A 57,671-nucleotide genomic window follows, 5' to 3' on the forward strand; every position below is an offset into this window, starting at 1 on the left:
TCTGACATCAGATCAGAGCTCCTTGAATTGAGTGCCAAGAATATCGGCACCTGCGAGGCTGGAACGGTAAAACTTAACGTGACTCGCTTTCGCAATATAGTTTTCCAGGTTTCGCAGATAGGCGCATAAATTGAGTGATGTTGCCACTTTTTCACCAACACCGTTGATTACCCAGTGACCGCTTTCATTGACTGATTTTTGTAGATTAGTTGTCCAGGCTTTAGTCTGTTCATCGCTGGATGTAGCCGCAAAATCTTGCCAGAAAGCATGTGATTTATTATTGCAAAAACAAAAATCTGCACCACATAAGGTTATTTCCTTACATCCCAGTTTAACTGCAAGATCTACTGCTGGGTGCAGTACACTGCCATTGGTGTAAAGCCTGGTTTTTTCAGGGTATGTTTCTGCTTGTTTATCATAGAGATGACTATGGCCCAATGCGTTATATCGGGGGCCTTGCCATTGCTGGATAATTTCTGGTCTTAATCTCGGTTGGTAGACGAGGCTAATACCTGTCGTCTGTTGTAATGGCAGATGGTATTCCGATATAAGACTGTCGATAGCGACTACAATATCAGGTTTTATCCCGTGGTGTAGCAGTCCGTGTAGTGCGGTGTCTACCGTTACAATAACGGGGCGTTGTGAGCGAACGCTGATTTCAGCCAGTCTTTCATAATGTTCTTCTAAAGATGGCCCTGAAGCAATGACAATAGCTTTGTCTTGAGTAACGCGTGACTTTAACGCCATGACATCTGGATCTTGCTCGAAAGCTTCTTTATTGGCCTCAAAACGCTCGATGATGGCGGTGTCATCTGCTCTATGCCTGCGATTAGCATGTTCTCGGTTGAGCTCGTACTGTAACAGATCCCGCAGTCTAGCATTGTCATCTGACACCAATTCTAAATCCGGTGTTATAGCAATATAAGGCTTTTTTAGCTGCATCTGCGAAGGCTGTAAGTCCAGTTCTACGCCTGAATGCTGTAGCCATGGGGTATGGTCGGTGTAGCTTAAGACTAGGGCAAAAATTGCCGGATTAAGAATACAGATCGTCAGCTTGGTTAATCTGGCTTCATCCAACGCAATATACGGTACGTCTCCCATACCAAAACCGTACATAGTGGCCTGGGTTGCTGATGTTGGTAAAGTGCTGAGAAACAGCTGTGCTTCTGCTAATCGATTATGGCGGCTACTTAATTGAATGCCATTTACGCTGATAGTTTGATTGGCTCCACTAACCAACGCTGCGTCAATATTCTCAATCTGCTGGCGTTGAAGAATTTCCGCAGCCTCTGGCCAACGCTGCTTTATGATATTGAAGTTAGCTTGGAATAGTTCAGTCATTTATTAGCCTTTATTGGTACGTCTATTACATTGTGGCATTGCTGACTGGTCTCCCCACAGGGACTCGAACCCCGATCGGTCGCTTAGGAGGCGGCTGCTCTATCCTGTTGAGCTATGAGGAGACGGCAGTGATTATACTGTTTTTGGCCTCTATTAAAAGGGCTCAAATCTAACTGCTTAATTCTTCAGCGCAATATCGTTGACTTGGATGCTTCGTGCTGCGCTTTCTCCGTTGAGCATTGCTGTGGATGTGCTTTCAGATGTCTGCGCTATTTCAACATCAACAGTGGTGGCGACTGCAATTGCGCGGGTTTTACTGATCTGATCCATGATGTTATGTTGCAATACTATTTTAAATTTATCGCCTTTTTTTACGCCATTTTTTCTTCCGATATTAAGCACTACCTGGCTGTCATTTAGAGCAATAATCTGAGCCAGTAACGGACGGCAGCTGAGTGTTTCATCAATATCTCTAACGGCTTCTGTAATTATTTGCTCGGCAGACTCACCATATTCCGACTGCCAAAATTCACTGGAAGTAGGATTGACCATAGCGGTTTTAGCAAACTCCCATTCGCTCGGTTGACTATATTCGTGTTGCCAGACAATTTCGCCACTAATGCCATGATATAAAGTTAACTTCAGTTGAAATTGTCTGATAGGTGCATGTTGCCACAATCCAAGAATGGCAGAAGTGGGTTCTGCAACTGAGATGTCGGTGAGTTCAGGTATCAACAGGTATTGGCTATTGGTCATTTCACTGATCAATGTTGGTGCTCTAAATCCGCCATCTGAATTCGTTAATGCTGGAATATTAACCTCTTGATTTATAAGCGATACTGGAACGCTCAACGCTGAATTTTGTTGCAATGCGTTGACTAAGTGTTCTGAAACAACCGTTGGTAACTGTTCAAGACGACCATAGCGTAATTGGCTGCGATCACGAATAGTGGCACGTGGGATCAAAATTGCGGCTTTCAGCCCATCATTACTACATTTTTCTTGATCTTGATGTAGCAGATCGATTTTGACGGTAACTGTTAGCCGATTACCTTGTTTTTGCTCATTTAATAATTGAATCGATGAGATATTGTTTGCTGCTGATAGCGTTAGAGCCTGGTCAGTCAGTTGACCATTATTTGTTGTCTGGCTTGCCTGAAACTTACCACCGTTTTGTAAAAGGGCCATTCTGACGGCGTTTTTCACCGCAACTTCTCGCGCATTGTCGCTATCACCATTGATAATCTTTGCTTCACCTGTTGCTTCTACCCAGTATGCCTGGCAAGGCAGGCTAAGGCTGAGTAATGTCAGTAAGCAAACGAGAGATTTCATGGTGATTTTCCTGTAGCAACCAATGGCCAAATATCTGTCGAAACGTCAGATATACGGAGTAATTATTCAAAATTTATGCCAGTGAATTGGTCTGGTGCTAAGTAAAAGCGCTTAAGTGTTGTGGTCAATTGCCGATAACTGAAAGACAAGAAATAAATTGAGCTCCGTTTCATAGCCGTTCGGAGCGTTAGCTGATGGACTAGATATGAAAAAAGCAATGGTTTTGATGGCGCTAATGCTGGTGGGCTGCAAATCCCCCCAGCCCGTTGAGCCCGTGGCTGCTCCCGTCGCAACGACTAAGGCTGGGATCATTGACGTGACCCAGAAGCTCGCCAAGGATCTGGTGCGTTATAGTGACGTGCTGGATCTGAATCAACCATTGTTAGTCGCAACGCCTGTCATGGTAGAAGATATGCAGAGCACAGATAATCTGGCGGCGCAGTTACAACAGGGATTAATGGCGGGCATGCAGCAGGTGGGGTTTCACCTAGTCGATTTAAATGTGGCTGATTCGGTCAGAGTAACGCCGCAAGGGGACTTTCTGTTGAGCCGCGATTGGCAAAAAGTGCCGAGCAATATTGCGGTTGATCAAGTATTAGTCTCCACTGTTAGCTTGGCCCGTAACGGCATTGTGATTAACAGTCGCATCGTGACCTTGACAGGCAATAAAGTCATCTCTACTGCACAACTGTATGTACCGCAGCAGGCGCTGCCAGACTATTTGTTGCCTTCTCAGTTGGTCGTTTCTAAAGCAAGTTTACTGTACCGCAATAGTGCTACTGGTGAAGCGAAGGTACATCCGGTTGGAGAATCAAAATGAGATTATGGTTTTCGTTAGTCATCCTGATACTGATTTCCGGTTGTACGAGTCGTGATCGCTATGTGCAGTGGGAAACCGTGCCACCACCAACCTTTCCCAAATTAACTGCCGTTGGGTACGCGCCATTAGCGTCACAACCTTCAAAAAATCCATCTGAACGGGTATTGATGGCAATGCAGGCATCGAAAATTGACGCCTATCGAGAGCTTGCTGAACAAGTTTATGGTCAGCAGTTGACATCACAAAGTAAGGTCGGTGATTGGATGTTGAAGTCAGATGAGGTAAAGGTTTCCGTGAGCGGCGTTATTCGCGGCGCCAAAGTTGTTCGTAGTTATCCTGCCGGAGATCATTACGTTACCGAATTAGAACTGGATTTTTCCAATGTGTGGCAATTGTATCAGCAGCAAAATCGTCCACAGCGAGTTAAGCAGATCACTTATTTCTAAATTTACTCGTACCCAATGAATTTGGCGGCAAGGCGGCAGTCTTTTGCCGCTTTAATTTTGTGTCATAGTGGATGATTTTACTTGGGTAAAACTGAGGTTATGCTTCTAGATCGTTACCCAGAGTAGAAATAGTGGAAGTTTTACCTTTACCATCGTAAGTGAGGCTATGAGCATTACGGCTCATTTGTAAGGCTTGCGCTAAACGATTGGTGCTTGCTGAGCAAAGCTCAATCAATTTACCGTTTGCTTGATTTTTTTGCTGGCATTCAGCTAGCAGCGCTTTGATTTGACTAACTTGTTGTGACAGCGGTGTCTGTTTTAACTGTTCTTTCAGCGGGTGCTCTGCCAGCGTTTTATCCAGCTTAGCCACTTGTTCTAACGTTTGCTGCTTATCGGCTGCCAATTGCAGTAGACCGTCGGCATCACGTTCAATCAATGCCTTAGTTTCTGCCTCAATCAACGACAAAAGGCGACCAAGCGTCGCCGCCTGTCGCTGTAAGGTGATTTCCAGATCATGTACTTGAGTCATCAAGAATCCTGATCAAGATCGACCATGTTGCTTTCAAACTGAGCGATGTTATTCGCGAGTTTTTCCGGATCCACTTTATAGCGTCCTTCAGAAATTGCCTGCTTTATTTCAGCGACTTTTTTCATATCCACATCAGGCATAGACGCAATTTTACTTTGCATCCCTTGTAATTGCTGAGCCTGGGCAGAAACAACGACGGAATCGTCATTGTTAGCAACGCTGCTAGTCTCGGTATCTTGTTCAGCTTTACCACTGCTTCGGGTAACTGAATTAGTATTCACCCGAGGTTGATTTTGCAGTTGTTTAATGTCCATAGCCTTTTGGCTCCAACACTTTCAAATAAACTCTAGTTCTATTATCGGCACACAACAGTCTAGCTTGAGACTTTTTTTACATATTTACCCGCACTTCACCTACATGGGTGACTACGGCTTCTATCATCTTGTTAGATTGAGCGTTTTTTACCCGTATCTGTTCACCAAGGTTACCATCTTCTTCGGCTACGCCAACCGTTTTTATTTGGAATTGTGCCGTTTTAGCAATGATAGACACTGAATCGCCCTTACAGACAAAGCAAATATTACTCACAAAAATGGGGTAATCTTTGCTGACTCGCCGTTTGAGTCGGGTCCCAATTAGTTGGTCAACGTTGCTGAATTGCTCACCGTTAACACTGTATTGGTCAATGTACCGTACTTCCAATTGCGCTGCGCTTAATAGCTCTCCGGGCGCCAATGTCTCTTTGGCAACCACTACAGGATAACTGATGTCGACTCTTACGGAGAGGTATATTTGCCAGGGATAATCTAAATCAGGGCTATCACAGCTAATTTTTACCGTATTGTTGCGACTTATCTCTCTGTCCGAAGCGAGTTCTGCTCTAACTGGCGATGCGCAACGGGGAATGAGTATGCGGCTATCGATAGTCTGTGGCGTGATCGTGACGTTGGCAGACGCCGGTGCCTCCAGCTTTTTTGCAACTGTTTCTTTAGCCAATGCCTGAATGGCCGATATATCAGGAACAACCGCTGGTTGTGCTAACGTTTTGCTGGAGAACGCCAAAATCGCTAAAAAAATGTATGCTAAATTTAGTTTCATCATATACAAAGTGGTGTAGTTAACCGATTTACACGTATACTTCATCCGTTCCAAACGCCTTAATTGGCAACGAGTTTGATGGCGTCAGAACTTTGACTGAAACACCAGATGGAACGATCACAGCAAGTTACATGCCTTTCCGTAAATAGTGGTAAGGTGAGTTTATTTCGTCGAACAACAAGGCAGGCTTATGTCAGGTATTCTTGAATCAGTCAACAAAAGAACCCAATTGGTAGGGCAGAACCGCCTTGAATTACTGTTATTCAAACTAAATGGTCGCCAACGGTTTGGCATCAACGTGTTTAAGGTTAAGGAGGTTTTACAGTGTCCTCCGTTAACGATGCTGCCTAAGTTGAATCCTTATGTGAAAGGCGTGGCGCACATTCGCGGAACAACTATTTCGGTCATTGATTTAGGGGCCGCTACCGGTGGCCGGCCGATAGAAGATCTCAAAAACTGTTTTATCATCATCTCCGAATATAACCGCAGTGTTCAGGGCTTTTTGGTGCAATCAGTTGAACGTATTATCAATATGAACTGGTCCGCCATTATGCCGCCCCCACAGGGTGCTGGACGGTATTCCTATCTCACCGCGGTGACTGAAATTGATGGTGAGTTAGTGGAGATATTGGACGTCGAAAAAATTCTGGACGAGATTTCACCTGCTAAAACTGAAATCAGTGAAGAAGTTGATAAAGCGATCAATATCGACCGTGAGCAGAATTTCCATATTATGGTCGTGGATGACTCCGCGGTGGCACGCAAACAAATTGTCAGAGCCTTGTCATCACTGAACTTGCAGATCGACACTGCGAAAGATGGCAAAGAAGCACTTGATCGGCTGAAACTAATCGCCAGTGAAATGGATAATGTCGCCAAGGAAATTCCGTTAATCATTTCCGATATTGAGATGCCAGAAATGGATGGTTATACCTTGACGGCCGAGATTAGAGATGATCCAAAACTTAAGAATATCAAGGTAGTACTACATACATCATTGAGTGGCGTATTCAATCACGCAATGGTACAAAAAGTGGGTGCCAACGACTTTATTGCTAAATTCAATCCAGACGAATTGGCAGCGGCAGTTGATAAACATCTAACTTTGTCATGATTTACTAACCGTGCCGATGATATAAAGAGTGTTGATAGTGACTTGTGTTGTCTGTGATGCTGCGGTATAACGCGGCGTCTTACCGGTATTAGCTGTCGCTCAGTACCAACAAGTTTTATAAAATGGGATATCAAGGTGCCAGATAAATCTCTTGCAGAAACCGAGTACAATCAGTTCCGGCTGTTCTTGGAACAACACAGTGGTATTGTGCTGGGTGAAAATAAGCAATATCTGGTGCGCAGTAGACTCGCGCCGTTGATGGGCAAATATGGGCTGCCGTCATTATCCGAAGTGGTGAAGCAGTCCATGCGTCCCACTGAGAGACAGTTACGGGCTGAAGTCATTGATGCCATGACTACCAACGAAACCCTCTGGTTCCGTGACCGTTATCCATTTGAATTGTTGCCAAACAATATCTTACCGCAGTTTGCCAAACTCGGAAGGCCCCTCAAAATTTGGTCGGCGGCCTGTTCTTCTGGACAGGAGCCTTATTCCTTGGCAATGACCATTCTTGAATATCAGCAACGTCGTCCGGGTGGATTACCTGGAAGTGCTTCAATCCTGGCAACGGATTTATCACCTTCAATGCTGGAGCGTTGTAAGAACGCGGAATATGACAGCTTGGCATTGGGGAGAGGCCTATCTGACGAGCGTAAACGTCAGTTTTTTGATGCTTTACCAAGTGGCAATATGCGAGTGAAAGACAATGTCAGGCGTTTAGTCAGCTTCAGAGCGCATAATCTACTGGAAAGCTATACCTTGCTCGGTAAGTTCGACATTATCTTTTGCCGAAATGTTTTGATCTATTTTGCTCCTGAAGCCAAGGCAAAAATCCTGCGGCAATTTGCTGCCGCCCTGAACCCCAAAGGCATCCTGTTTTTGGGTGCGTCAGAGTCTATTGCGGGTTTATCTGATGAGTTTGATATGATTCGCTGCAATCCAGGGATCTATTACCAACGCAAAATCTGATATTAATTTATTGATTTTAAACAATATAAAAATGCCAGCTAAAAAGCTGGCATTTTTATTGCTGCTGTTTCACTCGTTGGGTTTTATCAGACACATATAGCCTGCTATATGGCACATAGTTTGCTTGCACATAAAAACTATCCATTGAGAGGCGGTTTTATGGCGATCAGTTTTGATAAGGCTCTGGGCGTTCATCAATACACCCTAGGGATCCGTGCACAGCGTGCGGAAGTGCTGTCCAGTAATATCGCCAATGCCGATACTCCCAACTATAAAGCCAGAGATGTGGATTTTAATGCGGCATTGCAGGGTGCCATGGGAAAACAGCAAGGCATGCAAATGGCGGCTACTTCCGAAAAGCATTTTGATATGAAGTCATTGGTCCAGGAAAACGTCAGGTTCCGCGTGCCAGATCAACCTGACACCGGTGATGGAAATACCGTAGACATGCAGGAAGAACAACAGGCGTTTATGCAAAATGCGTTGGAATATCAAATGTCTCTCGGGTTTCTTGATGGTAAGTTTTCCGGCATGAAAAAGGCGATAAGAGGAGACTGATCATGGGGCTATTCAATATTTTTAATATTGCCGGTTCTGGCATGTCTGCCCAGTCTGTGCGGTTGAATACCACTGCCAGCAACATCGCCAACGCGGATTCGGTGTCCAGTAGTGTGGATACCACCTATAAAGCCCGGCACCCAGTATTTGAAGCCGAGCTGGCGAAGGCGACCAATGGGCAGCAGCAACAAGATGGTTATTCGGTCAAGGTATCGGGGATTGTAGAGAGCGATAAGCCGCTGGTGAAGGAATATGCGCCTGATCACCCGTTAGCAGATGCCGATGGCTACATATATAAACCCAATGTCAACGTGGTAGAGGAGATGGCAGATATGATCTCTGCATCGCGCTCGTACCAGATGAATGTTCAGGTAGCTGATGCTACCAAGTCCATGCTGCAGCAAACGCTGCAGTTAGGTAAATGATAGGAGATAGGCCGTGAGTACTATCGGTTCGGTGACATCTTCAACAACTGATACTTCCAGTACCAGTTCAACCAGCAACAATCAGTCCTTAACACAGGCAGATTTCTTTTCGTTGCTGAGTACTCAGTTGTCAATGCAGGATCCTTCAAATCCCGTAGACAATGACCAGATGATTTCGCAGATGGCATCATTCTCTACAGTAGACGGGATCGGCAAGTTAAATGACGAGATCACCAGTCTCAATACTGTAATGACCTCTAGCCAGGCATTGCAGGCATCAGGTCTGGTCGGCCAAAAAGTGTTGGTGCCCTCTGGCACCGGTTATGTATCCACGGATGATCCTACACTAAAAGGGGTTATCAGCACTTCGACACCAATTAACAGTATTAAAGTGGCGGTGCAGGATGCTTCCGGTCAGGTAGTCAGAAACTTTACTGTTGATGGCAGTGCGGGTGGCAACGTCGATGTTGACTGGGATGGTCTGGATAACAGCGGCAATGCTGTGGCACCTGGTCAATATACGCTTACCGCCAATGGTGTGGTCGATGGCACGTCTGAGGATCTATACGTCAGCACCTATGGCCATGTCAGCAGTGTTTCGCTCAATTCCAGTACCGGGGCCGTACTCAACGTTAGAGGCGTTGGCGGTGTAGCACTGTCGGATGTGTTGGCGGTTTCTGAAGGTTAACGTATGCGCCGGGATTGACCGGACAGAAGTAAAAATTACAAGAGGTGGATTATGTCTTTTAACATCGCTCTTAGCGGGATCAATGCGGCGCAAAAAGATCTCAATACAACAGCAAATAACATTGCCAACGTGAACACTACTGGTTTTAAGGAATCACGGGCAGAATTTGCCGATGTTTATGCAAACTCGATTTTCTCCAACAGCAAGACAGCGGTTGGTGGCGGTGTCACTACCACCCAGGTCGCGCAACAGTTCCATCAGGGCAATTTGCAGTCTACCAATAACGCGCTGGATATGGCGATCAGTGGTAATGGCTTCTTCGTGACTTCGTCTTCTATTGATACCCAGGACTTCTCATTTACTCGTGCCGGGGCATTCAAGCGTGATGAAAATGGTTTCTTGGTGGATTCACAAGGTAACTACTTGCAATGTTTTCAGGTGGATTCCGATGGCAACTCGGCATCGGTCAGCTTGAGTACCACTAAACCAGTACAGATCCCTGATACCGCTGGTAGTCCGCAAGCCACTCAAAATGTATCCATGAGTATGAACCTGAATTCAAACTCCACTGCATTAGATCCGGCAGCGTTTGATCCAACGGATTCATCCACATTTAATAACTCAACCGCGGTAACTATCTATGACTCGTTGGGTGAGTCACACACATTGACTTCCTACTTCGTTAAACCTCAGGATGGTGCTTACACCGGTGAAAGTAACTGGGTGGTCTATTATGCCGTGGATGGCCAGCAGGTTAATCTGGACAGCGCTGCGGGTACTTATCAAATGGATACTACGGGTGATGGCAGTGCAGACAGCACAGGCACAGCCCAAACCACGGGTGGCTGGACTGGCGCCGTCCTGACTTTCGACGCCACCGGTGCTTATAAAGGTTCTAGCCCCGCCACGATCACGACTCAACAGCTAGGTATCTCTGGTGCTAATGTACTCAGTGCGGCGGCTGAAGGTTCTCAGCAGATTTCCATCGGATTCAATCAACCGACACAATACGCTGAGAGCTTTAGTACGACGGAGTTAACTCAAGACGGTATTACAGTGGGGCGTTTAACTAACGTCGAAGTGGGCAGTGATGGTCTGATCTCGGCGAAATACAGTAATGGTTCCACTGTCCCGTTAGCAAGAGTTGCATTGGCGCGTTTTTCCAATGAGCAGGGGCTGACTCAAGTCGGGAATACGTCTTGGAAAGCCAGTTTGGAGTCTGGTGAAGCGCTGGCGGGTGAAGCCAATAGCGGTGTGTTTGGTGGGATTAAATCTTCTTATCTGGAAAGCTCAAACGTCGACCTGACAACTGAGCTGGTAGATCTGATTTCTGCACAGCGTAATTTCCAGGCAAACTCTCGGACACTGGAAGTGAATAATACGCTGCAACAGACCGTATTACAGATCCGTTAAGTTCTCTCTCCGAGCGGTAACTGTATTGTCGTGAGCGGCAATACTTTGCCGCTCACCTTTTTGCGCTGCGCCAATAAACTGTTTTTCTTCTTTTTTACCTCGCAAAATCCCAATCTTTTAGTGGCATGAAGTTTGCTTTGTTCAGCATAAGCTCAATTTTTGACGGAGCAACGGGTGGACAAATTTCTCTACATTGCGATGACGGGTGCCAAGCAAAATATGGATGCTTTGGCGGTCAGGGCAAACAATTTAGCTAACGCAAATACTGATGGCTTCAAAGCCGATATGGAGCAAGCGCGGGCGATGCAAGCGTTTGGCGAGGGATTGCCAACCAGAGTATTCGCGATGACGGAATTGCCGTCTTCCGATTTTAAGTCTGGCCCTATTCAGACCACCGGTCGCAATCTTGATATCGCGGTGAAGGATCAAGGTTGGATAGCAGTACAGGCTGATGATGGTAGCGAAGCGTATACCCGGGCGGGCAGCCTGAATATTGACGTTAATGGCATGCTGCGCAATAGCAGCGGTCATTTGGTGATGGGGCAGAATGGTCCAATCAACATTCCTTTGCCGGTTCAAAAACTTGATATTGCAACTGATGGAACCATCTCGGTCACCCCACAGGGGGCAACGCCGGAAGTCAAAGAGAATGTCGGTAAAATCAAGTTGACGAATCCCGGAAATCAAAATTTGATGCGCGGCGAAGATGGTCTGTTCCGTACCTTAAGTGGTCAGCCTGCCGCCGCCGATCCGGCTGTGAGCGTGGTGAGTGGCGCGGTTGAAGGTAGTAATGTCAGCCCAGTAGAAGAGATGGTCAGTATGATCAGTTTGCAGCGCCAATTTGAACTGCAAGTAAAAATGATGAAAACGGCAGAGGAAAACGATAAGTCATCTGCCGCTTTGGTTCGCATTAGCTAGGAGTAACGATTATGCATCCCGCTTTATGGATCAGTAAGACTGGCCTTGATGCCCAGCAGACCGATATATCGGTGATTTCTAACAACATCGCTAATGCGAGCACCGTCGGCTACAAGAAAGGGCGGGCGGTGTTTGAAGATCTGTTGTACCAAACCGTGAATCAGGCAGGGGGCATCAGTGCCGCCAACACTAAGTTGCCTAACGGGCTGAATCTGGGCGCGGGTACCAAAGTGGTTGCCACCCAGAAGATCTTCTCCCAAGGCAATATGGAAACTACGGATAACTCGATGGATTTGATGATCCAGGGGCCGGGGTTCTTCGAAATCCAGATGCCTGATGGTACCACCGCATATACCCGTAACGGTCAGTTTTCTCTGGACGATACCGGACAGATGGTTACCTCCGGTGAAGGTTATGTATTGCAACCCGGCATTACCATCCCGGATAACGCCACCAGTATTACCGTCTCCGAAGAAGGTGAAGTATCCGTAAAAATTCCGGGAACGGCTGACAACCAGGTGGTAGGACAGTTGACCATGGCGGATTTTATCAATCCATCCGGTCTGCAACCTATCGGTCAGAACCTGTATCTGGAAACTGGCGCTAGTGGTACTCCCGTCGAAGGAACACCGTCTTTAGATGGCATGGGCAGTATCAAGCAAGGCTCACTGGAAACCTCCAACGTGAACGTTACGGAGGAGCTAGTGAATCTTATCGAAACTCAGCGCGTGTACGAGATGAACTCCAAGGTTATTTCAGCCGTAGACCAAATGCTGGGATACGTGAATCAGAACCTCTAGTAGGGTAAGGCTATGAAGCTGATACTAAAACTGTTGCCGTTGTTGCTGCTGGGAGCCTGTGCTGCCAACCAGCAAAAGCCAATCCCGGATGATCCTTATTACGCGCCTGTCTATCCAGATGATGGCAACAGCGGTTTAGTGCCAACCGGTTCCATATTTGAACATAATCGGGCCACACCTTTATTTTCTGATCTGAAAGCCCATCGGGTTGGGGACATCGTTACTATCCAATTAGTGGAGTCGACCCAAGCGAAAAAAAGCGCGGCTAATCAGATATCGAAAGGCTCTGATCTTACCGTCAATCCGCTGACAGCCGCTGGCAGTAACGTGACGATTAATGGTAAGTCGCTGGACTTGGGGTATAGCGACAGCATGGATACCAAACGTTCAGCGGGAACGGACCAAAGCAATAGTCTTTCAGGCGAAATCTCTGCCAATGTGATTCAGGTATTGGGCAACGGCAACCTAGTGGTTCGCGGCGAAAAATGGATCACCATCAACAACGGTGATGAGTTCATTCGTATCACCGGTATTGTTCGTCCACAAGACATTACTACCAGCAATACCGTGCAATCGCCCCGAGTGGCGAATGCCCGCATTCAATATAGCGGCACCGGTACCTTTGCCGATTCGCAAAAAGTTGGCTGGTTGAGCAAATTCTTTATGTCTGACTGGTGGCCTTTCTAAGGAGCAAAAATAATGAAAAACCAATGGTGGCTGCTACTTGGATTGCTGCTGTGCCTCCCGGTAAAGGCTGAACGCATTAAAGATATCGCTGATATTCAGGGCGTACGTGAAAACCAGTTGATTGGTTATGGTCTGGTCGTCGGTTTGCCTGGAACCGGCGAGAAGACGCGCTACACCGAACAGACCTTCAAAACCATGCTGAAAAACTTCGGTATCACGCTGGATGATACCATCAGACCAAAAATCAAAAACAGTGCGGTAGTGGCAGTTCATGCGGACATGCCAGCGTTTATCAAACCCGGACAAACGATTGATGTGACGGTATCCAGTATTGGTGAAGCTAAAAGCCTACGCGGTGGGAGTTTACTACAAACCTTTATGCGCGGGGTGGACGGTAATGTGTATGCGATTGCTCAAGGGAGCCTGGTAGTCAGCGGGTTCAGCGCCGATGGTATGGACGGTTCTAAGGTGGTGAACAACACCCCTACTGTTGGGCGTATTCCCAACGGTGCCATTGTCGAACGTGAAGTCGCTTCCCCCTTTGATGCCGGGGATTACTTGACCTTTAATTTGCGGCGGGCCGATTTTGATACCGCTAAGCGTACTGCCGATGCCATTAACAATCTGCTGGGCCCGGATGTGGCAAAACCACTGGATGCGGCGTCTATTCGGGTCAGTGCCCCACGAGATCCGGGGCAACGCGTATCATTTCTTGCCACGCTGGAAAATATTCAGGTACAGCCGGCTGATGAAGCCGCCAAGGTCATCGTCAATTCCCGGACGGGTACCATTGTCGTTGGCAAAGACGTCAGGTTGTTGCCTGCCGCGATTACCCATGGCGGTCTCACCGTCACCATCGCTGAAAATCCTCAGGTATCGCAGCCCAATGCGTTGGCTGCGGGTAACACAACGGTGACACCAAACAGCACTATCGGCGTGTCTCAGTCGAATCAGCGGATGTTCCTGTTTAACCCCGGCACCACTCTGGATGAATTAGTCCGGGCGGTGAATATGGTGGGCGCGGCACCTTCGGATGTGTTGGCCATCCTTGAAGCATTAAAGGTGGCCGGCGCTTTGCATGGTGAGCTTATTGTCATCTGATTTCTGACGCTAGCCGGACTTCACAATGGACCAACTTTCCAACTCATCACAATTTCTGGATCTTTCCGGCCTGGATAACTTGCGTATCAAGGCCCAGAAAGATCAGAAGTCAGCGCTCAAACAGGTGGCGCAGCAGTTTGAAAGCATTTTTGTGCAGATGCTGATGAAGAGCATGCGTGATGCCAACGCTGCATTTGAATCAGACAGTCCGTTTAACTCGCAGTACACCAAATTTTATGAACAGATGCACGACCAGCAGATGTCCGTGGATCTCTCGCAAAAAGGCATGTTGGGCCTGGCGGATTTGATGGTGCAACAACTGGATCCTCAGGACTCCGGGATCACGCCCGCTTCAGTGATGCGCAGTACCAACGGTGAGCCTTTGTTATCTGCTGAGGCCCCAACGCCGAAGGTATCTGATAAGGCAGCTGTTGCGTCAGATACCTCGATGACGTTTAACGTGCCGGTGAAACAGCGCGTTGCTGCTGAGACCAGCGATGCCAGCAGGGTACAGACCCAGATCCCAGCCGTAAGTCAGCAGCCAAAAACTGCCGGAACGCTGGATTATGACACGCTGGACAGTATTTTAAGCGGCAAAGTGTTGCCGGACAACACCGGCGCGATTGGCTCGCAGGAAGATTTTGTCAAAGTGCTGTACCCCTATGCTCGCGATGCAGCGGAGAAATTGGGGACGACACCGGAAGTCATACTGGCACAATCGGCGTTGGAAACCGGCTGGGGCCAGAAAATGGTGAAAACATCAGATGGTCAGCCTAGCAATAATTTGTTCAATATCAAGGCTGACCCACGTTGGTCAGGCGCGAGTACTAATGCGTCTACCACCGAATATGAACAGGGGACTCCGGTCCGTGAGAATGCCATATTCCGGGTCTATGACAATCTAAAAGAGAGCTTCAACGATTATGTGTCGTTGATTTCCCAAAATGGTCGCTATAGCAAGGCGAGAGCTGCCGCAGCCGATCCGGTGCAGTATGTGCGCGGTCTGGCTGAAGCGGGTTATGCCACCGATCCGCAGTATGCGAGCAAGGTGATCAAGGTGATGCAGAGCATCAAAAGTGACTTGGGGCAGTTTACACAAGGGGCTGGCAGTCAGTAACTGCCACCGGTTAAGGAGCGAGTGTCATGTCGGTTGATTTGTTGAATATCGCACGGTCTGGGGTGCTGGCAGCGCAGTCCCAGATTGGCGTGACCAGTAATAATATCAGCAATGTCAACACTGACGGCTATAGCCGTCAGGTCGCGACGCAAGCCACCCAGGACTCTCAATATCTTGGGGGAAATTACTATGGCACTGGCACTTATGTCGCGGATGTTAAACGGATATATAACGATTTTGCTGCCAGAGAATTACGCATAGGCCAGACGACACTGAGCACCGCTGAGATGAGTTACAACAAACTGAGTGGCTTGGATCAGATGCTCTCCAATACCGGCAGTACATTGACGTCTTCGCTCGACGGCTTTTTCTCGAGTCTTAATGACTTAGCTGATCAACCTTCTGATACCGGAATCCGTCAGACGGTACTCAGTTCCGCACAACAACTTGCGGCCAATTTTAATCAGATGGATGGCTATCTCGACAGTGAGATGAACCAAACCAATGATGAAATTTCCGGCATCACTGATCGCATCAATGAGATCAGTAAAGAGATGGCTAACATCAACCAGGAACTGATGAAAACAGACACACCCGATCCGCAGTTACTGGATAAACAGGACTCGTTGATCAAAGAGCTGAGTCAATATGCCGAAGTTAACGTCATTCCGTTAGACAACGGCGGTCGTAGCATCATGATGGGCAGCTCCTTTATGTTGGTGTCCGGTGAAGTTGCCATGTCGATGGGCACCACGACGGGCGATCCCTATCCGACAAAGTCAGCGTTAACCTATACCCTCGGCAACACCACCTTAAAAGTGGATCCATCAAAACTCGGCGGGCAGTTGGGAGCCCTGTATGACTATCGCGATAATACCCTGCAGCCAGCATCTCAGCAGTTAGGGCAAATGGCGCTTGGTGTTGCCGATGCTTTTAATACGCTGCAGTCACAAGGCTTCGATCTGAACGGTCAGGTCGGCCAGAATATTTTTACCGATATCAACGATCCGCTGATGGCGCAGGGACGGGTTGGGGCGTATACCGGTAATGGTGGCACTGCCGTCCTCAGTGCGACTATTGATGATGTCGGTGCATTGACCGGCGATAGCTATCAGCTACGTTACACCACTAGCGGGACATACGAGCTAACCAATAATCAGACCGGCGCCGTTGCTAATCTCACACTGAATGGTTCCGCGTTGCAAAGTGCTGACGGTTTTACCCTCAATATTGATACGGGCGCTTTAGCTGCTGGCGATCGCTTTGAAATCAGACCGACCGCCAATGCTGCCGGAACTCTGCAGGTGGAAATGACCGATCCGAAAGGATTGGCCGCTGCATCACCTAAAATCACTGCCGGCACGGCTAACGCGAGCAGTGCGGTGGCATCACTGGTCAGTATCGATAACCGTGCCGACACTAATTTCCCCGGGACCGGTAGTGAACTCACTTACACCATCGATGCGTTGGGAAACTACACCGCAACGGATGCCTATGGTGCAGTCGTTACTACCGGCACAACAACCGGTACCCCGCCACAAATCAGCGACAACGGTTTTACTTTTCAAGTAGATGCTTTACCGGCCAGTGGTACCAATAGTTACACCTTCGATCTCAGTCTTGCGGTTGGTGATAACAGCAACGCTATCGCAATGGCAGACCTTGCTGACAGCAAAATCATGGAAGGCGGTAACGCAACCTTGGCGGACGTGTTCCAGCAAACCAAATTGGATGTGGGCAGCCAGACTAAAGCGGCTGAAGTCAGTATGAATTCTGCCCAGAGCATCTACGACCAGGCATATAACCGGATGCAGTCTGAATCCGGCGTCAACCTTGATGAAGAAGCGGCCAACCTGATGAAGTTTCAGCAGGCGTATATGGCCTCAGCACGGGTGATGACTACCGCCAATTCGATTTTTGACACCTTATTCAATGCCGTGCAATAGGAGTGGTGATTATGCGTATATCCACCGCACAGATGTATAACCAGAACATCAGCAGCCTCAATAAAAATCAGACGCAAACCAGCAAACTGATGGATCAAATCGCCAGTGGTCAGCGGGTCAATACTGCGGGGGATGATCCGGTCGCGGCGATTGGAATCGATAATCTGACACAACAGAATTCGTTAATTCAGCAATTCCAGAAAAACATCAATTATGCCAACCAGCATTTATCGTTGACCGAAAGCCAGCTAAGTGATGCCGAAACCTTATCCATGTCAATTCGTGATCGGATGCTGGCGGCTGTTAACGGTACTTACACCGATGACGAGCGGCAAAGTATTGCCGATGAATTGCGTCAAAGCCTCGACCAACTGCAAACCATTGCCAATTCTCAGGACGAGGCCGGTAACTATCTGTTTGCCGGGACTAAAAGTGATACCCAGCCATTTGCGTTCGATAACAATGGCAACATGGTGTACAGCGGCAACAGTGATGTGCGTACTGCATTAGTGGCCGCGGGCGTGGCGATGCCAACCAATGTTGCTGGCGATGCGGCGTTTATGAATGCTCCCAATGCGATGGGTGACTTTAGCGTCAATTATTCGGCGGCCCAGAGCGGTGATTTTTCCGTAACGTCAGCAAAGATAACCGATCCAACCAGTTATATCCCCGATGACTACAGCTTTAATTTTCTTGATAACGGCAGTGGTGGCATTGATGTGCAAATTCTGGATGGTGCTAGCAATCTGGTTAAAACCATCAATAACTATGACCCTACAACGCCAATCTCGGTTAATGGCGTAGACCTGACGCTTAACGGAACCCCAAGTGCCGGTGACAGTTTTTCCATACAACCACAGTCGACCACCAGCATTTTTGACACAGTACAACAAGCCATCACCTTGTTTGAAGACGGCGACACTATCAATACCGCAGCCGGTCAATCACAGTTGGCACAGCTTTTGAATAATTTCGATAGTGGCGTAGATCAGATCCGTATTGGTCGCAGTCAGGCGGGAACGAGTCTCAGTGCACTGGATAACTATGCCAGTAACCACTCAGACACTGAACTGGTAAACAACTCTGCTTTGTCAGTGTTACAGGATCTGGATTATGCCTCGGCAGTGTCCGAATACCAGAAACAACAACTGGCCATGAATGCGGTATCAACCCTATTTAGTCAGGTCGGCACAGTGTCGTTATTTGATTATTTGTCGTGATGAGTTAACAGCTTTATAGCCGATTGATTGCGTCACAGACACACAAACAACTTGTTAACTTAAGGTAGCCAAGCTCCAAGTCTTGGCGTAAAAACTAGGAAGAGGAACTTTACATGGCTATTACTGTTAATACCAATGTGACTTCTATGAAGGCACAGAAAAATCTAAATACTTCCAAAGATGCTTTGTCCACTTCAATGGAGCGTTTGTCATCTGGTCTGCGGATCAATAGCGCCAAAGATGATGCGGCTGGGCTGGCAATCTCCGATCGACTGAATAGTCAGGTCCGTGGCTTGGATGTTGGGATTCGTAATGCTAACGATGCTATCTCCATCGCGCAGATCTCTGAAGGTGCGATGCAGGAGCAAACCAACATGCTGCAACGTATGCGTGATTTGACGGTACAAGCAGCTAACGGTGCTAACAGTACCGCAGATTTGTCTTCCATCCAGGAGGAAATGAATGCGTTACGTGATGAAATCTCTGCAATCGGTGGCAGTACCGCTTTTGGCGATACCAAGTTATTAAATGGTGATTTTGCGTCTGGCAAAGTGTTCCAGGTTGGCCATCAAGGTGATGAAGTCATTTCTGTCTCTGTTGGTAAAATGGACTCAACTTCTTTGTCTGTTGCTTCTCTAGCGGTCAACTCAGCCGCGGGTAGAAGTGCCGCACTGACCAAAATCGATGCCGCAATTAAATCCATCGATACCCAGCGTGGTAAGTTAGGTGCGGTACAGAACCGCTTGTCCTATAATATTAGCAATAGCCAAAATACCCAAGCGAACGTCGCAGATGCTAAGAGCCGTATTGTGGACGTAGATTTTGCCAAAGAAACTTCCGCTATGACTAAGAATCAGGTGCTTCAGCAAACGGGGGCTGCTATGTTGTCGCAAGCAAATCAGTTACCACAGATTGCCTTAAGCTTACTACAGTAATAAATGGGTAGTCTTTGTATTTAGTCCATGGTGAACAACCATGGACTATTTGTTTGGATACAAAGAATTAAAAAGTTTTAAAATTTCTCTATAAAAATTTCTAAAGCTCTGGAAGTTAATGCCGTTATATAAACTGTAACCCGTTAGATCCGCCTGGCTCAAGTTAGAAGACAGGCTCGTTTTCCCAAAGTCAGGTAGAAGAGGAAATTATTATGGCAATTACAGTTAATACCAACGTCACTTCTTTGAAGGCCCAGAAAAACTTAAATCACACCAACAGTGCTCTGGCAACTTCTATGGAGCGTTTGTCATCTGGTCTGCGTATCAACAGTGCTAAAGACGACGCAGCAGGTTTAGCGATATCTGACCGCTTGAGTAGCCAAGTGAGTGGTCTGGATGTTGGTATGCGTAACGCCAATGATGCTATCTCTATCGCGCAGATCTCTGAAGGCGCGATGCAGGAGCAAACCAACATGCTGCAACGTATGCGTGATTTGACCGTACAATCAGCTAACGGTGCTAACAGTAGCGCAGATTTGTCTTCCATCCAGGAGGAAATGAATGCGTTACGTGATGAAATCAATGCAATCGGTGGCAGTACCGCTTTTGGCGATACCAAGTTATTAAATGGTGATTTTGCGTCTGGCAAAGTGTTTCAGGTTGGCCATCAGGGTGATGAAGTCATTTCTGTATCTGTCGCTAAAATGGATTCAACCTCTCTTTCAGTTGCCTCTTTGGCGATCGGCACAGCCGCGGGTAGAAGTGCCGCACTGACCAAAATTGATGCCGCAATTAGTGCCATCGATTCCCAGCGTGGTAAGTTAGGTGCGGTACAGAACCGCTTGTCTTATAACATCAGTAACAGTCAGAACGTACAGGCGAATGTCGCTGATGCTAAGAGCCGTATTGTGGATGTGGATTTTGCCAAAGAAACTTCTTCTATGACCAAGAGTCAAGTATTGCAGCAGACTGGTGCGGCCATGTTGTCGCAAGCGAACCAGTTGCCTCAAATTGCGCTGTCTCTGCTGTAAGTCATTAGCTTCAGGATTATTCTGAAACAAGTAATGAGGGAGGTTCGGTGACGCGAAGCTCCCTTTTCGCTTTTTTGCTAATATCAGTATTTGATACTGAAATGGAGATAATGATGAGTGATCTGAGCATCAGTGCGTCCAATGCGGTAGCTGTAAACACCGGTGTGAATATAGCTTCATCTGGAGCTACAATTGCGGCAGGGCAGGATTCGCAAAATCAGCAAAAGACAAAGAATGTAAATGCAAATGAGGGTTCAACTCAGGCGCAAAATCAGCAAAGTGGGGCGAAATCACAAGATAATTTGCAAAGTGTTACAGAGCAATTATCTCAGACGATGGAAATGATGCGTAAGGGATTGCAGTTTCGTGTGGATGAGCAGTCTGGGGAAAATGTTGTCAGTGTTTTCGATATTGAGTCCGGGGATGTAATCCGACAGATACCTTCGGATGAAGCGTTAAAATTGGCAGCTAAACTTTCAGAGGTTGCCGACGGTCTACTGATGAAAACGCAGGCATAGAGAGTATTAAAGAGAGGAATTTATGGCTCTTACAGCAACGGGAATTGGTTCTGGACTGGATATTTCGACTATCGTGCAAACTTTGGTGGATGCGGAACGTACCCCCAAGAAAACCTTACTCGATAATAAAGAAAGTACCATCGACTCCAAGGTATCAGCCATAGGTACTCTTAAAAGCGCTCTGTCATCCTTCCAAGATGCTATAGATAAGTTGAATTCTGGTGCTGCTTTAAATTTACGCACTGTTACTCAAAGTAGTGACAGTTATTTTACGGCTACCGCAGATGAAAACTCTAAAGCTGGCTCTTACAATATAAGTGTTGACACATTGGCAAGATCCCAGAAGCTTGCTGGTGTCTCTGCAATAGATTCATCTTCTACAGTAGGTGCCGGGAGTTTGGCCTTTTCTGTCAACGGGAATAGCTTTTCCGTTGATATAGCCAGTACTGATACATTGTCAGATATTGCAGATAAAATTAACCGTGCTTCTGATAATGCTGGCGTTACGGCAACCATTATCAATACAGATAGTGGCAGTCGGTTAGTGTTTACTTCAGATAACACAGGCACCGATAATCAAATGTCAGTAACAGCAACTGATACTTCAGGGACTGGTTTATCTGATATGTTTGGCACCGGAAATCTCCAAGAACTGCAATCCGCCCAAGATGCCGTTGTATATATTGATGGGCAGAAGCTGACATCTCAGAGTAATACCATAGAAAATGCTATTTCGGGTGTCACACTCGATCTTACCAGTGCCGATTCAGGCCAAACGACAACCTTGACCATCGCTCAGGATAATGATGGTGTAAAGACTAATATCCAAAACTTTGTAGATGCTTACAACACCTTGATGGATAAAATCAGCTCTCTTTCCTCTTACGATGCTGATACCGACACTGCAGGCGCTTTGCAAGGAGACTCGCTTGTTCGTTCCTTGGAGTCACAATTACGCAGCAGATTAAGCAATCGAATTTCCACTGATAGTGGTTCAATTGCATTATATGACATCGGCATCTCCACTGACCGATACGGTAAGTTGTCTGTTGACTCCACTAAGCTGGATGACGCTCTTTCAAATAATATGAATGGAATAGAGTCTTTGTTTGCATCAAGTGATGGTGGTATTGCGACTTCACTTGATAGTTTGGTCGAGGGATATGTTAAATCTGGCGGATTAATTGATAGCCGCAATACTTCCTATACTAACGAAACAAATCGTATTCAAGATCAGCGCGATGCTCTGGATAGGCAGATGGAACTATTACAGGCGCGTCTGACAAAGCAATTCAATGCTATGGACTTAGTTGTCGCACAGTTGAATTCTCAAAGTTCAAGTGTTACTAGTGCGTTAGCATCATTGCCTGGTGTTGTGAGTGGTTAAGTTATAAAGGTATAAAATGGTTAACGAAACGCAGTTAGATGAGCTTAACAAAGAGTTAGGCATTCTTATGGATGAAATACTTTCGTTGCCTGTTGATGATGAAAATACAGAAGTATTGGTCTCAAATTTGCAAGATGTGGTTAGCAGGCGTCAAAATTTGCTGTCAATGTATCTGAGTGAAATTAAAGACAAGCAACTACTTAAAAGGCAGTTGCTGCTATCAAAAAAATTCGAAGAAAAAGCAAAGAAGATTTTACAGCAACGTCAAGATTTACTCTCAGTGATGCAAAAAGGTAAACGCCAGCTCAATGTCTATAAATCAGTTGATGCGAACAGGTAGGTACATATGAGAGGTTCACTGCAGTCATATCGTAAAGTCTCATTGGAAAGCGAAATTGCAGTAGCTTCGCCACATCGAGTTATTCAATTGATGTTTAATGGCGCATTAGAGCGATTGGCTCAAGGACGTTTTGCTATCGAACAGAATAATCTTGAGGCTAAAGGGCTTTATATCAATAAAGCTATTGGGATAATCACCGGTCTGAAAAACAGTCTCAATATGGATGCTGGTGGCGATATTGCTGGCAATCTGGATCGCTTGTATGATTTTTCGCTAAGAAAGATTTCCGAAGCCAATATTAACAATGATCCTCAGGCACTGGATGATGTGTCCGCTATCTTGCGCGAAATAAAAGAAGCGTGGGACGCGATTCCGGCAGACAAGCATTATATTACGGCGAATAAAGAGCCGGCATAATCTCAAAATTTCCATGATACAGGCGCCATAATCGGCGCCTGTATTTTAACAAGCGTCGAGATTTTGACACTGTGGCCGGTAAGCGCTTTCAAAATGGTCTAAAATCTCTCTGTTTGAGACATAAAAGCGATTGCGGGGTTGCTAATGTCTTGCTGATAATACAATATTCAGCATGGCTGTGGCTTTCGCTATAAACGTGAATAATAAGTTGTGTCTCGCGCTAAGTTTTGGACACACAAAAACAACTAGATTAATAATTTCCTATAATTATCAGACCGTAGCGGCCTACTGAATGATGCAAACAGATCAACGAATTTTACTTGTCGGCAATCCATCGGAGCGTTCCAGTCGCTTGTCTTGTGTGTTGGAGTTCATTGGGGAACAGGTGGATGTTATTGCCGCAGATGTGGCAGAAAAGCTGACTCCAGAGTTGCGTTGCCGGGCACTGATTTTACTGCCTGAGTGTCTCACCGAAGCGCAGATCACTATGCTGCTCACCCGTATTCCGTGGCAACCATTTCTGAGTTTTGGCAAGGTGACGCCCAGTGCGTCCAATGTCTTAGGTATCATTGAAGAGCCGCTGAGTTACACGCAAGTCACCGAACTGTTGCATTACTGCCAGGTGTTCGGTCAGATTAAACGCCCTCAAGTGCCCACCAGTGCTAACCAGACCAAATTGTTCCGTAGTCTTGTCGGCCGCAGTGATGGTATTGCCCAGGTTCGTCATCTGATTAATCAAGTCGCCGAATCCGGTGCGACCGTATTAGTGACCGGGCCTTCCGGTACCGGTAAAGAAGTCGTCGCACGTAATATTCATTATCTTTCTGATCGTCGTGATGGGCCGTTTATTCCGGTTAACTGCGGTGCTATTCCGCCGGACTTGTTGGAAAGCGAACTATTTGGTCATGAAAAAGGCTCGTTTACCGGTGCCATCAGTGCCCGTAAAGGCCGTTTTGAACTTGCCGAAGGTGGCACGCTGTTTTTAGATGAAATCGGTGATATGCCGTTACAGATGCAAGTAAAACTGTTACGGGTATTGCAGGAAAGAGTATTTGAACGCGTGGGAAGTGCCAAAGCGATTCAAGCCAATGTCCGGGTTGTTGCTGCCACTCATCGAAATTTAGAAGCCATGATTGAAGCGGGTGAGTTCCGCGAAGATCTGTATTATCGGCTTAATGTTTTCCCGATTGAAATGCCGCCGTTAACGCAGCGCAAAGACGACATTCCATTATTACTGCAAGAATTGGTCAGCCGGGTATTTAATGAAGGCAAAGGCCGTGTGCGCTTTACTCAGCGAGCCATTGATTCGTTGAAGGAACATGACTGGGCCGGTAACGTGCGCGAGCTGTCTAATTTGGTTGAGCGCTTAACTATCCTCTATCCCGGTGGTTTGGTCGATGTTAACGATTTGCCGATTAAGTATCGCCATATTGATGTGCCGGAGTACTCCGTTGATGTCAATGAAGAGATGCAGGAGCGTGATGCGCTGGCGTCAATCTTCAATGATGAAGAACCGGTAGAAATTCCAGAAACCCGCTTCCCCAGTGAATTACCTCCGGAAGGGGTGAATCTGAAAGACCTGTTGGCTGAGCTGGAGATTGATATGATCCGCCAAGCCTTGGATCAACAAGACAATGTGGTTGCCCGCGCCGCGGAAATGCTCGGGATCCGTCGTACTACGCTGGTAGAAAAGATGCGCAAGTATGGCATGACCAAAGAATAATCAGCATTTACTTGATTCATAAAGATTATTTTTTGGCATAGATTCTGCTTTTACCTCGTTAATAGCATTTTTTTGACGGGGTTGATATGGCAGCCAATTCGCTTGCACAACTGGAAACCATTTCCCATCGTGGGCATGAATGGATTCAGGTCAAGGCAGCCGCCAATATGTCCAATCGAATGGAACATATTCTGCAGGCGATGCCTTCTGGGGTGGTTATCCTCAATGGCGACGGCATTGTCACTGATGCTAATCCTGTGGCGGCGTCACTGCTGGATATTCCGCTGGTGGGCGAGCGTTGGCTCAGCATCATTAACCGTTCATTTGCGCCGCGCAAGGATGATGGTCATGAAGTCTCTCTGCGCAATGGCCGTCGCGTAAAACTCGCAATTACCCCCCTCACACCGGAACCTGGTCAGCTGATTATGATCACTGACTTAACCGAAACCCGTTTACTGCAGCAAAATTTATCGCACTTACAGCGGTTATCGGCGCTAGGGAAAATGGTTGCCAATTTGGCGCATCAGATCCGCACGCCATTATCCTCGGCTTTGCTATATGCAGCGAATCTTGGCAATCCTCGTCTGGATGAGCCTTCTCGTCATCGCTTTCAGGAAAAACTGCTCGATCGCCTTGGAGAGCTGGAACGACAAGTCAACGATATGTTGCTGATCGCGCGCGGTAAACAGGAGCAGGTTGGTGAACGCGTGGCGATGTCGGAAGTGGTGAATCGAGTGATGGCTAACTGTGAAGCCATTTGTGAGAAAAAACGGGTGGTTCTCGAGGCTGATTTACAGCACGACGGTGAAGTCCTCGCTAATCTTTATGGCCTCAGTTCCGCCATTAATAATCTGGTGATGAACAGCATTGAAGCCGAAGCCAATCACATTGTGTTACGCCTGACGCGTGATGCTCAATATGTCAGCCTGACCGTCATCGATAATGGTCATGGTCTCGAAAAGAAATTACAGCGCAAAGTGCTGGAACCGTTTTATACCACGAAAACCCATGGTACCGGACTCGGATTGGCGGTGGTGCAATCGGTAATAAAAAGTCATGGCGGCCAGCTATCGCTCAGTTGTGAGCCACAAAAAGGCTGCAGTTTTACCCTCTCGTTACCCATGGTCGACAGCAACGACAATGCCAATGGAGACCGCACGGTATGAATGATATCAGGATCCTGTTAGTCGAAGACGATGCATCCCTGCGCGAAGCCTTATTGGATACATTGCTGATTGCAAGCTACCAGTGTGTGGATGTTGCCAACGCCGAAGAAGCCATCATGGCGTTAAAAAAATGCCAGTTTGATATGGTGATCAGTGACATACAGATGCCGGGAATTGGCGGTATGGGCTTGTTAGATTATCTGCAGCAGCATCACTCGCAGATACCGGTGTTGCTGATGACTGCTTATGCCACCATTGATAGTGCGGTAAGTGCAATTAAATTAGGCGCGGTCGATTATCTGGCAAAACCGTTTGCCCCAGAAGTGCTGCTGAACCAGGTCAGTCGTTATTTGCGACCCAAAGCAGATGCCGGTGAACCGGTGGTGGCCGATGACAAGAGTGTCGCACTGCTGGAGCTCGCAGCTCGCGTGGCAGCGTCTGAAGCCTCGGTCATGATCCTCGGCCCGAGTGGTTCCGGTAAAGAAGTGCTGGCGCGTTATATTCATCAGAAAAGTCCCAGAAGTGAAGCGCCATTTGTTGCGATTAACTGTGCGGCCATTCCGGAGAATATGCTGGAAGCGACCCTGTTTGGTTATGAAAAAGGGGCCTTTACCGGGGCTTATCAGGCCTGTCCCGGCAAGTTTGAGCAGGCACAGTCCGGGACTTTGTTATTGGATGAAATCTCGGAGATGGACCTTGGCTTGCAGGCAAAACTTCTGCGCGTATTGCAAGAGCGAGAAGTTGAGCGACTCGGCGGCCGTAAAACCATCAAGCTGGATGTCAGGGTTCTGGCAACCTCCAACCGTGATTTGAAGGAAATGGCGGCCAAGGGGGATTTTCGCGAGGATCTCTATTATCGCATCAACGTATTCCCATTATCCTGGCCTGCGCTGAATCAACGTCCGGGCGACATTGTGCCATTAGCAAAACATCTGCTGTCGCGTCATGCGCGCAGCGGCGGTATTCATCCAGTACCGACTTTTTCAGATACCGCCATTCGTCGATTGTTGAGCCATCGCTGGCCGGGTAACGTGCGCGAACTGGATAATGTTATTCAGCGAGCACTGATTTTGCAGCGCAATAACGTCATTGAAGCGGCGGATATTATTATTGATCTGCAAGACGTAAATCTGACGTCAGAACCTCAGGCATATGATGGGCCGGAGGGGTTGGGGGACGAACTCAAGGCGCAGGAACATATGATCATCCTGGAAACCCTTAACCAGTGTAATGGCAGTCGTAAACTGGTCGCCGAAAAACTCGGGATCAGTGCCAGAACCTTACGCTATAAAATGGCGCGCATGCGAGAGATGGGCATCGAACTTCCCGCCTAACCTCAGCATCAATGATACCGGCAGCCATCGCGCTGCCGCTTTCTTATGCAGTCAACGCGTCGATGTTGCATAGGTGTAACCATTGGCAACCTTTTTGCATTACCTCCGTTATCAATAGCTAAGCCGTCAAATGGCTGACGACGGGAGACCAAAGCATGCAGATCGGTGGCAACCCTCTACTGCAGGAAATGCAGTCAATTAAAGGTGAAATATCACCTAATTCCATTGCCCCTTCATCGCTGCGGCAGGTGGGTAACACCAGCGGAGCAGATTTTGCGGACTTGTTGAGTCAGGCCGTTGGCCATGTCAGTGAACTGCAAAATACCTCGTCTAACCTGGCTACTCGTCTGGACATGGGCGATACCAGCGTCAGTCTGTCAGATACCGTCATTGCCAGAGAGAAAGCCAGCGTGGCTTTTGAAGCAACCGTGCAGGTGCGCAATAAGCTGGTGGAAGCTTACAAAGAAATCATGAGTATGCCGGTTTAAACCGGCTAGCCACGAAAGCAGGAATCCAACGTGAGTACAGAATTAGTAGCGGAAAACAGCGCCTCTCTTCCTACTACCAGCAGCGGTGCACAGCAGGAAAATAAATCCGGTGTGATGGGGATGCTGGGCAGTGTCGATATGCTGCGTCAGGTCACGATGATCCTGGCGCTGGCGATTTGCCTGGCGCTGGCGGTATTTATCATGATCTGGGCCCAGGAGCCTGAGTATCGACCATTGGGCAAAATGGATACCGATCAGCAGGTTCAGGTGCTGGATGTCCTCGATAAAAACCGTATTCCTTACAAGATTGATGTCGACGTTATTAAAGTCCCGGAAGATCAATACCAACAGGTCAAATTGCTGCTCAGTCGCTCCGGGGTTTCTACCAGCAATGAAGACAAAGATTTTCTGAACCAAGACTCAGGTTTTGGTGTTAGTCAGCGGATGGAGCAGGCGCGTCTGCAACACAGCCAGGAAATGAATCTGGCTCATGCCATTGAAGAGCTGAACAGTGTCAGTCGCGCCAAAGTGATCCTGGCGCTGCCGAAGGAAAACGTATTTGCGCGTACCCGTGCCGAACCCAGTGCCACGGTGGTGGTAACCACCCGTAAAGGTGGCTTGGGCCAGGAAGAAGTTGATTCCATTGTAGATATCGTGGCCTCTGCGGTTCATGGCATGGACCCAAGTAAAGTCACCGTGACTGACGCCAGTGGTCGGCTATTGAATTCTGGCAGTCAGGATGCGGTATCCGCCCGCGCTCGTCGTGAGCTGGACCTGATCCAGCAGAAAGAACAGGAATATCGCAATAAAATCGATTCCATTTTGATCCCAATCCTCGGCCCGGAGAACTTTACCTCACAGGTCGATGTGAATATGGACTTTACGGCGGTTGAGCAGACCGCCAAACATTTCAACCCGGATTTGCCGGCACTGCGCAGTGAAATGACCGTCGATAACAAATCGGTTAATGGCGTTAACGGCGGCGTTCCTGGGGCTCTCAGCAATCAACCGCCAGCGGCCTCGAATATTCCCCAAAAAGCCACCGGTGACAGCACTGAAAAGCCCACATCCAGCAGCAGTCACAACGAGGCGACTCGTAACTATGAGCTCGACACCACAATCAGCCACACCAAGCAGCAGGTGGGGAATGTCCGCCGTGTGAGTGTCTCGGTCGCGATAGACTTCAAATCCGGTTCCGCCGATGCGAACGGCAACACCACTCGGGTGCCGCGTACTGAAGCCGAAATGGCGAATATCCGGCGTTTGCTGGAAGGCGCCATCGGTTATAACAGTGAACGCGGTGATGTTATTGAGGTGGTGACGGTTCCGTTCATGGATCAGTTAGTGGAGCCGTTACCGCCAGTGCCTTTGTGGGAACAGGAGTGGTTTTGGCGCGCCATGAAAATGGTGTTAGGCGGGTTAGCCATATTGATGCTGGTGTTATTCGTGGTGAAACCCGTGGTGAAAAAACTCCTTTTCGCTGACGATTCAAAAATGCCGGATGAGCCTCAAATAGGCCATGAGCTAGCGGACATTGAAGATCAGTATGCTGCTGATACTTTGGGAATGCTGCATAAGCCGGATGCTGAATACAGTTACGCCGAAGATGGTTCCATCTTAATCCCGGATCTGCACAAAGATGATGATATGATTAAGGCCATCCGGGCGCTGGTGGCAAATGAACCTGAACTCTCCACTCAAGTCGTGAAAAACTGGTTACAAGACGATGGCAAATAACGAAGAGGCCAGAGTGCCTAGCAATTTTGATGTGAAGTCTCTCAGTGGCGTCGATAAAACTGCGATATTGCTGTTGAGCCTGAGTGAAGCAGATGCGGCATCGATCCTTAAACATCTGGAACCCAAACAGGTACAGAAAGTGGGGATGGCGATGGCCAATATGCAGGAGTTTGGTCAGGAACGCGTGACAGCAGTGCACAAGTTATTCCTGGACGACATTCAGAAGTATTCTTCTATCGGCTTCAATAGCCAGGAGTTTATCCGTAAAGCGTTAACCGCCGCCTTGGGTGAAGATAAAGCCGGCAATCTGATTGAACAGATTGTGATGGGCAGTGGTGCTAAAGGTCTGGATTCGCTGAAATGGATGGATGCACGTCAGGTTGCCAGCATCATTCAGAATGAACATCCGCAAATTCAAACTATTGTGCTGTCCTATCTGGAACCGGATCAGGCGGCGCAGATCTTTGCGCAGTTCCCGGAAAATACGCGCCTCGATCTGATGATGCGCATTGCTAACCTCGAAGAAGTTCAACCGGCGGCGTTGCAGGAACTGAACGATATCATGGAAAAACAGTTCGCTGGTCAGGGCGGCGCACAGGCCGCAAAGATGGGTGGCCTCAAGGCGGCTGCCAATATCATGAACTACCTGGATACCGCCGTCGAAAGTCAGTTGATGGAAACGCTGCGCGAATCCGACGAAGAGATGGCACAGCAGATCCAGGATCTGATGTTTGTCTTCGAAAACCTTATCGATGTCGACGATCGTGGTATGCAAGCCTTGCTGCGTGAAGTTCAGCAGGATGTATTGATGAAAGCGCTGAAGGGGACCGATGATCAGTTGCGCGAGAAGATCTTTAATAACATGTCAAAACGTGCTGCAGAATTGATGCGTGATGATCTGGAAGCGATGGGCCCTGTGAGGGTCAGTGAAGTGGAAGTGGCACAGAAAGAGATCCTGTCTATTGCCCGCCGCCTGTCAGATGCCGGCGAAATTATGCTCGGCGGTGGCGGTAGCGAAGAGTTCCTGTAAGGGGCTGCCCTATGGCTGATCAGATACCATCAAAAAATATTATCCCGCCAGAAGCGGTCACGGATTTTGACGCATGGCCTTTACCGGATGTCGGAGCATCGTTACCCCCGAAAACGGAGAGTAATCTCTTTGGCCGTAAAGCTCCGGAATATCGGGCGGCTAAGGTTGATAAACCCGTAGCACCGCCAACCATGGCTGAAATTGAAGCCATTCGGGCAGATGCTGAGCAGGAAGGTTTTGCAGAAGGCAAAACTGCTGGTTTTAATGAAGGGTTGGAACAAGGACGACTACAAGGCCTGGAGCAAGGTCACGCCGAAGGTTTTGCGCAAGGACTTGAGCAAGGAAAATCGGAGGGCTTACAACAAGCGCAGACACTGTTAACGCGTTTCGAGCAGTTGCTCGCACAATTCAACGCACCGTTGGCGCTGTTGGACCTGCAGATAGAACAATCATTGCTGACGCTGACTGAACAGTTGAGCCGTAGCGTTATCGCACACGAACTGGCAACCCATCCCGAACATATTCTGGCCGCGATGCGCCAGGGCATCGACGCGCTGCCGATCAAAGAACAAAAAGTGGTTATCAGATTGCACCCTGACGATGTGGCATTGGTTGAATCACTGTATGGTGCGGAACAGCTAGCTCGGAACCATTGGCAATTGGAGAACGATCCCGGATTAAGCGCCGGTGACTGTCTTGTCAGCTGTCAACGTTCACAAGTGGATATGCGCCTGGAGATGCGGTTACAGCAAGTGTTTGCTGAGGTTTGGCATCGTCAGCAGCTGTTAGCCAGAGAAGAACAGCAACAGACACAGCAATTGCAAGCCAAAGCCACAAACACCCAAGCTGACGCCCCATCAACGGATATCGCTCATGGTGCAGGAGAGGTTGATGGAACATCGCAGACACCATCTGCTTAACGAGCTTAGCCAGCTCAAGCAACATATTGGCCCTTACCAGGCGGTTGCCTGCGGGCAATTAGTGCGCGTTGTCGGATTAACGCTGGAGGCGACAGGTTGCCGGGCGCCGGTGGGCAGTCTCTGCGCAATTGACACCAGCGCTGGGGCCTTGGTTGCCGAGGTGGTGGGGTTTGACGATGAACTGCTATATCTGATGCCTGTTGAAGAGTTGCGCGGTGTGGTGCCGGGTGCCCGAGTTATGCCGTTAGGTGAACAAACCGGACTTAACGTCGGCATGAAGCTTTTAGGCCGGGTACTGGACGGTAATGGTCAACCCTTGGATGGTTTGGGGCCTATTAGCAGCCAGGAAAAAGCCACGCGGCACAGTGAACCGATTAATCCGTTGGCACGTCGCGCCATTACTGAACCTTTAGATGTCGGCGTTCGTGCGATCAATGCCATGCTAACCGTGGGAAAAGGCCAACGAATGGGGTTGTTTGCCGGCTCCGGTGTCGGTAAAAGTGTGTTGCTGGGGATGATGACTCGCGGCACCACTGCCGACATTATTGTGGTTGGTCTGGTGGGAGAGCGTGGTCGCGAAGTAAAAGAGTTCATTGAAGAGATCCTCGGTCAAGAGGGGCGAGCGCGTTCGGTAGTGGTTGCTGCGCCAGCGGATACTTCGCCGTTGATGCGGTTACGGGCATGTGAAACCTCTACCCGCATTGCCGAGTATTTTCGCGATTTAGGCTATGACGTGTTGCTACTAATGGATAGTCTGACCCGTTACGCTCAGGCGCAGCGTGAAATTGCGTTAGCGGTGGGGGAGCCTCCCGCAACCAAAGGGTATCCGCCGTCAGTATTTGCACGATTGCCACGCCTGGTTGAGCGTGCAGGGAATGGCAGCGACAAGCAGGGATCAATCACGGCGTTCTATACGGTATTGACGGAAGGCGATGATCAGCAAGATCCCATTGCTGATGCTTCGCGTGCCATTCTTGATGGTCACATAGTGTTGTCACGTACCTTGGCCGATTCCGGGCACTATCCTGCGATTGATATTGAAGCCTCCATCAGTCGTGTTGCGCCGATGGTGATCTCGGCTGAGCACCTGGAGTCGATGCGCCGCGTTAAACAGATGTATTCCCTGTATCAGCAAAATCGTGATCTGATTTCTATTGGGGCTTATGCGCAGGGTAGTGATCCTCGTATTGATAATGCTATTCGCTTGCAGACGGCGACCAATGCATTTTTACGGCAAAGGATGCATGAATCGGTAAGTTTTTCCGACAGTGAAAAGATGTTGGGACAGTTGGCCGCGCAGTGCCGGGTGTAGGATAAAAAGATGGCAACTAAGGATCCGTTATTTACGGTATTGAAACTAGCCAAAGATGCGGAAGAACAAGCTGCCTTGAAACTCAAAGCCGCGCAGTTTGAACATCAGAAACGGCTTAATCAATTGCAAGCATTACGTGACTATCGCCTCGATTATATGCGGCAACTTGCCGCACAACAGGGACAGCCAATTCGCGCCGATTACTATCAACAATTTCATCGATTTGTGCGGCAGGTAGATGAAGCGATTAAGCAGCAACTGGCGGTGGTGGCTGAGGCTGACCGGCAGAAGCAGCATCGCCAACAACACTGGATGGAAAAACAACAAAAGCGGAAAGCCGTGGAAATGTTACTAGAGAAAAAAGCGTCGCAAAGACAACAACGTGCCGACAAACAAGAGCAAAAACTAATCGACGAATTTGCCGCTCAACAATTTTTACGCAGAAAGCTGACCAACGGGATATAAATCGCCATCTAATAGCTGGCCTGGTTTTTGCTTTCTCATCGCTATATCAATAGACTTCGCCAAATTTCGGGTCGCAGTAATCTCGCACTCCAAAGAGTGTTCTGCCCCCCTGCTGGAGGACAGCATGCAACAGCTCGCCAACAACGTTATATTGGGAACCCAGAGTGCTAAAGGGACTGCCGTGTCAGACGCGGCAAAACTCAATGATAATGCTGGTTTTTTTGACGCACTTCAGCAAGCTCAATCCAAACTGCAGGGCTCAGATCAAAGTCCTACTGGCCAACTGAAAACTGACACTAAAGCTGTTACTGATAATGCTAATGAGGTGACTGGCAATGATGCTGGCGCAGACGACCAAGTCGCGACAGTGCTGGGACAGATCTCAATGGGCAAAAAGTTGCCGCCTGATGCCAAATTACAAAAGGCGGTGACAAAATTGGCAGAATTAGCTGGGCTGGACCAGCAACAGTTGCAACAATTAGCCGATAGCAAAGATCCCAAACAATTGTTGCAGCAATTAGCTGCAATGATGACCCAAAACCTCAAGGCCGCCAATCAGACTGGTGATACTGCGGATTCGGTGACTAACACCACTGCTGTCACTGATGACAGTGAAACGGTCGCAGATTCATTAGCAAAATTGATGGCAGCGCTCGCGGCCTTGTTACAGCAAGCAGACAACTCCGCTGAAAATGCTGCTAACACATTACTTGAGGGGAGTGCGAAGGGCGCGGCAAAGAATCCAGACTCAGACGTAAATTTGCTGATATCCGCAACTGACGATAAAGCTGCTGATGACAAAAAAGCGTCAACGACAGACGACGATACCTCTCTCGCTGACGCGCTGGCTGCCTTGTTCGCAGTGTTGCAGCCATCTGCGGCAACTCCAGCTCAAGCGTCAAATACGGGCGATGATGCAGAATCTCTGCAAGCCACTGCCACGACCACGACGCCAACATCACCGTCTGGGCAGTTACAGCAGTTGTTAGCACAGTTGATGGCCGCTGATAAAAGTCAGGATAAACTTCACGCTCACGACCAAAATAAAGCTGACTCTGGGATTGCCGTTGATTTGACAACGTTAAATGTCGGACAGAATGACGGCGAACTTGCTAAGTTTAGCGACAGTGTTAAAGCTGCTTTGGAAAATGCCGCGGCTAATTTCAGCGAAAAAGCGGTTATGGCTCAATCTGCCAACGATAAAGTCGCTCAAGAAACGAGTCCGCTGGAGCTGAAATCGATCCAAGCACTCTCGCCGTTGAATAATGCCGGTGCAATAAATCGCAATGAGATGGCCCAATACCAGTTATCGTTGCGGGCTGCGGGAGAACAACTGCAACCGAATACACAGGAGCTGATCCAGCGCTTTGCACCCGCGATGAAACAGCAGTTGCTGACCATGGTTAATAATGGCGTCCATCATGCTGAGATCCGCTTAGATCCTCCTGAACTGGGGGCCATGACTGTAAAAGTGCAAGTTCAAGGTGAGCATACCCAGGTACAGTTTCATGTGACACAAACACACACCAAAGACTTGTTGGAACAATCCATGCCGCGTTTACGCGATTTATTACAGCAACAAGGTATGCAATTGGCTGATGGTCAGGTATCTCAAGGTGGTGGGCAACAAAGTCATGCTCAAGGAAATGCCAATAGCCGTGGCGATCTCGGGGGAACATCTGGCGAAATTTCCGGCGAAGAACTCACTAGTTCGACGGAACCGACGTTAACTTCGACATCCGCTATAGATTATTATGCCTGAGCAGGTAACCTATGACGGCAGAAACGTTATTGGCGGAATAACAGGAAGATTTCATGGCTGAGCAAGATGAACTGCAATTGCAGGAAATTAAGGATGAAAAAGACAAAAGCAAGAGCAAACGCAAATTGCTAATTTTTGGTGGCATTGGTCTGCTGGTGTTAATTGTCATTGCGGTAGTGCTGTGGTTGTTTTTAGGTGGTGAAAAGAAGGACGCCGCACCGGCCTCTGATGCGGTAAAAACCGAGCAAAAAGACACCACCAGAGAAGCTTATTATGTGGCGATGCCAAGACCGTTTCTGTTTAACCTGCCGGGCAATAATCAGACCCGCGTGGTTGAGATAAAAGTACAGCTGATGGTCCGCGGAAGTGATGATGACACTGTGTTGAAAAAACATATTCCGCTGGTGGAAGATGCGCTGCTGACAACCTTCAGTAGTGCCAGTGTTGACAAACTCAGCACTCAGGCTGGAAAAGATGAATTACGGCAACTGGCATTGTTGAATGTGCAAAACACTTTGCAACCGGTCACCGGACGCAAACTGGTGGAAAAAGTGCTGTTTACCGGTTTTGTGATGCAATAGCCCAGGATTGAACAAGATAGAGGCGATATCGTGAGCGACTTATTAAGCCAGGACGAGATTGACGCGCTGTTACATGGTGTTGATGATATCGATGAGGACGAAGCCGAAGAATCTGGCTTTGAGGCGAAAAGTTACGATTTTTCCTCTCAGGATCGTATCGTTCGTGGGCGCATGCCAACGCTGGAAATTGTGAATGAGCGTTTTGCGCGACACATGCGTATCAGTATGTTCAACATGATGCGCCGCTCTGCAGAAGTGTCGATCAATGGCGTGCAGATGCTGAAATTCGGCGAATATGTGCATACCTTGTTTGTGCCTACCAGTCTGAACATGGTGCGGTTTAATCCGCTGAAAGGCACGGCGCTGATCACCATGGAAGCCAGACTGGTGTTTATTCTGGTGGATAACTTCTTTGGTGGCGATGGGCGTTTTCATGCCAAAATTGAAGGTCGCGAATTTACACCGACAGAACGCCGTATCATTCAGCTACTGATGAAGATTATCTTTGAAGATTACAAAGATGCCTGGGCACCGGTGATGGATGTGGAATTCGATTTTCTGGATTCCGAAGTTAACCCGGCCATGGCCAATATTGTCAGCCCGACCGAAGTGGTGGTGGTGAATTCGTTCCACATTGAAGTTGACGGTGGCGGCGGTGATTTTCATATCACCATGCCATATTCCATGATTGAGCCGATCCGTGAATTGCTGGATGCTGGCGTACAAAGTGATAAGCAGGATACCGACATGCGTTGGTCTCAAGCGCTTAAAGATGAAATCATGGATGTGAAAGTCGGGTTTGATGCAACTGTGGTGCAAAAAGAGCTGTCTCTACGCGATGTGATGCAATTTAAAGCGGGCGATGTCATTCCGATAGATTTACCGGAATATCTGGTGATGCGGATTGAAGATTTGCCAACCTATCGCTGTAAACTGGGGAAAGTACAAGATAACCTAGCATTGCAGATCGCAACCAAAATTCCACGACCAGAGACAGTTAAGACCGAGTTGCAGTTAGTGACGCATAAAAATAAGTCAAAAAATCTCTCAGAAATATAAGGTGCAATACGCATGAGTAACGATGAGATGGACGATTGGGCAGCAGCAATGGCAGAACAAGCCGAACAAGAAGCCCAAGCCGTGGAGCTGGATGAACTGAAAAGCACGGCGACAGCCGCAAATGTGGATGATCCCAAGCTGGACACCATTCTGGACATTCCGGTGACCATATCGATGGAAGTGGGGCGCAGCTTTATCAGTATTCGTAACCTGTTGCAGCTTAACCAGGGCTCGGTGGTTGAACTGGATCGTGTCGCCGGGGAACCTCTGGACGTGATGGTTAACGGTACGCTGGTAGCCCATGGTGAAGTTGTTGTGGTTAACGATAAGTTCGGTATTCGCTTGACTGATGTGATCAGTCAGACTGAACGAATTAAGAAACTCAAGTGAGTCAACTATGAGTCAAACACTTGCCACCACTGCTGATGCCGCACAGGCCGTTACCAGTAAAGGTACACTGGATATCAGTGCCTTTGCCGGGATGTTTGGCGGCCTGTTATTAGTCTTGCTGATCATTTTTGCGCTGGCTTATCTGCTTAAACGTCTGAATCTGGTAAGTGGCACCCACGGGGTCATTAAGACGCTGGCACAAACGCCGGTAGGCCCGAAAGAACGCCTGGTACTAGCAGAGCTTGATGGTCAGCAATATCTGTTGGGCGTGACTTCCAGTCAGATTACGCTGCTCGATAAACTGCAGAATCCGGTCACCGTGGAAGCTAACAGTTTCGCTGACCGACTAAAAATGGTCAGGCAGGATCGACAATGAGATGGTCATTGTTGATAGCGATTTTAGTCGCGTTTTTCGTGCCATCTGTTGCTCAGGCACAGGATGCGTTATTTCCGGCTGTGACCGTGACTACCGGGCCCAATGGCGGTACCGAGTATTCGGTAACCATGCAGATCTTGTTGCTGATGACGGCGCTGAGCTTCCTGCCAGCGATGATCATCATGCTGACCTCTTTTACCCGGATTATCGTGGTGCTGGCGATCCTCAGACAGGCATTGGGGCTGCAACAAACACCTTCTAATCAAGTGCTTATTGGTATTAGCCTGTTTATGACCTTCTTCATTATGTCTCCGGTGTTCGACAAGATTTATGACGAAGCCGTGCAGCCCTACATGAACGATACCATGACGTTGCAACAGGCGGTGAAAGTCGGTGAAGGTCCGCTCAAAAAGTTTATGCTGGCGCAGACACGCAATACTGACCTCAACTCATTTATTGAAATTGCCGGATATAAAGATATCCAGAAGCCGGAAGATACCCCGATTACGGTGGTGATCCCGGCGTTTATTACCAGTGAATTAAAGACGGCATTTCAGATTGGTTTTATGTTGTTTATCCCGTTTCTGGTGCTGGATTTGGTGGTCGCCAGTATCTTGATGGCGATGGGGATGATGATGTTATCGCCAATGATTGTATCGTTGCCATTTAAGATCATGCTGTTTGTGTTGGTGGATGGCTGGACGCTGGTCATGGGCACGCTCGCCAACAGTTTTGGACAATAGGGAGGCAACCTATGACACCGGAAGCTTTTGTCGACGTCCTACGTGAAGCGCTGTCGGTAATTGTTATCATCGTGTCTGCCGTGGTTGTTCCCAGTTTGATTATTGGCTTGATAGTGTCGGTTTTTCAGGCTGCAACTTCCATCAACGAACAGACACTGAGTTTTCTGCCACGCTTGTTAACCACGTTGTTGGCATTAATGTTTCTCGGTCATTGGCTAGTGCAGACGTTAATGGATTTCTTCATGGAAATGGTACAGCGGATCCCGCAAGTGGTGGGATAACCCATGGAGATCCTGTTCGATTCTATTCAACAGGTGCTGGCGGCTTATCTTTGGCCGTTGTTTCGTATTGCCAGTATGTTAATGGTGATGGCGATATTTGGCGCCAGCACCACGCCGACACGGGTGCGGTTATTGATGGCGATAGCCATCACCGTGGCAGTGGCACCAGTGTTACCCGCCATGCCCAAAATAGAATTGTTATCCTTGCAATCGGTGTTTGTGACAATTCAGCAGTTGCTGATTGGCTCTGCGATGGGTTTTGTCACTTTGTTGCTGATGCAGACCTTTGTGCTGACCGGGCAGATCATCGGTATGCAAACCAGTTTGGGCTTTGCCTCGATGGTAGATCCGGCATCTGGGCAACAGACGCCAGTCGTCGGTAACTTCTTTCTGGTACTGACGACCTTGATTTTTCTCAGTGTCGATGGGCATCTGGTGATGATCCGCATGTTGGTTGCCAGCTTTAATACCATTCCGGTATCCACGCAGGGGATCAACATCGCCAGCTATCGTGAATTGGCTGAATGGGGCAGTTACATGTTTGGTGCGGCATTGACGATGTCAATGTCAGCGATTGTAGCGCTGCTAACCATCAACCTGACCTTCGGCGTGATGACCCGTGCGTCGCCACAACTGAATATTTTCTCTATCGGGTTTCCGGTCACTATGATCGGTGGTCTGCTCATTTTGTGGCTAACGCTCAGCCCGGTGATGGCACATTTCGATGATGTGTGGCACGCTGCGCAGGTGCTGCTGTGCGATATTGCGCAACTGCAATGTAAAGTCGACGGAGGGTTCTGATGGCTGAAAATCAGGACGGCCAGGAAAAGACCGAACAGGCGACGTCGAGGCGCTTAGAACAGGCGCGCGAAAAAGGTCAGGTTGCACGTTCTCGCGAGTTAGGTACTTCGGCAGTGTTGTTGGCTTCAGGCATTGGCCTGTTAGTGCTGGGACCCGATATCGCCCTGAGCCTTAAGTCGGCGATGACCGATATTTACACGATGGATCGTAGTCAGATCTTCGACACCAACAGTATGTTTACTGTGTGGCAAACTGTCATCAGTGATCTTGGCTGGCCGATATTGGGCTTTATTGCCATGCTCGGCGTGATCGCCTTCGTCGGTAATATAGCGCTTGGCGGCATCACTATCTCCTCAGAAGCCATCATGCCGAAAGGCAGCAAAATGAACCCGATGACGGGTCTTAAACGTATGTTTGGTATCCAAGCCTTAGTTGAACTCACCAAAGGGATTGCAAAGTTTTCAGTGGTTGGCTTAGCGGCTTATCTGTTACTCACATATTATTTTCCGGAAATCTTAGGCCTGTCGCATGATAATCTGCCCGGAAATGTTGCGCATGGGCTTAAGTTGCTGATTTGGAATTTTATTTTGTTGTGTGCATCGACCCTTCTGATCGTGGTTATCGATGTGCCATATCAGCTGTGGAATCACAATAAGCAGTTACGGATGACCAAGCAGGAAGTGAAAGACGAATACAAAGACACAGAGGGTAAGCCTGAAGTGAAGGGACGTATTCGTCAGTTACAGAGGGAGATGGCACAGCGACGGATGATGTCTGAGGTGCCCAAAGCGGATGTGATTGTGGTTAACCCTGAGCATTTTGCAGTTGCACTCAAATACGATGCGAAAAAGTCTCCGGCGCCATATCTGGTTGCAAAAGGGACTGATGAAATCGCCTTTAAAATCCGAGAAATTGCCCGGGAATATAATGTGCCCATTGTCGCCGCACCATTACTTGCTCGCGCGATTTACCATACTACAAAACTGGAGCAGCAAATTCCTGACGGTTTGTTTACCGCTGTTGCTCAAGTGCTGGCCTATGTTTATCAGTTACGACAATACCAGAAAGGCCGTGGTCGGAAACCTACACCGTTGCCACTTAACCAGCCAATACCTGAAGAATTCCGCCAATATTAAACGGTGATTGGCCTGAATTTTGCCTAATGGGACTAAAGTGTCAAAACTCAGGCTGAAAGATGGATGTAAGAGCGACATTCGGGCAACTGCGTCAGGTTAAACCGGCCACCTTTAAAGGGATTGGTACTCCGCTACTGGTGCTCGCCGTGCTGGCGATGATTGTGCTTCCGATGCCGGCGTTTCTGCTGGATATTCTGTTTTCATTCAACATTGCACTCGCATTGGTGGTGTTGTTGGTGGCGGTGTACACTAGTCGGCCGCTGGATTTTGCCGCATTTCCCACCGTGTTACTGGTCGCCACTTTGCTACGTTTGGCGCTGAACGTTGCCTCTACCCGAGTCGTGTTGCTGGAAGGTCACAACGGTCCGGAGGCGGCCGGTAAGGTGATTGAAGCCTTCGGAACCGTGGTGATTGGTGGCAATTATGCCGTAGGTCTGGTGGTCTTTCTGATCCTCATTATCATCAACTTTGCTGTTGTTACTAAAGGCGCTGGCCGCATTTCTGAAGTCAGTGCCCGCTTTACCTTGGATGCGATGCCTGGCAAGCAGATGGCGATTGATGCCGACCTTAACGCAGGCATTATCAATCAGGATCAAGCCCGTTTGCGCCGTGCGGAAGTCACCAGTGAAGCCGACTTCTACGGGTCTATGGATGGTGCCTCCAAATTTGTCAAAGGCGATGCAATCGCCGGTATTCTGATCCTCTGCATTAACATCGTGGGCGGTTTTATTATCGGGATCGTGCAGCACGGTTTGAGTTTCTCGCAGGCGGTAGAAATTTATACCTTGCTGACCATTGGTGATGGTTTAGTGGCGCAGATCCCAGGCCTTTTATTGTCTATCGCCGCGGCTTTAATGGTGACCCGACAGAATGAGTCTGGCGATATGGGGCAACAAGTCGTTCAGCAGATGTTCGACAATCCTAAGTCACTGATGATCGCTGCCGCCGTGCTGTTCGTTATGGGCATTGTGCCTGGCATGCCACATCTGGCATTTCTTTCCTTTGCGTTGTTGGCCTCTACCGGCGCTTATTTCATTTTTAAACGTAATGACAAGAATAAACAGCAGGCGTTAGAACTGGCCAAAAAAGGTCCAACCGAAAAAAATCTTAATGAACCCAAAGAACTCAGTTGGGATGATGTTCGTCCGGTAGATACCATCGGCTTAGAAGTGGGTTATCGTCTGATCCCGTTGGTGGATAAAGGGCAGGGCGGTGAACTTCTCAGTCGTATTAAAGGCGTACGCAAAAAGTTATCGCAGGAACTGGGATTCCTGGTTCCAGCTGTGCACATTCGCGATAATTTAGATCTGTCACCTAGCGCCTATCGTATCTCACTGATGGGGGTAGCTTGCGGTGAGGCCGAAGTACGCCATGATTGTGAACTGGCAATCAATCCTGGCCAGGTGTTTGGCAAACTTGATGGTGTAGAAACCAAAGATCCGGCGTTTGGCCTTGATGCGGTGTGGATTGCGCCTGAATTACGTGAACATGCGCAGACGCTTGGCTATACCGTGGTGGATACCTCAACTGTTATCGCTACCCATTTAAGTCAGTTGCTTACAAATAATGCGGCCAAGCTACTTGGCTACGAAGAAGTACAACAGCTGCTGGATATGCTGGCCAAACGTGCGCCGAAACTGGTGGATGGTTTTGTGCCTGACGTTATGTCGCTGGGCAACGTTGTTAAGGTGATGCAGAACCTGCTGAATGAAGGTGTTTCGGTGCGCGATCTGCGCACTATCATCCAGACCTTGCTGGAATATGGACCGAAGAGTAACGATACCGAAGTGTTAACGGCTGCGGTGCGTATTGCGCTTAAACGCATGATTGTGCAAGAAATCGCTGGGTCGGAAGCGGAAATCCCTGTCATTACTTTGGCGCCAGAGTTGGAACAGATGTTGCATCAGTCTATGCAAGCGACAGGCGGTGAAGGGCCGAATATTGAACCCGGGTTGGCAGAGCGGATGCAAAAATCCCTTGCCAGCGCAGCACAGAAACAGGAGATGGTGGGACAACCCGCTATTCTGCTGACATCGGGTATGCTGCGCGCCACCTTGTCACGATTCGTCAAGCACACTATCCCGAACTTACGGGTGATCTCATATCAGGAAGTGCCTGATGAAAAGCAGATCCGTATTGTTTCCGCTGTAGGCCAGTAGGAGTAACGAAGAGTGAAAATAAAAAGATTTTTTGCCAAAGATATGCGTGCTGCGCTGGCACAGGTAAAAGACACCCTTGGGGCGGATGCGGTCATTATGTCTAACAAGAAAGTCACTGGCGGCATTGAGATTGTGGCAGCAGTTGACTACGACGAGCCGCAGCCAACGGTGGCACCGGCACCAGTATTTAGCGATCTCAGTGAAGATAAAGTGTCTTTGGGACATATACGTACCGAAAGCAAAGCTAAAACTGCACCCGCTGCAGACTCGTTACAGGCACTACTGGAAAGACAACACAACCGACTGAATCAGCAATTAGCGAAACAACCGCAACCAGGTAAAGATGATGAATTACCCGCCTGGGCACGCGGCCTAGCAAATGACGCCAGCAGTAAGCCAAAGCAAAATCAGCCGGATATTGGTGCAGCGTCTACACTCAGTAGCAAAAATAACAATGTCAAACAACAGCAGGAGCTGGAAGCCATGCGTCAGGAGCTATCCTCTTTACGCAATCTGCTGACTCATCAGATGAACGAGTTAATGATGGATTATAAGAATCGCCATGATCCAGTGGGCGCAATGCTTGAGCGGCGGCTGCTGGAAGCGGAATTCGCCCCTCAGGTTGCTAATAAATTAGCGTCATTATCACAGCATTATTCTCCGGCTGATCTGGTAAAAGCGTTGCCACAGTCACTTGCTAATCTGCTGAGTAACCAAGGTGACGATATTGTACGTCAAGGGGGCATTGTGGCCTTGGTGGGTCCTACTGGTGTTGGTAAAACCACCACTTTGGCGAAAATTGCTGCAAGATTTATTGCGCATCACGGTCCAGATTCCGTGGTGTTGATCACCACCGATCATTATCGAATCGGAGCCTTTGAGCAATTGGCAACTTATGGCAAGATAATGGGATGTCCGGTAAAGCAAGCCCAAGATCTCAATGAGTTGGAGCAGATTGTTTATCAATTCCGCAATCGTAAACTGGTATTGATTGATACAGCTGGTATGGGTCAGCGGGATATGCGCTTGTGTCAGCAACTTGACAGTCTAACTGCCAACAGCCGCTTGCCTATCCGCAGCTTTTTAGTGCTGCCATCTACTGGACAACGGCGGGTGTTGCAAGAAGCTATCAGCCAATTCAAGCGGATTCCACTGGCTGGCGCTATATTAACTAAGCTGGATGAATCAGTGTCCTTGGGGGCGGCGTTAAGTGTGTTAATCCAAAGTGGTTTATCGTTGAGTTATACCACTGATGGACAAAGAGTGCCGGAAGATATGCAAGTCGCCGATACGTTAGGATTGGCAAAGCAGGCTCTGGCTGTTTTAAACCGGACAGAAGCGACAGATTTTAACCCTGAATCCAGGTCACCCGAAATGACCTATGCATTTGAGTAAAGCTATGACCCGGGATCAAGCGAGTGGTTTACGAATGATAAATCAACAACAAAACGATAAAGTAAAAGTAATTGCCGTTACCGGTGGCAAAGGTGGCGTTGGCAAAACCAACGTTGCAATTAATACTGCCGTGGCGCTCGCAGAAAAGGGCAAGCGGGTAATGGTGCTGGATGCGGATTTGGGGCTGGCGAACGTCGATGTGATGCTGGGACTCAGAGCCGAACGCAACCTTTCCCACGTGTTGTCCGGTGAAGCTGAACTCGATGACATTATAGTGCGTGGTCCTAAAGGTATTGGGATTATTCCCGCTACTTCAGGTACTCAGGCCATGGTTGAGTTGAGCCCGGCACAACATGCCGGGTTAATTCGTGCCTTCAGCGAAATGAAAACTCAGTTTGATGTACTCATTGTGGATACTGCTGCTGGTATTTCCGACATGGTGCTGAGTTTTTCCCGGGCCTCACAAGATGTGCTGGTGGTGGTTTGTGACGAACCGACATCAATTACTGACGCCTATGCGCTGATTAAAATTCTTAGCCGCGAGCATGGCGTTTTCCGCTTTAAAATTGTGGCGAATATGGTGCGCAGTTTGCGAGAAGGGATGGAACTTTTTGCCAAACTCAGTAAAGTCACCGACCGCTTTCTGGACGTTGCGCTGGAGTTGGTCGCGACTATTCCCTTTGATGAAAACTTACGCAAGTCGGTTCGTAAGCAGAAACTTATTGTGGAAGCCTTTCCCAAATCCCCAGCCAGTATCGCTTATCAGGGATTAGCCAATAAAGTGATTAGCTGGCCGATACCGCAGCAACCGGGCGGCCATCTCGAATTCTTTGTTGAACGTTTGGTACAGAAACCTGAATATCAGGAGGAAGGTACCAGTGAATAAAATGGCCGCAGCGTATGCAGGTTTTGACGATAAAAGCTCAATCGTTAACCAGTATGCGCCGCTGGTGAAACGGATTGCGCATCATTTACTGGCACGCTTACCGGCTTCTGTCCAACTGGATGACCTCCTGCAAGCTGGCATGATGGGGTTGCTGGAAGCAGCCGCAAAGTTTGATGGTAGCAAAGGCGCCAAGTTTGAGACTTTTGCCGGGATCCGTATTCGAGGCGCGATGATTGACGAGATTCGTCGCGGTGATTGGCTACCACGGTCGGTGCATCGTAATCAACGGCGCATTGCCCAAGTCATTGATGAACTCGAACAGGAGTTGGGGCGCGATGCTCGCGATGTCGAGATTGCGGAGCGACTGGAAATGCCACTTGATGAATATCATCACATTCTAAGTGACGTATCTTGCGGTAAAATCATAGGAATTGAAGATCTTGGTGGTGCGCCTGATGCTTTTTTCGCCGATGAAATGGCGGCAGATGATACCTATGAGATGCTGGCAAATAATCAGTTTCGTGATGCTTTGGCTGAGGCGATCAAACTTCTGCCGGAAAGAGATGCGCTTGTTCTGTCGCTTTATTATGATGAAGCACTCAATTTGAAAGAAATTGGTGCTATTTTGGATGTCAGTGAGTCTAGAGTCAGTCAGATCCACAGTCAGGCGATGCTACGACTCAAAGCTAAGCTCAGGCATTGGACACAGAATTAAGCAGTTTTTGAGCGGTTTTAAAAATTCAGCTCTGCGGAGGAAACTTTGGATAAAAACATGAAAATTCTTATTGTTGACGATTTTTCAACGATGAGAAGAATTATCAAAAACCTGTTGCGGGATCTTGGGTTTAACAACACCCAGGAAGCCGATGATGGGTCAACTGCGCTACCAATGCTGCAGAAAGGTGATTTCGATTTTGTTGTCACCGATTGGAATATGCCGGGAATGCAGGGCATTGACCTGTTAAGAGCGATTCGAGCTGACGAAAATCTGAAAAATATTCCAGTGTTAATGGTAACTGCTGAAGCTAAACGCGAACAGATCATCGCCGCCGCTCAAGCAGGGGTCAACGGCTATGTCGTTAAACCATTTACCGCGGCAACCCTGAAAGAGAAGTTGGACAAAATTTTTGAACGACTTGGTTGATTTCGGGGGAGATATGAAGGCAGAAGAAAATGCGCTCATTACGCTAGAACAAGCTCAGTATTTGGTCGAACTGCTATCGGCCGGACAACAACAACAAGCGGATGAAGTCGTTCGTGAGTTATGCCAGCCCATCCAACAGGAACTGTTTGCCGAAGTCGGTAAACTGACCCGGCAGTTACACAATTCGTTAAATGAATTTCCGATCGACAGTCGTTTGGTGGAGCTGACCAATAACGATATTCCTGATGCGAAGGAGCGTTTGAGTTTTGTCATCGATATGACGGAACAGGCGGCCAACAAAACGATGGATGCCGTAGAAGAGTGCCTGCCACTTTCCGATGCACTCAGTGTCAGCCTGACCAATATCAAACCTTCGTGGGACAGACTGATGCGCAGAAATCTTTCCCTTGGAGAGTTCAAAACGCTTTGCCATGACGTACAGCATTTCATGGCACAAACTGAAGCAGACTCAGGTCGTTTACATGAGTTGCTGAACCAGATTTTGTTAGCGCAAGATTTCCAGGATCTCACCGGGCAGATGATCCGCCGTGTGATTGATTTAGTAAAAGAAGTCGAAAGTAATTTAGTGTCATTGTTGACCATGTTTGGGGCGCAGCCCAATGAGAGCCTTACCAGTGTCAGAGAAAATAATATCGATGCTGAAGGCCCTATTCATAATGCCAGTAGCCGACAGGATGTAGTGGCAGGCCAAGATGAAGTGGACGATTTGCTCTCAAGTCTTGGGTTCTGATGAGGAGTCATATTGATGGCCTTTGATGTTGATGAAGAGATCCTGCAGGATTTTTTAATCGAAGCCGGAGAGATTTTGGAATTGCTTCAGGAACAGTTAGTTCAGCTGGAGAATAATCCAGATGACACCGACTTATTAAACGCAATTTTTCGTGGCTTTCATACCGTAAAGGGCGGCGCCGGCTTTTTGGGACTGGCCCCTATGGTGGATGTCTGCCACGAAGCAGAAAATACCTTTGATTTATTGCGTACCGGCAAACGCAGTGTCAGCGCAGAATTAATGGATATCATCCTGCAAGCGCTGGATGCCATAAATGTGATGTTTGGTCAGACTCAGGCAGGAGAAGAGCAACAACCCGCAGATCCGCAGCTGCTGGCCAGTCTCAAACTGTTGAGTTCCGGCGCACCTTTGCCTTCCGAATCCGGGGCTAGTGCAGCTATTGACGTCGCTAACGAAACTGCCATCGCTGATATGGCCGAAACTGATGCTGTTGACAGCGCTGATGCATTATTTGACGAGATGTTGGCGTCAGTTTCTCCGGTGGAAACGCCTTCTGCTTCCGCACCGGAGCCTGCTGCGGACAGCGGCAGTATTGACGATATCGATGAAACCGAATTTGAAGCGTTACTGGATGCCTTGCATGGTCAGGGCAAGGGGCCATCTACCGCGGTAACACCAGTTAAGGTCACCCCCGCAGCCCCCAAAACCGCTGATGATATTACAGATGATGAATTTGAAGCCTTATTAGATGAGCTACATGGCAAAGGCAAATTCTCCAATAATCCTGAAGCCAAGCCAGTCGCGGTTGAAACCAGTAGCCATCAGGTGGATTCAGATGAGATATCTGAAGATGAATTTGAAGCATTGTTAGATCAACTGCATGGCAAGGGTAAGGCTCCAGGACTAGAAGTCGCCGCTGAAAAACCACCAGTGGCCGCGGCAGCTAAAGCACCTGTAACACCCAAAGCGGCTGAAACCATCGTATCTGCTGCTAAAGCCGTCCCCGCGGAAACTAAAGCTCCGGTTCCCGTCAAAGAAGTTGTAACCAGCAAAGCAGTTGCCAGCCATCCTGGTAATAGTGCGCCGCAAGCGGAAACCACTGTACGTGTAGATACCGCGCGACTTGACCAGATTATGAATATGGTGGGTGAGCTGGTACTGGTTCGTAATCGACTGGTGAGTCTTGGCGTTTCTCGTGAAGATGAGGATATGAGTAAGGCGCTGGCAAACCTGGATCTGGTGACATCAGATCTGCAAGGTGCCGTAATGAAAACCCGAATGCAGCCAATTAAAAAGGTGTTCGGGCGCTTTCCGCGAGTTGTACGCGACCTGGCGCGTAGCCTCAATAAAGATATTGAATTACGCATGGTGGGTGAAGAAACCGACCTGGATAAAAACTTAGTAGAAGCTCTGGCAGATCCGCTGGTACACCTGGTCCGTAACTCTGTAGACCATGGGATTGAGATGCCGGAGGTGCGCGAAGCCTGTGGCAAGTCTCGTACGGGGATCATTACCCTGGCAGCGAGTCAGGAAGGCGACCACATCCTCTTGAAAATTGAGGATGATGGTGCGGGTATGGATCCGGAAAAGCTGAAGGCAATTGCCATCAAGCGTGGTGTGCTGGATGAAGATACTGCCGCCAGAATGTCGAATCAGGATGCCTATAACCTGATCTTCGCCCCCGGATTTTCCACAAAAACCGAAATTTCTGATATCTCCGGGCGTGGCGTGGGCATGGATGTGGTGAAAACCCGCATTACGCAGCTTAATGGCTCCGTGCATATTGATTCAGAGAAAGGCAAAGGCACTCGCCTTGAAATTAAAGTGCCGTTGACTTTGGCGATTATGCCAACGTTGATGGTCGAGGTGGCAAAGCAAGTGTTTGCGCTACCTTTGTCCAGCGTGAATGAAATCTTCCATCTAGATCTGGGTAAAACCAATGTGGTGGATGGCCAGCTGACCGTGATTGTCAGAGACAAAGCAATACCACTTTTTTATCTGGAACAATGGCTTAATCGTCATCCCCGGAGTATTAAATCAGGTGAAAAGCGCCTGGGTCATGTAGTCATTGTGCAGTTGGGGTTAAAGCATGTCGGCTTTGTTGTTGATGCATTAATTGGTCAGGAAGAAGTGGTGATCAAGCCATTGGGTACCCTGTTGCATGGAACTCCAGGGATGGCCGGTGCCACCATTACGTCTGACGGAGGAATTGCGCTGATCCTGGACGTACCGGGATTGCTAAAGCATTACGCTTCCCGCTCCAGACGCTGAATCGTATTTAAGGATTTGAATGGCTATTAAAGTGCTAATCGTCGACGATTCTGGTTTTTTTCGTCGGCGAGTAAGTGAGATCGTGAATCAAGACCCAGAGCTTGAAGTTGTCGGGATGGCAGCCAATGGTCTGGAAGCGGTGCGGATGACCGCAGAATTAAAACCCAATGTCATCACCATGGATATCGAAATGCCGGTGATGGACGGGATTACCGCTGTGCGTAAAATTATGGAAAGTACTCCGACGCCGATTCTGATGTTTTCATCGTTAACCCATGAGGGCGCTAAAGCAACATTGGATGCTCTGGATGCGGGGGCGTTGGATTTCCTGCCTAAGCGATTTGAAGATATTGCGACCAATAAAGAAGCTGCGGTGCAGCTGTTACAACAGCGCGTACGCGCATTAGGACGTCGCCGGGTCTTTCGGCCGGTTTCCCGACCGGTTACACCGGCACGAAGCACCTTCAGTAGCGGGTTATCGAGCACGCAAGCGCAGGTGGAGGCTCCCCGGCCGGCTGAACGCAATGTGGGGCTTGGTGTAGTGCCAACGCGTGCCAGTGGTAAGCCGTATAAGTTGTTATTGATCGGTACCTCCACTGGCGGTCCGGTCGCGTTACAACGGATTTTAACGCGTTTCCCCGCGGATTATCCTCACCCTATTGTGCTGATCCAACACATGCCAGCGGCTTTTACTCCAGCGTTCGCCGCTCGACTCAATAGCTTATGTCAGATTGAGGTCAAAGAAGCGACTAATGGTGATGCTATGCGGCCGGGATGTGCGTATTTGGCACCAGGTGGCATGCAAATGATGGTCGAACGAGCCGGTGTCAGTGGGCGGATCAAGGTCGTTGCTGGCACACCCGATATGAATTACAAACCCTCCGTGGATATCACCTTTGCTTCAGCAGCTAAGGCGTTTGGGGGCGATGTGTTGAGTGTAATATTGACGGGGATGGGCGCGGATGGTCGCGAGGGTGCGCGGTTATTAAAAAGTGCTGGTGCTACCATCTGGGCACAAGATGAAGCTTCTTGTGTGGTATATGGTATGCCTCAGGCCGTGACTGTCGCCGGTATTTCTAGCCACTCCATCCCGCTTGATAATATGGCAGAAGCGATTTTGCGGGAATCCGGTCGTGGCTAAAACTGCTGACAGGCAGACGGGATATCTGCTCGGGATATTTCTGCTGTCGTTAGCAGTTTTGGTATTAGCCGCATTTAGTTGGCAGTTACATCGAAAGAATTTAGCGTTGCAGCAAGAAGTTAAGCAGCTTCAGGATTCGCAGGTGGTATTGATGGTTCCTGATGCGCAAGCAGAAAAAATTGCAGATTGGATGGTCAAACACCCGGAACAGACGGCATCTTTGCTGGATGTGGTTAAGCCGGTGCAAGAGGGCAAAATGTCATTGCAGCAGTCTTTGGATAATGCCAAACAGCAGCCATCAGCTTCGGACTCTAAGCCTGAACAAACAAAGGCGCCGACTCAGCGGAGCCCTGCTGAGCGACATAACGATATTCAGTCAGCACCAACTGTGCCGACATCACTGAATTCACCGGTAATAGTTGAACAGTTAAAAGATGGCGTTAAAGTAATACGTTTGCCGCATGGCGGGATCCGCGTGACCACCCGTGATGTGAAAGAGCAGTAACCTCCGGCTAAAACCACGCGTGTAAGGCAAAAGAGGGGCCAAATGTGAGAGTCTGGACCATTGCGAATCAGAAAGGTGGCGTAGGCAAAACGACCTCGGTGGTGAGCCTTGCCGGTGTGCTGGTGAGACGTGGCAAACGGGTGTTGATGATTGACACCGACCCTCACGCATCGCTGGGATATTATCTTGGCATTGATTCTGAAGAAGTCCCCGCTTCGCTCTATGATGTGTTTGTTGCTCATGACCGTTTGTCTCGCGATCTGGTCAAACAACATATCGTGCCCACTTCTGTCGATGGTTTAGATCTGTTGCCTGCGACGATGGCATTGGCAACACTCGACCGGGCGCTGGGACATCATGAAGGGATGGGCTTAGTCCTGCGCAATCTGCTGAATTTACTCGAATCAGATTATGACGTCGCGTTGGTGGATTGCCCCCCGGTGCTTGGCGTATTAATGGTGAATGCGTTAGCGGCTAGCCAGCATATCATTGTGCCGGTACAAACAGAATTTCTGGCAATCAAAGGCCTGGAGCGCATGATTAAGACTATGGAATTGATGGGACGCTCTAAAAATACTCGCTACAGCTATTCAGTCGTTCCCACTATGTATGACAAGCGAACAAAGGCATCTCCGGTGGCGTTACAGTATCTTGGTGATACTTATGGTGAGCGCTTGTGGTTGGATGTTATTCCCGTGGATACCAAATTCAGAGATGCCAGCCTGGCACATCTGCCAGCCAGCCACTATGCACCGCACTCACGAGGTGTTCATGCTTATGAACGATTGTTGGATTTTCTGCTGAAGGGAGCATTTGCACATGCCAAAATCGGTTGATGAAACTGTTTTTGACTATTTTAGTGTACTGTTGCGTGAACCTGTGGCGGCTGAAGTTGTTCCTGCGGAAAATAACGTTGCGACAGCGACCATGAAAGCCGCCGCTGTGGTGCCAGAGAGAGCTGCGACTATAGCTGCTAGGCAAGAGACAAAATCGTCACTGGATAAGCGCGCATTGCAGCAACTGCTGGCTCAAGTCACAACGGCTGAAGTTAGTCCTCATATTGTGGATGTTTCAGCATTATCCCCTGTAGAAACTGTTCAAGAAAGTCAGCGGCTTGAAATTAAAGCTTCAGTCGTTACAGATATTGAGCTCCAAGCCTCTGTTACTGCAGAGCCTCAAGCGGGTAGTGAGCCACCAAAGAATATCGTGCCATTGGCAGAGCTGCTCGATGATGAATTTCAGGTATTATTTTTTAATGTGGCAGGCCTGACGTTAGCGGTTCCGTTGCTCAGTTTGGGGGGAATTGTGCCGGTGGAACATATTAACCATATCATCGGCAGACCCCGTTGGTTTAAGGGTGTGCAGAGTTATCGTGACACTCAATTGAATATCGTGGACACCGGTGCGTGGGTTATGCCGGAAAAATATGATGATAAGCTGGTAAAATCCATAAATTATCAATATCTTGTAGTGCTAGAAGATAGCAATTGGGGATTAGCCTGCGAATCGCTGGTTAATGCCGTCAAAATTGATAAGTCCCAGGTCAATTGGCGTGGGAAAGCGGGGAAGCGCCCCTGGTTAGCCGGGGTGGTTAAGGAACAAATGTGTGGCATTTTGCATGTGCGGGCACTTGTTGAAATGCTCAATGCCGGATTGGGATGTCAGGATCCAATAAACTGAGGTAAATATGACAGAATCAAGAAATGTCGCTGCTGTAGCTGCAGGTAAAGACGATGCAGTACTGCAGTGGGTCACATTCAAGTTAGACAATGAGACCTATGGCATCAACGTGATGCAGGTCCAGGAAGTGTTACGCTATACCGAAATTGCTCCAGTGCCTGGTGCGCCGCATTATGTGCTGGGGATCATTAACTTACGTGGCAATGTGGTGACAGTCATTGACACCCGCAGTCGTTTTGGCCTTGCTGCTGCAGAGGTAGATGATTCCACTCGTATTGTGATTATTGAAGCAGAAAAGCAGGTTATCGGTATTCTGGTAGACAGCGTTGCCGAAGTGGTTTATCTGCGTCGCTCTGAAATTGATAACGCGCCGAATGTTGGTACTGAAGAAAGCGCTAAGTTCATTCAGGGCGTCAGTAACCGCGGTGATGAACTGCTCATTCTGGTGGATTTGGATAAATTGCTGTCAGATGAAGAATGGGCTGAGCTCGCCCAGCTGTAATGTTGCATTGAGGGATATTTACCGTATTGCCGTTAGTCGTAAGGAGTGATCACCGATGATAGGCGATGGTTTTATGATCGCAGCGCTGGTGTACATTGTTGCCTGTCTCGGTCTGGTGTTGTTTTTGCAAAAGCAGGGCAACCGGTTGCGAAACAAAGTCGACGCGTTGACCGTGTTGGTAAAAGAAGGCGATCGGCAACGGGAAGCGTTAAAAAGAGAACTCCAGGAACTGCGTAGTGGCACTATCGGTGTAGGACGCCGGTTGTTGTCGTTGGAGCGTAAGCTTGTGGAGCAAGACGTAAAATTGGATGAGTCGATGCAGCAAGAGCCGCAAGCTAAGTTATACAGTCGCGCGATAAAAATGGTGCAGTTGGGCGCGGGTGTTGATGAGTTAATGCGGGAATGTGAACTACCTAAAGCAGAAGCTGAGTTATTGATCCGCATGCATAGTAAACACTAACCGAGTGCAAAAAAGGAGGCTTTTGCCTCCTTTTTACTATACTTGCTCGGTAATTTTTTTATGCACATTATCCCATTGATCGGGAAATTTTCCATCAAGCATATAGACAAACGCGATTAATTCAGCGATTAACAAATACAACTCTTTCGGAATGGTCTCGCCTAATTCTAACATCTGCAGAAAGTTGCTGAGATGTTCGTCCTGGTGGATATAAACGCCGGCTTCTTTGGCGACAGCAATAATCTCTTCTGCCAGCAGGTCTCGTCCCTTCGCCGTAATTGTGGGAGCAGACTTACCATCATAACTTAAGGCGACAGCTTGCTTTGGTGGCGCTTTGGCTTCGTCAGACATTGGCATTCCTCAGGCTTTAATTTGCACTAGATAGTGATCGCCCGGTAATAAGGTGGCTGGTACCGGGGCGACATGTGCTGATAACTCTGCTGGCGTCAATCCTATCTGAGTTAACTTCGTGGATAATGCTGCGAAGTGGTTACTTACTTTATCAATCAATAGCTGACTACTGCCGATAAAATGCAGGTTAACGCTATGATTTTGCATCTGTGCCTTGGCTAGCAGTGCACCACCACTCAGATTAAATTTTAGCTGTAGTTGCCATTGGCTGCGTTTATCGGCACCTTCTGAACCTTGAGCGGTATGCTCGAATTTTGCTTCCAGCTGCTCTTGGCGTTGATCGAGGTAATAGGGCAAGGTGACATACCAACATTGCCCTTGATTATCGGCGCTGGCTTGCTGGTAAAGGCGGATACTCTGCGCCATATGGTTAACATTTTCTAAAGAATCATTGTTCTGTAAGGCTTGCAGTAACTGTGGCGCGATATTGATGCGAGTCTGCAGCGCTTGAATATACTGGCGAAGCCTAGGACTGATGTGTTGTTGCTGACTAAAGGCTTTTACCCCAATCAGCAACTGCAAGATAGTGCTTACCGCATCTGACTGTGTGGCATTGGGGGCGGTAACTGGCGCACTGGGTTGAAAGCGCATTTGTGCCGCCATCTCTGCCATTAGCGTTACCGGTTCGGCAAGGTTACTTAGTGGTTTAGGTTGCAATGCTGGCAGAAGTTTAAGCAACTCCGACGCAACATTCTGCTTTACTTCCATCGCATGCAGCTCTGTTCTTGGCACGGCCCCTAATTTATTGAATGCTTTTTGTAAAAAGTTAAGAGAGGCTGGTAGGGTGCCTGCTGTTTGTGCGGGAGGCTCCGCTACATTTACTGGTGTTTCAGCTGTTTGCTGCGGTGATGGAATATCAACAGGCTTATTGATTTGGCTCGAAGGCTGCGATTGACTCGATAATGGTAGCGGTTTATCTAGGGGGATCGCTGCAGTATCCGCTTTTACGGTTGTTCCCTGTGTGTTGCTAGCGGTAGCCATCTTTATCATATCAACTGATTGTGTAGCGGACGCTGGGGTACTAGTCGCTGGCGATACGGAAACAGTGCTGCTGGTTGTTATGGGGATTGCTGAAGCCGTGTCTGCCGTACTTTTTATTGGCGGTGCCGGCACCTGTTCTAACGATTTTATCCAGTGGCTGAATATAGCGCTTATATCGGGTTTACTGGTCACGATGGCGGCTTGCGCGGGCGTGGCTGGTGTTGCAGTAACAGCATTGGCTGTGGCCTTTAAGCTAATATCAAAGCGATGTGTTACTGGTTCTAGTTTTAACTGTAGCGTTTCACCATCTGCCACCACCTTTGCCAGATATTGTCCGGTAGGAAGCTTAACGTTTTGTGGAATGGTGATGACCGTTCCGCCGGCAAAGCGCATATCATTTTTTTCTACTGTCACCGGCGGTAATGGATAGCCTTGTGGCCGACTGGCTAATTGCATCAATAATGGCATTGGAATGCCATTTTGTGATGCCAATTGCGTAAGGGCGTCCGGTAATTTTATCTGGATCGCTTCAGCGAGTACCAATAACTGACTAGCACGGCCCTGCATCACCTCTGGAAGCGGATTTTGCAGCTCTAATGCGGCAGCTTTTCCTTGTTGTAGCATTAATTTGAGTTGTTGCTGTACGTCGATTGTTTGCAGGGTAAATTGCTTCCCCTGTAGCGTTATCTGTAACTCATCGCCGGATATATCAATATTGACGGGCAATACCGTGCTGTTACCGGCAACCGGTGGTACTGAATCTGGCAGATCAGGCGGTATTGTGCCATTTATTGGATTCATTGTTTCAATCCAGGGTTTTAATGTGTATTTTCGAACAATACATTCTAAATATGAATTTGATCTATTTTGCCAGCGCAGTATCCTTACAGCCAAGGAACAGGTCAATGGACAGACTTTTGACGTTTACTACGCGCTTTGATTACCACTGTATCGGCCTGAACAGTTATATCCTTTAGCCAATCCCAACTAATATTCAGAATAGGTTACCCCAGAAGAGAAAGACATGAAGTATCCGTGGCTTCCAATGGTTTTCGCTCTAACGTATGCGTCCACTGCATTAGCGGGGGAGAAGCCTGCACAGGGTGATATTACTCAACCAACTGATAAACAAGTTTCTATTACCTATAAAGACCCGCGAGATCCTTGGGAAGGCTTCAACCGGGCAATGTGGAATTTTAACTACAATTATTTAGATAGATATGTCGCACGACCAGTAGCTCATGGGTATCGGGACTATGTGCCTGAACCGATAAAAACGGGGTTGGATAACTTTGTCCAAAATCTGGATGAGCCACATAGCGTAGTGAATAACACCCTACAGGGTAAATGGCACTGGGCGCTGAATGCTGGTGGTCGTTTTGTGGTTAACTCTACTGTTGGGATTTTGGGCTTGATTGATGTGGCTGACATGATGGGAATGCCACGTAAGCAAGATGATTTCAACGAGGTATTGGGATATTACGGCGTGCCCAATGGTCCATATTTTATGGCACCGTTTGCTGGTCCCTTTGTGACTCGAGAAATCGCGACTGACTGGGTGGATGGTCTATACTTTCCCATGGCAGAATTTACCTTGTGGCAAAAAGTTCTCAAATGGGGAATTCAAGGCCTGAATGCCCGAGCTGCCGCAATTGAACAAGAACGTTTGGTAGACAACGCACTCGACCCATACAGCTTTGTCAAGGACGCTTATATCCAGTATGTGGATTACAAGGTGTATGACGGAAAGGTTCCATCAAAAAAGGATGATGATGAGTTGCTTGACGAATATATGCAGGAGCTGGAGTAGCCTTTAGCTGCCGTCTAAAACTACCTGATATGCCTAGATGCATTTCGGTGGCGGCGCCAGTGTAACGGTTCTTGCCGGGAAGTTTATATGGCGCTTGAAGCTTTAAATATCTTATTGGTGGAAGATGATCCGGTATTTCGGGATATGATCGCAAGGTTTCTGCGAACTCGCGGAGCTTTAGTCACCGAAGCTGGAGATGGCCGTGATGGTCTGGAACAGTTCGTTAAAAAACGTTTCGACATCATCCTTGCCGATCTGAATATGCCCAACATGGATGGGCTGACGATGTTACGTCATATCTATAACAGTGGTTCCTCAATTCCCTCTATTATTCTATCCGGTAATCAGCGTATGGCACTGGTTACTGAAGCCTTACGTCTTGGCGCCAGCGACTATCTGGTTAAGCCGCTTAGTGATTTGCATGCCGTTGAATACGCTATTAACCAGTGTCTGGCATCTACAGGCGTAGCCCCCACTGGACTAAATGACGATATTGATGAGTTGTCTTATCTTGAACTCAACCAGAATCTGGCACTACTTGAGCAAAATACAGAGGCAGCCAAATGTGTCCAACAGCAGTTGTTTCCGGGCTCCGCCATTGATTATCCCAAAGTGCATGTTGATTACACCTTGCTAACCCATAACCGGGTAAGCCCTTACTTCATTGATTCCGCGATGGTGGGGGGGGAGCATTTCATCATGTATATGGCACATTTTTATCCTGAAGATAATCGTGCGGCTTTTGCCTGTGTCTTGCTGAAGAGTTTCGTCAATCAAAAAGTGAAAGACAGTAATAATCGTATTGATGACACTGTGACCAACCCTCAGTCCATGTTGAAATATCTTAACGAGCGTCTGGTCAATGCCGGGGTCGATCTCTACTGCGATATTATCTATGTGGCGCTGCATTTAAAGCATAATGAATTACAGGTGGCGCAGGCAGGGAGAGGGCTACGCTGTTATCTGCGTCATGGTGAAGCGTTAACCCGTCTGGCATTAGCGGATAGCATGCAACTAGGACTCTTTGCGTGGGGGCATCCGTCGATGCAATCACGTCAATTAAACGGTGATGACACGTTGTGCTTGGTTACCGGTATTCCCGCCCATAAGCAAATGTTAAT

At 48.3% G+C, this 57,671-nt stretch carries 62 protein-coding genes and 1 tRNA gene (2 of these 63 running past the window's edge); 54 read left to right on the forward strand and 9 right to left on the reverse strand.

Annotated elements, in window-relative coordinates; all coding sequences use genetic code 11:
• The 4 genes from PY479_RS01470 to PY479_RS01485 all read right to left on the reverse strand — a co-directional run.
• Window positions 1–8: the beginning of a hypothetical protein gene (locus tag PY479_RS01470; RefSeq protein ID WP_275482635.1), read on the reverse strand. The gene continues 238 nt to the left of window position 1, outside the view; the window shows 8 of its 246 coding nt (coding positions 1–8); its start codon is at window positions 6–8; the stop codon falls past the left edge of the window.
• A gap of 4 nt (window positions 9–12) precedes the next feature.
• Entirely contained in the window at window positions 13–1,341 is a 1,329-nt protein-coding gene (locus PY479_RS01475) for a 6-hydroxymethylpterin diphosphokinase MptE-like protein (RefSeq protein ID WP_275482636.1), read from the reverse strand.
• A gap of 46 nt (window positions 1,342–1,387) precedes the next feature.
• Window positions 1,388–1,463 (reverse strand) — tRNA-Arg (locus tag PY479_RS01480).
• Between the two features lie 55 nt (window positions 1,464–1,518).
• Window positions 1,519–2,703 carry a flagellar assembly protein FlgT gene (locus tag PY479_RS01485; RefSeq protein ID WP_275482637.1) on the reverse strand — a complete coding sequence of 395 codons (1,185 nt, stop codon included), beginning with the start codon at window positions 2,701–2,703 and terminating at the stop codon, window positions 1,519–1,521.
• Between the two features lie 175 nt (window positions 2,704–2,878).
• Between PY479_RS01485 and PY479_RS01490 the strand changes: the two genes are divergently transcribed.
• Entirely contained in the window at window positions 2,879–3,493 is a 615-nt protein-coding gene (locus tag PY479_RS01490) for a FlgO family outer membrane protein (RefSeq protein ID WP_275482638.1), read from the forward strand.
• The gene (locus PY479_RS01495; RefSeq protein WP_212595838.1) at window positions 3,490–3,939 is read left to right on the forward strand and encodes an LPP20 family lipoprotein; all 450 of its coding nucleotides are present in this window, start codon (window positions 3,490–3,492) and stop codon (window positions 3,937–3,939) included. The genes PY479_RS01490 and PY479_RS01495 overlap by 4 nt, the downstream gene beginning before the upstream one ends.
• A 97-nt stretch (window positions 3,940–4,036) precedes the next feature.
• On the opposite strand, the gene PY479_RS01500 is transcribed toward PY479_RS01495, so the two are convergent.
• From PY479_RS01500 to flgA, 3 genes are all read right to left on the reverse strand, one after another.
• Window positions 4,037–4,468, reverse strand: coding sequence for a flagellar protein FlgN (locus PY479_RS01500; RefSeq protein WP_212595839.1), 432 nt, complete (start codon window positions 4,466–4,468; stop codon window positions 4,037–4,039).
• The gene (flgM, locus tag PY479_RS01505) at window positions 4,468–4,782 is read right to left on the reverse strand and encodes a flagellar biosynthesis anti-sigma factor FlgM (protein ID WP_212595840.1); all 315 of its coding nucleotides are present in this window, start codon (window positions 4,780–4,782) and stop codon (window positions 4,468–4,470) included. Before flgM ends, PY479_RS01500 begins: the two co-directional genes overlap by 1 nt.
• A gap of 76 nt (window positions 4,783–4,858) precedes the next feature.
• Window positions 4,859–5,611, reverse strand: a complete 753-nt coding sequence (gene flgA / locus PY479_RS01510; protein ID WP_275482639.1) for a flagellar basal body P-ring formation chaperone FlgA — start codon at window positions 5,609–5,611, stop codon at window positions 4,859–4,861.
• Between the two features lie 145 nt (window positions 5,612–5,756).
• Between flgA and PY479_RS01515 the strand changes: the two genes are divergently transcribed.
• The 50 genes from PY479_RS01515 (at window position 5,757) to PY479_RS01760 (ending at window position 53,348) form a co-directional block, all read left to right on the forward strand.
• Window positions 5,757–6,680 carry a chemotaxis protein CheV gene (locus tag PY479_RS01515; RefSeq protein ID WP_212595841.1) on the forward strand — a complete coding sequence of 308 codons (924 nt, stop codon included), beginning with the start codon at window positions 5,757–5,759 and terminating at the stop codon, window positions 6,678–6,680.
• A 129-nt stretch (window positions 6,681–6,809) separates the two neighbouring features.
• Complete coding sequence (locus PY479_RS01520; RefSeq protein WP_275482701.1) at window positions 6,810–7,649, forward strand: protein-glutamate O-methyltransferase CheR; 840 nt, start codon at window positions 6,810–6,812, stop codon at window positions 7,647–7,649.
• Between the two features lie 159 nt (window positions 7,650–7,808).
• Window positions 7,809–8,207, forward strand: a complete 399-nt coding sequence (flgB, locus tag PY479_RS01525) for a flagellar basal body rod protein FlgB (RefSeq protein WP_275482640.1) — start codon at window positions 7,809–7,811, stop codon at window positions 8,205–8,207.
• Between the two features lie 2 nt (window positions 8,208–8,209).
• Entirely contained in the window at window positions 8,210–8,632 is a 423-nt protein-coding gene (gene flgC, locus PY479_RS01530; protein ID WP_212595843.1) for a flagellar basal body rod protein FlgC, read from the forward strand.
• 22 nt (window positions 8,633–8,654) lie between these two features.
• Entirely contained in the window at window positions 8,655–9,320 is a 666-nt protein-coding gene (locus PY479_RS01535) for a flagellar hook assembly protein FlgD (protein ID WP_275482702.1), read from the forward strand.
• 51 nt (window positions 9,321–9,371) lie between these two features.
• Complete coding sequence (flgE, locus tag PY479_RS01540; RefSeq protein WP_275482641.1) at window positions 9,372–10,733, forward strand: flagellar hook protein FlgE; 1,362 nt, start codon at window positions 9,372–9,374, stop codon at window positions 10,731–10,733.
• 174 nt (window positions 10,734–10,907) lie between these two features.
• On the forward strand, window positions 10,908–11,651 hold the full coding sequence (gene flgF, locus PY479_RS01545) for a flagellar basal-body rod protein FlgF (RefSeq protein ID WP_275482642.1): 744 nt from the start codon (window positions 10,908–10,910) through the stop codon (window positions 11,649–11,651).
• Window positions 11,652–11,662: 11 nt separating this feature from the next.
• Entirely contained in the window at window positions 11,663–12,451 is a 789-nt protein-coding gene (flgG, locus tag PY479_RS01550; protein ID WP_275482643.1) for a flagellar basal-body rod protein FlgG, read from the forward strand.
• A gap of 12 nt (window positions 12,452–12,463) precedes the next feature.
• A complete protein-coding gene (gene flgH / locus PY479_RS01555; RefSeq protein ID WP_212595848.1) occupies window positions 12,464–13,138 on the forward strand; it encodes a flagellar basal body L-ring protein FlgH in 675 nt (224 codons plus the stop codon).
• A 12-nt stretch (window positions 13,139–13,150) separates the two neighbouring features.
• Window positions 13,151–14,239, forward strand: coding sequence for a flagellar basal body P-ring protein FlgI (locus PY479_RS01560; protein WP_275482644.1), 1,089 nt, complete (start codon window positions 13,151–13,153; stop codon window positions 14,237–14,239).
• A gap of 25 nt (window positions 14,240–14,264) precedes the next feature.
• Complete coding sequence (flgJ, locus tag PY479_RS01565; protein ID WP_275482645.1) at window positions 14,265–15,356, forward strand: flagellar assembly peptidoglycan hydrolase FlgJ; 1,092 nt, start codon at window positions 14,265–14,267, stop codon at window positions 15,354–15,356.
• Window positions 15,357–15,382: 26 nt separating this feature from the next.
• Complete coding sequence (flgK, locus tag PY479_RS01570; RefSeq protein WP_275482646.1) at window positions 15,383–17,302, forward strand: flagellar hook-associated protein FlgK; 1,920 nt, start codon at window positions 15,383–15,385, stop codon at window positions 17,300–17,302.
• Window positions 17,303–17,313: 11 nt separating this feature from the next.
• A complete protein-coding gene (gene flgL, locus PY479_RS01575) occupies window positions 17,314–18,522 on the forward strand; it encodes a flagellar hook-associated protein FlgL (protein WP_275482647.1) in 1,209 nt (402 codons plus the stop codon).
• A 113-nt stretch (window positions 18,523–18,635) separates the two neighbouring features.
• Window positions 18,636–19,457, forward strand: a complete 822-nt coding sequence (locus tag PY479_RS01580; protein WP_275482648.1) for a flagellin — start codon at window positions 18,636–18,638, stop codon at window positions 19,455–19,457.
• A gap of 212 nt (window positions 19,458–19,669) precedes the next feature.
• Window positions 19,670–20,488 carry a flagellin gene (locus PY479_RS01585; protein ID WP_275482649.1) on the forward strand — a complete coding sequence of 273 codons (819 nt, stop codon included), beginning with the start codon at window positions 19,670–19,672 and terminating at the stop codon, window positions 20,486–20,488.
• A gap of 110 nt (window positions 20,489–20,598) precedes the next feature.
• Window positions 20,599–21,006 carry a flagellar protein FlaG gene (locus PY479_RS01590; RefSeq protein WP_343377242.1) on the forward strand — a complete coding sequence of 136 codons (408 nt, stop codon included), beginning with the start codon at window positions 20,599–20,601 and terminating at the stop codon, window positions 21,004–21,006.
• Between the two features lie 22 nt (window positions 21,007–21,028).
• Window positions 21,029–22,393 carry a flagellar filament capping protein FliD gene (gene fliD / locus PY479_RS01595; protein ID WP_275482650.1) on the forward strand — a complete coding sequence of 455 codons (1,365 nt, stop codon included), beginning with the start codon at window positions 21,029–21,031 and terminating at the stop codon, window positions 22,391–22,393.
• Window positions 22,394–22,409: 16 nt separating this feature from the next.
• Complete coding sequence (locus PY479_RS01600; RefSeq protein WP_275482651.1) at window positions 22,410–22,733, forward strand: hypothetical protein; 324 nt, start codon at window positions 22,410–22,412, stop codon at window positions 22,731–22,733.
• A gap of 6 nt (window positions 22,734–22,739) precedes the next feature.
• Complete coding sequence (fliS, locus tag PY479_RS01605; protein ID WP_275482652.1) at window positions 22,740–23,150, forward strand: flagellar export chaperone FliS; 411 nt, start codon at window positions 22,740–22,742, stop codon at window positions 23,148–23,150.
• A 292-nt stretch (window positions 23,151–23,442) separates the two neighbouring features.
• Window positions 23,443–24,873 (forward strand): sigma-54-dependent Fis family transcriptional regulator, encoded by a 1,431-nt coding sequence (locus tag PY479_RS01610; RefSeq protein WP_275482653.1) that lies wholly within the window; start codon window positions 23,443–23,445, stop codon window positions 24,871–24,873.
• Window positions 24,874–24,959: 86 nt separating this feature from the next.
• Window positions 24,960–26,039 (forward strand): HAMP domain-containing sensor histidine kinase, encoded by a 1,080-nt coding sequence (locus PY479_RS01615; protein ID WP_275482654.1) that lies wholly within the window; start codon window positions 24,960–24,962, stop codon window positions 26,037–26,039.
• Window positions 26,036–27,373 carry a sigma-54 dependent transcriptional regulator gene (locus tag PY479_RS01620; protein WP_275482655.1) on the forward strand — a complete coding sequence of 446 codons (1,338 nt, stop codon included), beginning with the start codon at window positions 26,036–26,038 and terminating at the stop codon, window positions 27,371–27,373. The genes PY479_RS01615 and PY479_RS01620 overlap by 4 nt, the downstream gene beginning before the upstream one ends.
• Before the next feature lie 155 nt (window positions 27,374–27,528).
• Window positions 27,529–27,861 (forward strand): flagellar hook-basal body complex protein FliE, encoded by a 333-nt coding sequence (gene fliE, locus PY479_RS01625; protein ID WP_212595861.1) that lies wholly within the window; start codon window positions 27,529–27,531, stop codon window positions 27,859–27,861.
• A 30-nt stretch (window positions 27,862–27,891) separates the two neighbouring features.
• The gene (gene fliF, locus PY479_RS01630; RefSeq protein ID WP_212595862.1) at window positions 27,892–29,598 is read left to right on the forward strand and encodes a flagellar basal-body MS-ring/collar protein FliF; all 1,707 of its coding nucleotides are present in this window, start codon (window positions 27,892–27,894) and stop codon (window positions 29,596–29,598) included.
• Window positions 29,588–30,628, forward strand: coding sequence for a flagellar motor switch protein FliG (gene fliG / locus PY479_RS01635; RefSeq protein WP_212595863.1), 1,041 nt, complete (start codon window positions 29,588–29,590; stop codon window positions 30,626–30,628). Before fliF ends, fliG begins: the two co-directional genes overlap by 11 nt.
• Window positions 30,629–30,639: 11 nt before the next feature.
• The gene (gene fliH / locus PY479_RS01640) at window positions 30,640–31,548 is read left to right on the forward strand and encodes a flagellar assembly protein FliH (protein ID WP_275482656.1); all 909 of its coding nucleotides are present in this window, start codon (window positions 30,640–30,642) and stop codon (window positions 31,546–31,548) included.
• Window positions 31,520–32,860, forward strand: a complete 1,341-nt coding sequence (gene fliI / locus PY479_RS01645) for a flagellar protein export ATPase FliI (protein WP_275482657.1) — start codon at window positions 31,520–31,522, stop codon at window positions 32,858–32,860. The genes fliH and fliI overlap by 29 nt, the downstream gene beginning before the upstream one ends.
• A gap of 9 nt (window positions 32,861–32,869) precedes the next feature.
• Window positions 32,870–33,325 carry a flagellar export protein FliJ gene (gene fliJ, locus PY479_RS01650; protein WP_275482658.1) on the forward strand — a complete coding sequence of 152 codons (456 nt, stop codon included), beginning with the start codon at window positions 32,870–32,872 and terminating at the stop codon, window positions 33,323–33,325.
• Between the two features lie 124 nt (window positions 33,326–33,449).
• Complete coding sequence (locus PY479_RS01655; RefSeq protein ID WP_275482659.1) at window positions 33,450–35,087, forward strand: flagellar hook-length control protein FliK; 1,638 nt, start codon at window positions 33,450–33,452, stop codon at window positions 35,085–35,087.
• A gap of 53 nt (window positions 35,088–35,140) precedes the next feature.
• Complete coding sequence (gene fliL / locus PY479_RS01660; RefSeq protein ID WP_275482660.1) at window positions 35,141–35,668, forward strand: flagellar basal body-associated protein FliL; 528 nt, start codon at window positions 35,141–35,143, stop codon at window positions 35,666–35,668.
• A gap of 30 nt (window positions 35,669–35,698) precedes the next feature.
• Window positions 35,699–36,727: a flagellar motor switch protein FliM gene (gene fliM / locus PY479_RS01665; protein WP_275482661.1), complete on the forward strand. Its 1,029-nt coding sequence runs from the start codon at window positions 35,699–35,701 to the stop codon at window positions 36,725–36,727.
• Window positions 36,728–36,739: 12 nt separating this feature from the next.
• Window positions 36,740–37,117, forward strand: coding sequence for a flagellar motor switch protein FliN (fliN, locus tag PY479_RS01670; RefSeq protein ID WP_275482662.1), 378 nt, complete (start codon window positions 36,740–36,742; stop codon window positions 37,115–37,117).
• A gap of 7 nt (window positions 37,118–37,124) precedes the next feature.
• Complete coding sequence (gene fliO / locus PY479_RS01675; protein ID WP_275482663.1) at window positions 37,125–37,493, forward strand: flagellar biosynthetic protein FliO; 369 nt, start codon at window positions 37,125–37,127, stop codon at window positions 37,491–37,493.
• The gene (gene fliP, locus PY479_RS01680; RefSeq protein WP_212595871.1) at window positions 37,490–38,236 is read left to right on the forward strand and encodes a flagellar type III secretion system pore protein FliP; all 747 of its coding nucleotides are present in this window, start codon (window positions 37,490–37,492) and stop codon (window positions 38,234–38,236) included. Before fliO ends, fliP begins: the two co-directional genes overlap by 4 nt.
• Window positions 38,237–38,247: 11 nt before the next feature.
• Window positions 38,248–38,517, forward strand: coding sequence for a flagellar biosynthesis protein FliQ (gene fliQ, locus PY479_RS01685; protein ID WP_275482664.1), 270 nt, complete (start codon window positions 38,248–38,250; stop codon window positions 38,515–38,517).
• A gap of 3 nt (window positions 38,518–38,520) precedes the next feature.
• A complete protein-coding gene (gene fliR / locus PY479_RS01690) occupies window positions 38,521–39,318 on the forward strand; it encodes a flagellar biosynthetic protein FliR (RefSeq protein ID WP_275482665.1) in 798 nt (265 codons plus the stop codon).
• Window positions 39,318–40,454 (forward strand): flagellar biosynthesis protein FlhB, encoded by a 1,137-nt coding sequence (gene flhB, locus PY479_RS01695; protein ID WP_275482666.1) that lies wholly within the window; start codon window positions 39,318–39,320, stop codon window positions 40,452–40,454. The genes fliR and flhB overlap by 1 nt, the downstream gene beginning before the upstream one ends.
• A 59-nt stretch (window positions 40,455–40,513) precedes the next feature.
• Window positions 40,514–42,613, forward strand: a complete 2,100-nt coding sequence (gene flhA, locus PY479_RS01700) for a flagellar biosynthesis protein FlhA (protein ID WP_275482667.1) — start codon at window positions 40,514–40,516, stop codon at window positions 42,611–42,613.
• 12 nt (window positions 42,614–42,625) lie between these two features.
• On the forward strand, window positions 42,626–44,008 hold the full coding sequence (gene flhF / locus PY479_RS01705) for a flagellar biosynthesis protein FlhF (RefSeq protein WP_275482668.1): 1,383 nt from the start codon (window positions 42,626–42,628) through the stop codon (window positions 44,006–44,008).
• Between the two features lie 4 nt (window positions 44,009–44,012).
• On the forward strand, window positions 44,013–44,894 hold the full coding sequence (locus PY479_RS01710; protein WP_275482669.1) for a MinD/ParA family protein: 882 nt from the start codon (window positions 44,013–44,015) through the stop codon (window positions 44,892–44,894).
• Window positions 44,887–45,609: an RNA polymerase sigma factor FliA gene (locus PY479_RS01715; RefSeq protein WP_212595878.1), complete on the forward strand. Its 723-nt coding sequence runs from the start codon at window positions 44,887–44,889 to the stop codon at window positions 45,607–45,609. The genes PY479_RS01710 and PY479_RS01715 overlap by 8 nt, the downstream gene beginning before the upstream one ends.
• Window positions 45,610–45,654: 45 nt before the next feature.
• Entirely contained in the window at window positions 45,655–46,038 is a 384-nt protein-coding gene (gene cheY, locus PY479_RS01720) for a chemotaxis response regulator CheY (RefSeq protein ID WP_133038538.1), read from the forward strand.
• Between the two features lie 13 nt (window positions 46,039–46,051).
• Window positions 46,052–46,789, forward strand: coding sequence for a protein phosphatase CheZ (locus PY479_RS01725; RefSeq protein ID WP_275482670.1), 738 nt, complete (start codon window positions 46,052–46,054; stop codon window positions 46,787–46,789).
• Between the two features lie 15 nt (window positions 46,790–46,804).
• Window positions 46,805–49,060: a chemotaxis protein CheA gene (locus PY479_RS01730; RefSeq protein ID WP_275482671.1), complete on the forward strand. Its 2,256-nt coding sequence runs from the start codon at window positions 46,805–46,807 to the stop codon at window positions 49,058–49,060.
• 19 nt (window positions 49,061–49,079) lie between these two features.
• Window positions 49,080–50,201 (forward strand): chemotaxis response regulator protein-glutamate methylesterase, encoded by a 1,122-nt coding sequence (locus PY479_RS01735; protein WP_275482672.1) that lies wholly within the window; start codon window positions 49,080–49,082, stop codon window positions 50,199–50,201.
• The gene (locus PY479_RS01740; RefSeq protein WP_275482673.1) at window positions 50,194–50,706 is read left to right on the forward strand and encodes a membrane anchored protein in chemotaxis locus; all 513 of its coding nucleotides are present in this window, start codon (window positions 50,194–50,196) and stop codon (window positions 50,704–50,706) included. Before PY479_RS01735 ends, PY479_RS01740 begins: the two co-directional genes overlap by 8 nt.
• Before the next feature lie 44 nt (window positions 50,707–50,750).
• Window positions 50,751–51,542: a ParA family protein gene (locus PY479_RS01745; RefSeq protein ID WP_275482674.1), complete on the forward strand. Its 792-nt coding sequence runs from the start codon at window positions 50,751–50,753 to the stop codon at window positions 51,540–51,542.
• Complete coding sequence (locus PY479_RS01750) at window positions 51,526–52,386, forward strand: chemotaxis protein CheW (protein WP_275482675.1); 861 nt, start codon at window positions 51,526–51,528, stop codon at window positions 52,384–52,386. Before PY479_RS01745 ends, PY479_RS01750 begins: the two co-directional genes overlap by 17 nt.
• A 7-nt stretch (window positions 52,387–52,393) precedes the next feature.
• The gene (locus PY479_RS01755) at window positions 52,394–52,888 is read left to right on the forward strand and encodes a chemotaxis protein CheW (RefSeq protein ID WP_212595885.1); all 495 of its coding nucleotides are present in this window, start codon (window positions 52,394–52,396) and stop codon (window positions 52,886–52,888) included.
• Between the two features lie 58 nt (window positions 52,889–52,946).
• Entirely contained in the window at window positions 52,947–53,348 is a 402-nt protein-coding gene (locus tag PY479_RS01760) for a DUF2802 domain-containing protein (protein ID WP_212596534.1), read from the forward strand.
• 36 nt (window positions 53,349–53,384) lie between these two features.
• Here PY479_RS01760 and PY479_RS01765 read toward each other — a convergent pair whose 3' ends face one another.
• Window positions 53,385–53,699, reverse strand: coding sequence for an EscU/YscU/HrcU family type III secretion system export apparatus switch protein (locus PY479_RS01765; protein WP_212595886.1), 315 nt, complete (start codon window positions 53,697–53,699; stop codon window positions 53,385–53,387).
• 9 nt (window positions 53,700–53,708) lie between these two features.
• Window positions 53,709–55,541 (reverse strand): hypothetical protein, encoded by a 1,833-nt coding sequence (locus tag PY479_RS01770; protein ID WP_275482676.1) that lies wholly within the window; start codon window positions 55,539–55,541, stop codon window positions 53,709–53,711.
• Window positions 55,542–55,764: 223 nt separating this feature from the next.
• Here PY479_RS01770 and PY479_RS01775 point away from each other — a divergent pair, with 223 nt between their 5' ends.
• On the forward strand, window positions 55,765–56,550 hold the full coding sequence (locus tag PY479_RS01775) for a VacJ family lipoprotein (RefSeq protein ID WP_275482677.1): 786 nt from the start codon (window positions 55,765–55,767) through the stop codon (window positions 56,548–56,550).
• An 87-nt stretch (window positions 56,551–56,637) separates the two neighbouring features.
• Window positions 56,638–57,671, forward strand: partial view of a response regulator gene (locus PY479_RS01780; protein WP_212595889.1) — the 5' portion only. 76 nt of this gene lie beyond the right edge of the window; only the first 1,034 of its 1,110 coding nucleotides appear in the window; it begins with the start codon at window positions 56,638–56,640; its stop codon lies off the right edge, out of view.

It is taken from the genome of Shewanella sp. A32, from assembly GCF_029167175.1.
Lineage (GTDB): Bacteria > Pseudomonadota > Gammaproteobacteria > Enterobacterales > Shewanellaceae > Shewanella > Shewanella yunxiaonensis.

Excerpts from the sequence above, each read along its gene's own strand:
- fliP (WP_212595871.1), top strand. The coding sequence starts at position 37,490 with ATGAGATGGTCATTGTTGATAGCGATTTTAGTCGCGTTTTTCGTGCCA.
- flhA (WP_275482667.1), top strand. The coding sequence starts at position 40,514 with ATGGATGTAAGAGCGACATTCGGGCAACTGCGTCAGGTTAAACCGGCC.
- fliN (WP_275482662.1), top strand. The coding sequence starts at position 36,740 with ATGAGTAACGATGAGATGGACGATTGGGCAGCAGCAATGGCAGAACAA.
- PY479_RS01750 (WP_275482675.1), top strand. The coding sequence starts at position 51,526 with ATGCCAAAATCGGTTGATGAAACTGTTTTTGACTATTTTAGTGTACTG.
- flgC (WP_212595843.1), top strand. The coding sequence starts at position 8,210 with ATGGGGCTATTCAATATTTTTAATATTGCCGGTTCTGGCATGTCTGCC.
- flgH (WP_212595848.1), top strand. The coding sequence starts at position 12,464 with ATGAAGCTGATACTAAAACTGTTGCCGTTGTTGCTGCTGGGAGCCTGT.
- flgJ (WP_275482645.1), top strand. The coding sequence starts at position 14,265 with ATGGACCAACTTTCCAACTCATCACAATTTCTGGATCTTTCCGGCCTG.
- fliQ (WP_275482664.1), top strand. The coding sequence starts at position 38,248 with ATGACACCGGAAGCTTTTGTCGACGTCCTACGTGAAGCGCTGTCGGTA.
- fliE (WP_212595861.1), top strand. The coding sequence starts at position 27,529 with ATGCAGATCGGTGGCAACCCTCTACTGCAGGAAATGCAGTCAATTAAA.
- fliI (WP_275482657.1), top strand. The coding sequence starts at position 31,520 with ATGGAACATCGCAGACACCATCTGCTTAACGAGCTTAGCCAGCTCAAG.
- PY479_RS01725 (WP_275482670.1), top strand. The coding sequence starts at position 46,052 with ATGAAGGCAGAAGAAAATGCGCTCATTACGCTAGAACAAGCTCAGTAT.
- PY479_RS01500 (WP_212595839.1), bottom strand. The coding sequence starts at position 4,468 with ATGACTCAAGTACATGATCTGGAAATCACCTTACAGCGACAGGCGGCG.
- PY479_RS01610 (WP_275482653.1), top strand. The coding sequence starts at position 23,443 with ATGATGCAAACAGATCAACGAATTTTACTTGTCGGCAATCCATCGGAG.
- PY479_RS01560 (WP_275482644.1), top strand. The coding sequence starts at position 13,151 with ATGAAAAACCAATGGTGGCTGCTACTTGGATTGCTGCTGTGCCTCCCG.
- PY479_RS01580 (WP_275482648.1), top strand. The coding sequence starts at position 18,636 with ATGGCTATTACTGTTAATACCAATGTGACTTCTATGAAGGCACAGAAA.
- PY479_RS01615 (WP_275482654.1), top strand. The coding sequence starts at position 24,960 with ATGGCAGCCAATTCGCTTGCACAACTGGAAACCATTTCCCATCGTGGG.
- fliH (WP_275482656.1), top strand. The coding sequence starts at position 30,640 with ATGGCTGATCAGATACCATCAAAAAATATTATCCCGCCAGAAGCGGTC.
- PY479_RS01585 (WP_275482649.1), top strand. The coding sequence starts at position 19,670 with ATGGCAATTACAGTTAATACCAACGTCACTTCTTTGAAGGCCCAGAAA.
- flhB (WP_275482666.1), top strand. The coding sequence starts at position 39,318 with ATGGCTGAAAATCAGGACGGCCAGGAAAAGACCGAACAGGCGACGTCG.
- PY479_RS01495 (WP_212595838.1), top strand. The coding sequence starts at position 3,490 with ATGAGATTATGGTTTTCGTTAGTCATCCTGATACTGATTTCCGGTTGT.
- flgG (WP_275482643.1), top strand. The coding sequence starts at position 11,663 with ATGCATCCCGCTTTATGGATCAGTAAGACTGGCCTTGATGCCCAGCAG.
- PY479_RS01475 (WP_275482636.1), bottom strand. The coding sequence starts at position 1,341 with ATGACTGAACTATTCCAAGCTAACTTCAATATCATAAAGCAGCGTTGG.
- fliS (WP_275482652.1), top strand. The coding sequence starts at position 22,740 with ATGAGAGGTTCACTGCAGTCATATCGTAAAGTCTCATTGGAAAGCGAA.
- PY479_RS01490 (WP_275482638.1), top strand. The coding sequence starts at position 2,879 with ATGAAAAAAGCAATGGTTTTGATGGCGCTAATGCTGGTGGGCTGCAAA.
- flgM (WP_212595840.1), bottom strand. The coding sequence starts at position 4,782 with ATGGACATTAAACAACTGCAAAATCAACCTCGGGTGAATACTAATTCA.
- PY479_RS01730 (WP_275482671.1), top strand. The coding sequence starts at position 46,805 with ATGGCCTTTGATGTTGATGAAGAGATCCTGCAGGATTTTTTAATCGAA.
- PY479_RS01655 (WP_275482659.1), top strand. The coding sequence starts at position 33,450 with ATGCAACAGCTCGCCAACAACGTTATATTGGGAACCCAGAGTGCTAAA.
- fliR (WP_275482665.1), top strand. The coding sequence starts at position 38,521 with ATGGAGATCCTGTTCGATTCTATTCAACAGGTGCTGGCGGCTTATCTT.
- PY479_RS01600 (WP_275482651.1), top strand. The coding sequence starts at position 22,410 with ATGGTTAACGAAACGCAGTTAGATGAGCTTAACAAAGAGTTAGGCATT.
- fliG (WP_212595863.1), top strand. The coding sequence starts at position 29,588 with ATGGCAAATAACGAAGAGGCCAGAGTGCCTAGCAATTTTGATGTGAAG.
- flgA (WP_275482639.1), bottom strand. The coding sequence starts at position 5,611 with ATGAAGTATACGTGTAAATCGGTTAACTACACCACTTTGTATATGATG.
- flgL (WP_275482647.1), top strand. The coding sequence starts at position 17,314 with ATGCGTATATCCACCGCACAGATGTATAACCAGAACATCAGCAGCCTC.
- PY479_RS01620 (WP_275482655.1), top strand. The coding sequence starts at position 26,036 with ATGAATGATATCAGGATCCTGTTAGTCGAAGACGATGCATCCCTGCGC.
- PY479_RS01755 (WP_212595885.1), top strand. The coding sequence starts at position 52,394 with ATGACAGAATCAAGAAATGTCGCTGCTGTAGCTGCAGGTAAAGACGAT.
- PY479_RS01710 (WP_275482669.1), top strand. The coding sequence starts at position 44,013 with ATGACCCGGGATCAAGCGAGTGGTTTACGAATGATAAATCAACAACAA.
- flgK (WP_275482646.1), top strand. The coding sequence starts at position 15,383 with ATGTCGGTTGATTTGTTGAATATCGCACGGTCTGGGGTGCTGGCAGCG.
- fliD (WP_275482650.1), top strand. The coding sequence starts at position 21,029 with ATGGCTCTTACAGCAACGGGAATTGGTTCTGGACTGGATATTTCGACT.
- PY479_RS01775 (WP_275482677.1), top strand. The coding sequence starts at position 55,765 with ATGAAGTATCCGTGGCTTCCAATGGTTTTCGCTCTAACGTATGCGTCC.
- PY479_RS01770 (WP_275482676.1), bottom strand. The coding sequence starts at position 55,541 with ATGAATCCAATAAATGGCACAATACCGCCTGATCTGCCAGATTCAGTA.
- PY479_RS01515 (WP_212595841.1), top strand. The coding sequence starts at position 5,757 with ATGTCAGGTATTCTTGAATCAGTCAACAAAAGAACCCAATTGGTAGGG.
- PY479_RS01765 (WP_212595886.1), bottom strand. The coding sequence starts at position 53,699 with ATGTCTGACGAAGCCAAAGCGCCACCAAAGCAAGCTGTCGCCTTAAGT.
- flgB (WP_275482640.1), top strand. The coding sequence starts at position 7,809 with ATGGCGATCAGTTTTGATAAGGCTCTGGGCGTTCATCAATACACCCTA.
- fliJ (WP_275482658.1), top strand. The coding sequence starts at position 32,870 with ATGGCAACTAAGGATCCGTTATTTACGGTATTGAAACTAGCCAAAGAT.
- flgE (WP_275482641.1), top strand. The coding sequence starts at position 9,372 with ATGTCTTTTAACATCGCTCTTAGCGGGATCAATGCGGCGCAAAAAGAT.
- PY479_RS01735 (WP_275482672.1), top strand. The coding sequence starts at position 49,080 with ATGGCTATTAAAGTGCTAATCGTCGACGATTCTGGTTTTTTTCGTCGG.
- PY479_RS01590 (WP_343377242.1), top strand. The coding sequence starts at position 20,599 with ATGATGAGTGATCTGAGCATCAGTGCGTCCAATGCGGTAGCTGTAAAC.
- fliO (WP_275482663.1), top strand. The coding sequence starts at position 37,125 with ATGAGTCAAACACTTGCCACCACTGCTGATGCCGCACAGGCCGTTACC.
- fliL (WP_275482660.1), top strand. The coding sequence starts at position 35,141 with ATGGCTGAGCAAGATGAACTGCAATTGCAGGAAATTAAGGATGAAAAA.